Genomic DNA, 57,671 nt, shown 5'->3' on the forward strand with positions numbered 1-57,671 from the left:
ACCGTGAATGTTGCTCTGATTCAAACATTTAACTTTAACAATCATGTCAAATTTATTAAAATTTGTTCAAGACGAATTCGTAGCGAAAAAAGATTTTCCTCAATTCAACGCTGGTGATACTATCACTGTTTATTACGAAATTAAAGAGGGTGAAAAAACTCGTACTCAGTTCTTCAAAGGAGTTGTTATCCAAAAAAGAGGTGCTGGTGTAACTGAAACTTTCACTATCCGTAAAATGTCAGGCGCTGTTGGTGTAGAGCGTATCTTCCCTGTAAACATGCCGGCTTTACAAAAAATCGAAGTTAACCAAAGAGGTAAAGTTCGTAGAGCTCGTATCTTCTACTTCAGAGAACTTACTGGTAAAAAAGCTAAAATCAAAGAAAGAAGAAGATAATTCACTTTCTGAAGTTTATAAGATCAGCCCCGATAACCTCGGGGCTTTTTTTATGCAAAAAATTAAACCTCAAATTATCATTTTGATAAATTAAAACGTCCAAAATAACAATCTCGCAATTCGTTCATTTCCCGACAATTTCCCAACCGCTTTTCGGACTGATTTTCTTATATTTGCTATGCTTTTTTAAGCATCTTTCAACAAATAGTTTTAAAAACACAGCTATAGCATTTAAAATTCAACAAAATGGCACAAAAATCAAAAATCCATTACACTTTGACTGATGAGGCTCCAATGTTAGCCACTCATTCATTCTTACCAATTGTACAGGCTTTTACAGCGCCTGCCAACATCGATATCGAATTACGCGATATTTCTTTAGCAGGACGTATTTTAGCTAACTTCCCTGAATTTTTAAAAGACGATCAGAAAATTGGTGACGCTTTAACAGAACTTGGCCAGCTAGCCACTACACCTGAAGCGAATATCATCAAATTACCAAATATTTCCGCTTCGGTTCCGCAGTTGAAAGAAGCCATCTCTGAATTACAGGCGCATGGTTTTGCAGTGCCAAGCTATCCGGAAGATCCTGCCAACGATGCAGAAAAAGAAATCAAAGCAAAATACGCTAAAGTTTTAGGTTCTGCCGTAAACCCGGTTTTACGTGAAGGAAACTCAGACCGTCGTGCGCCAAAATCAGTTAAGAATTATGCTAAAGCAAACCCGCATTCAATGGGCGCTTGGTCTGCAGATTCTATCACTGAAATCGCCCACATGGAGGCTGGTGATTTCTACGGAAGCGAAAAATCAGTTACTGTTGAAAACGATACTCAATTCGTAATCGACTTTATCGACGCAAACGGAAACGTAACAAACTTAAAAGCTGCTTCTAAATTAAAAGCAGGTGAAGTAATCGACTCTTCGGTTATGAGTTTGTCAGCTTTAAAAGCATACGCGAAAAAAGAAATCGCTGACGCTAAAGCAAAAGGACAATTATTGTCATTACACCTGAAAGCTACGATGATGAAGGTTTCTGACCCAATCATCTTCTCTGCTGTTGTAGAGGTATATTTCGAAGAAGTATTCGCAAAATACGCTGATGTTTTAAAATCATTAAATGTAGACACGAGAAACGGTTTGGGTGATGTTTATGCAAAAATCGCAGGACACCCTCAACAGGCTGAAATTGAAGCGGCACTTGCAGCAGCTTTAAATAACGGTCCGGCCGTGGCTATGGTTAACTCTGATAAAGGAATCACGAATTTCCACGTTCCATCTGACGTAATTGTGGATGCTTCAGTTCCGGCTTTCGTACGTTCTTCAGGAAAAATGTGGAACGCAAAAGGCGAATTACAAGACACTAAAGCTTTAATCCCGGACAGAAATTACGCTGGTTTATATGTGGCTACAGTAAACTTTTGCAAAAAGAACGGTGCTTTCGACCCTAAAACTATGGGATCAGTTCCAAACGTTGGCTTGATGGCTCAAAAAGCAGAAGAATACGGCTCACATGACAAGACATTCCAGGCTACTGCTAAAGGAATCATGAGAGTTCACGACGGAAACGGCACTACTTTCATGGAGCAAAACGTAGAGGCTGGTGACATCTTCAGAATGTGTCAGACTAAAGACGCTCCTATTCAGGACTGGGTTAAACTTGCAGTAAACAGAGCAAGATTATCTAACACTCCTGCTGTTTTCTGGTTGGATGACAAACGTGCTCATGATCGTGAGATGATCAAGAAAGTGGAGAAATACCTGAAAGATTACGATACAACCGGTTTAGACATCCGTATCTTAAATATCGTTGATGCAACTACATTTACCTTGGACAGACTGAAAAATGGTTTAGACACTATCTCTGTTACCGGAAACGTATTGCGTGACTACTTAACTGACTTGTTCCCTATTTTAGAATTAGGAACTTCAGCGAAAATGTTATCTATCGTTCCGTTGATGAATGGTGGTGGTTTATTTGAAACCGGAGCCGGAGGTTCTGCACCGAAACACATAGAACAATTTATCGAAGAAGGATATTTACGTTGGGATTCGCTTGGTGAGTTCTTAGCTTTAGGAGCTTCATTGGAGCATTTAGGTCAAACACAAAACAATACTAAAGCATTGGTATTGGCAGAAACGTTAGACGAGGCGAACGATAAATTCCTTAAAACTGACAAATCCCCCGCTCGTAAAGTGGGACAAATCGATAACAGAGGTTCTCACTTCTACCTGGCAATGTACTGGGCTGAAGCGTTGGCAAACCAAAATAAAGATGCCGAATTACAAGCTAAATTCGCTCCTGTTGCCACTGAATTACTATCTAACGAAGCAAAGATCAATGATGAATTAATTGGTTCTCAGGGCAAGCCGCAAAACATCGGAGGTTACTACCATCCGGCAAACCAGTTAACGGACAAAGCAATGCGTCCAAGTGAAACATTAAACACAATTTTACAAAAGTTGTCTTAGTGCATTTCACACTTGAAATAATTACAAAGGCGGTTCGAAAGAATCGCCTTTTTTATTTTAGGAGCAACTCGATGCATTTTCATAAAAAGAACTGCTCCTGCTGTCCACTATATTTTTTGTCCCGTTTAGGACGGGACAAAAAGATGCCGTTCCCATCAGGGCTAAAAACAAGCATAGTTTTTCAAACACATTCTTTCAGGATGTCGTAAAATAATAAAGCCACTCAAATGAGTGGCTTTATTTTTTATTAAATCAATTGATCCTACTTATCGTTTCATCGAGAAGTGGGCCTTAAATTGCTTATCAGCACCATTCTCTTTGTATTTAACGGTAAACCAGTAATCCGTAGACGGTAAAGTATGACCGTTGAAAGTTCCGTCCCATCCTGCTCCCGAAGGAACGATTTGTTTCAGTAACTTACCGTAGCGGTCGTAAATATGAATTTCAGAATTCGGCTGATCATCGCTTAACGACCAGATGTTCCAGGTATCATTATAACCGTCACCGTTCGGTGTAAAGAAATGCGGATATCCAATAGTCAGGATACCGTTAAGGGTGATATCAGTACATCCCTTAGTATCATGAATCGTTATGGTATGTGTACCCGGTAACACATTAATGAATACATTACTTGTCTGGAACGCACCTCCGTCCAAACTGTACAAATACGTTCCGTTTCCTACTACAGTTACCGTGATAGCCTGAGTATCCTCAAAATAATTCGTAACTACAGCCGAGGCACTTTGTGCCGGATTAGACTCGTCAACATTTATTACAAACTGATCTGTACAACCTGTACTCGAATCCATTATCACAACAGTATACTGACCTGCCTGAGTAGCCTCATAAGAACTAGTTGTCGCAATCACAGTATTCATATCACCGCCATAATACCATTGGAAAGTATAGGAAGCCGGACTTAAGCCTGTATCCATAGTATATCCGGAAATCAATGTTCCGGTTGCACTGTCTAAACAAACCGTTCCCGGATCTATAGTCGTTTTAGGCTTCGGATTTACCAGAATAACAATTGTTTTCGGTTCTCCAGAACAACCATTATACATCGGTGTAACAGTATATGTCACTGTTCCTTGTGTATCTCCAGTAGTTTCCAGATTCTGATCGATCGGTATACCTGCTCCCGGAGTAGTTTCAGTTCCACTTCCATCAGAAGCACCGGTAACTCCGCTTTCAACAACAGTCCACATGATTGAAGTTCCCTGAATAGTCGGCATAACATTAATTCCAGATGAATCGCCACTACAAATATCTTGTGGAGCTCCAATACCAAACACTTCCGGTGTCGGATTAACTGTCACTGTGACTGTAACCGGAGTACCAATACATCCGTTAACCGTCGTTGGTGTAATCGTATAAATAACCGTACCTGGCGTCAAACCAATTGTACTTAAAGTTTGAATGATCGCACTTCCTGAACCTGAAGAAGCTCCAGTCACACCAGTTGCTTGAACAGTCCAATCGAAAGTAGTATTTGGTACAGTGGGGGTCAACTGAATATTGGTAGTCTCTCCCGTACACAACTCGTCTGAACTCGGACTCGGCTGAACATTAGGATAAGGGTAAACATTAACCGTCACTACTACCGGAGTCCCCATACAATTTCCATTAATTGGTGTAATGGTATAAACAACCTGACCAATATTTGTACCTGTAGCAGATAAAACCTGATTAATTGAAGATCCTGTTCCACCTGATGCTCCAGTTGCTCCCGATAGCTGAGCAGCGTTCCAAGTAAAAGTAGTACCAGGAATTGTGCTCGTCATTGTTATATTTGTTGGATTACCTGAACAAATAGACTGTTCTGTAACATTCACGATAACATCCGGAACCGGCGATACCGTAACAATTACGTCGATTGGCAAACCAACACAACTTCCTACAGCCGGAGTAATAGTATAAGTAACTGTTCCAACTGTATTTCCGGTTGTAAGCACATCAGAAATGATGCTTCCGCTTCCATTAGTTGCTCCGGATGCCCCTCCAGTTTGAGTAACAGTCCATGAGAAAGTGGTATTCGGTACCGTTCCTGCTAATTGAATTCCGGAAGACTGACCCGAACACAAAGATTGCGACGATGGATTAGCAGCTACCGTAGGTGTTTGTACCACTGTTACAGTTGCAGAACCAGATACTGTCTGAACACAGTTCGGAACCGTTCCGGCAGTCACATCAACCAATGCGTAAGTGGTATCGACTGTCAAATTACCTGTATTAACGGTAGCATTACCAGCTGCATCAAGAAGTACCGGTTGTCTTGGTCCTCCATTAATAGTATAACCCACGGTTGCTCCCGGAGTTCCGGAGAACGATATTGTAGCCGGTTGACCAAAACATACCGAAGTTGAACCTAAAATCGAAGCTGTCGGCTGAGGCGCGATATCTATAACAACTTGTTCCGTTAATGGCGTTGTACATCCCGTTCCCGCAGTAACATTCACTAACTGATATGTTGTTTGTACCGTTAAAGCCGCAGTTGGAAAAGTTGTTGTTCCAGATGCCGGTAAAACGACAGAAGCAGCTGTCCCGTTTACTGTATAGTTAACCGTTGCGTTTGGAGATCCGCTGATTGTAATATTAGCTGTTGATCCTGTACAGATTAGAGATGGTCCTGAAATTGTTATGTTAGCCGTTGGCGATGACAATACATTTACATCAGCTGTATCTGAACATCCGTTGATGTCAATATAAGTAATTGTCGCAGTACCCACATTAACCCCTAAAACATCTCCCGTTGAATTAACTGTTGCTACAGTTGGATCAGATGTCGACCACGCATTTGATGCTGCCGGAGGATTAGTAGATGATAATGTCGTAGTCGCACCGATACAAGTTGTTAATGTTCCCGATATTACCGGTAAAGCATTAACGGTTATCGTTACCGTTGTCGAACAACCGCCACTATTTGTATAGGTAATATCAGAAGTACCAGGATTAACTCCTAAAACATTTCCTGCTGAATCGACTGTAGCAACAGCAGTATTGGATGATGTCCACGGATTTACAGCGGCAGGTGTTGGTGAACCAAAAAATTGTGTTGTTCCGCCAACGCAAATTCCCGATGCTCCTCCTGTAATCGTAGGCAACGGGCTAACTGTTACTGTACTTGAAGGATTAGTTACACTTCCATTACAAATCACAGCATTACTACTGTCTAAATTTTTAACGGCAACTAAAGTATAAACTCGTGTACTTGAAGGTGTGTCTGTAAATTGGTAATTTCCGGCAGCATCGAGCAAACGTGATTGTATTGGTCCGCCGTCTATCCTGTAATCAACCGTTGCTCCAGGAGTACCGGTAAAAGTGACCGTAACATTTTGGCCCGAACAAATCTGTGTTGGGGTTACTGACATTGTTGCTGTCGGGATCGGTAAAACCCTCAGATTAAAGCTGGATATGATATAACATTTAGTGCTGATATTATACACTTTGACATAAATAAGCTGTGGATTTGCGATATTCCCATAGAACACCGGCAATTGAAGAGCAGTATTATCATTATTAACATCATCAACTGCATTAGCATATGAGATATAAAAATTCATTGCCGTATTTGGCTCTGTACATATCTTGCTTCTATGTGAATTAAGATTAAAAATACCTGTACTAGTAGTTGAGCAGGTAGGCAAATCAGGAATAGGAGTTTGGACTAAGGTTGGCGATTTTGGAAACGCACCAGTACCAAGAGTTGCACTACCAATCCAATTAAGCGTGAAACCAGTATCAGTAGCATACGGCCTGTCGATAGCGATGTAATAGATTTCACCAACTGCTACTGTCAGCCATTGTACATAGGCTAAATTATTACCTCCAGTACCAGACCAAGCAAAATTACTAGGAGTACTGCCATTCATACCTGTAATGTTGTTGGGTAATCCAGCTTCAGAAGGATTAGTTGCATTGCATCGGATTGGCGTGCCTAAACCGGTCCCACAAGTTCTGTTTGGTCCGTAAACAAAAAAATCGTAATCACCAGTAAGAAGATCAGGATTATTTGGAGTTAAATTAAACCCCAATGTACCCGCCTGCGCAATAGTAACTTTCAGCCAAAGGGAATTGTGCTCGCGACCAGGACCACATCCGGCAACTTCAAACGCGTTCCCATAACCGTCGGTATTGGTAATAAAACTACCGTCACCACATACTGGAATTGCATTAATACAATCGTTGGCCTCGACTTGTCCAAAAACGGTATTTCCAAAAATAAATACTAAAAATAGTACTAAAATCTTTTTCATTATATCAGGTTTATTTAAGAGCAATAGCTAATTCCTGTTTTTAGCAGGAATTAGCTATTGTTTGGGGGTTTTATTTTAAACTCTCAATGCAAGTGTAACGACATTGAGGCGTAAAGATTGTAAACATTTTGTTAAATTTTTTTATTTCTTTACAATCATAAATTCTGATCGTCTGTTTTGTGCATGCTGCTCATCTGTACAATTAGAGCCACAATCTACTTTTGGTTCTGTACTTCCAAAGCCTTTTCCACTCACACGATCTCTTGAAATACCCTTCGAAATCAAGTATTCAACAGTTGACTGTGCTCTCTGTTTTGAGAGCTTAAGGTTGTAAGAAGCACTTCCTTTAGAATCTGTATGGGATTTTACAAAAATCACCATCTTCGGATTGTCCTTCATCACCTTAACCAATTTATCCAATTCACCAGCACCTTCCGGTGTTATGTTACTTTTGTTATAATCGAAATAAACATTGTTTAAAATTACCTCAGTCTCGGTCACAATTACTTCAACCGGCATTAACTGCGCTTCCACAACAGATTGACCTGATTTGATTTTATCAATCGGGAAAGTTGCCGTTTCAAAATTATCGGCTTTAACCTGGAAAGTATAATTAGTTTCACATTCAACCTCATAACCTACTCTTCCTCTTGCATCTGTTTGTCTTGTTTCGATAACATTGCCTTTAGTATCTAGAATAGCAACCGAAGCATTTGAAAGAACAGCACCTGTTTTCTTATTGGTTACCGCAGCAATTGCTTCAGCTTTGCATACTTCCTTGGCAGCGTAGATGGCATCAGAGCCACTTCTGTCTGAAGAAAAATAACCAACATTGGCTGATTTATTATAACTGAAAGCGAAATCATCTTTTTCAGTATTTACTGGTTTTCCAACATTTTGAGGTTGCTCGGATTTGTTTAAATCCATTCTGAAAATATCTAAACCTCCAAAACCTTGTTTCCCTGAAGAAGCGAAATACAACACGTTGTTTTCAGTAATAAAAGGGAAGTTTTCTTTTCCGGCAGTATTAACAGCTGGCCCCAAATTCTGAGGAGTACCACTGGTGTTTCCGTCAATCGAAACTTTCCAGATATCAGATTCGCCTAAACCATCCGGCATGTTAGATGCAAAATATAAAGTCTTTCCATCATTGCTCAAGCTTGGATTAGTCACAGAATAATTTGGACTGTTAAACGGTAACGCTGTAATATTCGTCCATTTTCCGTTTACTTTCTCGGCTCTGTACAAACCTTGTTGTGCAATTTTCGTGTTGCTTTTTTTATTCTTTTCGAATTGTCCCACACTGTGTCCGTCTCTTGCAAAAAACATTACATTTCCGTCTTTGCTTACAGTAACCGGACCGTCATGATATGGAGTATTCAATTCCTTAACTGCAACCGGCTCTGAAAAAGTACCGTCTGAATTACGGGTTGTCTGGAAAATATCCAAGTATGGCTGGTTAGCCCATTTATCCTTTTTCTTACCTGCATTTCTTGTACTTGCAAAATATAAGGTGTTATCGTTTGTAAGTACTGCACCGAAATCGCTGCTGCCTTTAGCACTAATTGCTATCTCAGAAACGTCAAACATCTTATCTTTTTTGGTAAGGCTCGGAATATAATTCGGATTTGCTTTGTGTTCCTTAGCTCTCGAATCAGAAGGCATTAACGCAGCAAAAGCATCCATTTGCTTGTTAGCTTCCTCATATCTTCCCAAGGTTTTTAGAGTTTGGGCATAGCGGAAATAAGTTTCAGCATCCGCTTTTGCTTCAACAGCTTTACCATACCATTTTGCAGCCTCAGTCGCATTATTGATATTGTAATAGCAATCCCCTAGTTGTTTGGCAACATAAGGCGTAGCAGTATCTTTATCAGTAAGCTTCAAATATTCTTCAATAGCGTTTACGTACTGATAGCTTTCAAAATACTGATCGGCTTTTTTAGATTGTTTGTCCTGAGCATACCCCGTGGTCATCAATAATAACAAGCCTATTTGTATATAAATTCTTTTCATTTTTTAGCTTCTTTTGATTAGAAATATCTTGGTGATATTGATGTCTTTTTAGGGAAATTCAAGTCAAATAACAACATAAATTCGTGTGACGATTTAGTTGTTGCATCCAAATCTGAAATAATGTGGTCATACGCATAACCAAGACGTATTGAAGGTGTGATACGGTAATTTACCATTGCACCAAACGAGTCCTCAAGTCTGTAGGTTGCTCCTGCTTCGAACTTCTCAAAGAACAAAAAGTTAGCCGACACGTCCAAAGAAGTTGGAGCGCTGAAAGCCGATTTTAACATGAATGAAGGCTTAAATTTTGTGTTCTCTGATAATTGAAACACATATCCTCCCGTTAAGAAGTAATGCTGCGTTTCACTACCAAATTTGTAATCATCTCCGTCCACATGTAAATCAAGATGTTTAGCATCTAACATATTAGGTACAGAGAACGATACATAATATTTATCTGTGTAGTAGAAAACTCCACTACCGATATTGAAATAGGTATTGTTAACGTTTTCACTGAACGCAACGTCTCCTCCATCCGGAACATATCCGTTTCCGATGTCACTGAATAGGCCAACGTTATGAAAAGTCACACCTGATTTTAATCCGAATGCCAAACGATGCTCACCTCCTAAATTTAAGGTATAAGCGAAATCACCATAAACATTAGTTTCTTCAACCGGGCCAATTTTATCTGAAATCACAGATAATCCTAAACCAACATTTTTACCAACCGGACTGCTCGCGGCGAATGTCAGGGTTTGTGGAGCCCCTTCCACATTAACCCATTGGTCTCTGTATAAGACCCCAATAGCCAAATTCTCTTTGGAACCGGCATAAGCTGGATTAACCACATTCATATTATACATATATTGTGTATAATGCGGGTCCTGCTGTGCTTGCATGTCTGTGGTAATTGCTCCCAACAGAAGAATAGCAAAATAAATTTTTTTCATTTTCAGCTTGTATTGCTTTAATAATTACAGTCTGCCCACTTCAGTGCAGGCAGACTGATTTTTATTTGTTATTAATATTGTCTGTTGATGTATACCCAACCGGTAACGGTAGTGTTATCAGCTTTCTGGATACTGTAGAAATAAGTACCGTCAGGTAACTTCTCTCCGTCATTTGACTGTCCGTTCCACTGATCTTCATATCCTTCTCCATGAGAATACACTTCTACACCATAACGGTTAAAGATGACAACCTTTTTAACACCCATATCTCTAAGAACGAAAGCATCATTATCACCATCGTCATTTGGAGAAATACCTCTTGGAATATTTGGACAAGGTCCTTCATATTGAAGTTTTACAATAGCTGATGATCCTGCTTCATTACATCCATTTGCTCTCTCATTTATTGTATATATAACTTCATAATTTCCAGGTGTGGTTGCAGAAAGATTGATAGCTCCTGTAGTAGGGTTTATAGACAATCCTGCAGGTGTAGCCGTGAAAGTTCCGCCTGTTGTAAATCCTTCAACTGTTGATAATACAGGATTAGTTCCTTCTCCACAATACTTAGAATCGTCATAGCTAAAGTTAACTACCGGAGTATACAATTCGTTTACGATAACTTCGATTGGAGTTCTAACTCCAATACATCCTTGAGGGTTAACTACTGAAACATAGTAAGTAGTTGTTCCCACAGTATCAGTTAACGGAACCGGAGCATTAACATTTCCAGTACCTCCTACAGCATCCGTAAACCATAATAACGTAAAGCCTTCTGGTGCAGTTGCTGTTAAAGCAGTTGCAGGTTGGTTTAAACAATAATTAACCGGAGACGTTACAGTAGCCACTTCTGGGATACCTAAATAAGTAACCGTAAATGGTTTTTCACAGTAACGGGTTTTCCAGAAATAAGTATACACACCTGGCACATTGAATCCTGAAATAGTTGCTGTCTGACTTTGAGGTGTATCAATAGTAGTTACAGCCGGGTTGTTTGCATCAACAACCCACTCTCCAGTTCCTTCAGCTGCAACGCTAATCGAAGTCTGGTCGCAGGTTAATGACTGATTATTTGGTGTAACAATCTCAACATTAGGTACAAACTTAGCAGCATCCAGCAAATGGTGACCTAAATTACCTTTAATTCTGAAAAGGAATCTGGTAATTGGTTGATTAGCCGGCACTACATAATCACCCGTTACTAAAGCCCAAACCAATGTAGCTGAGTGATGCTCTGTTACCAAGGTATACGGACCTGATGGAGGTCCCGCCCATAGTTCCAAGGTTCTTCCTTCACCAGGTATTCTACAAGCTGACGCAAAGCTGTATTTCACTTTCTTAACTTCAGCTGGTGTTTCAATCTCCGTATAAGTTCCTCTGATAGTAGGATCCGTAGTGTTTGTGTCCTGAATTAGCTGAACACATTGAGCTCCTTCGTAAGGAATTATACCCGGTGAGTTCGATGCTTCATAGAAGAAAATAGTTTCAGAAACCGTATTGTTTCTCCAACCCGGAATCACTTCCATATCAAAAATCGTGCTGATACCTGATACACTCTGCATTGGTAATTTTTCAAAACCATAATTAAAATTACTAACATCACAAAGGCTTACCGGAGTACTCACACAAATATCAAACTTCTTATCGTAATTTCTCGTCTCATTAAGCGTAACTCTAATTTTATAAGTAGTACCTACTGTTAATTCAGAAGAATACATTGTAGTTAACGAGTTGTTTTCGCTACAAGCTTTTTCTACAAGAGAGCCATCTGCCTGCACTTCATATAAAGATAATATAACCTTAGGCCAAACTCCCTCACTGGCGTTCGTAAAATAACTACCCGAAGTCCAATTACTTAATTCCACCGTGTGAATTTTCGAAGCCGCCACGAATTCATACCAAATGTCTCCTTTATTTGTACCGCCACAATTTGTCGGCACGCTAGAAGAAGCGGTTGCACCGATGAAGGAAGCTTTAGTTCCCTTAGAATCACAACTAGCATTTGTATTAACGGTAAGAGGGATCGCTGTCTGTGGATCATTATTTTTAATGAACACAAAAGGTCCTGTCCAATAACTCTTATCTGCTGAACCACAAACCGCTCTTACGAAGAATTCGTTAGTACCTGCTTTAGGATCAATGAAATCTGAAAGCTGAGGAGCATAACTTGGTATACCATTTGTTACAGGAACACCCGACTGAGGGATTGCCCCTAAACCTACCGGCTGTACGAAAACCTCCCATTGTGTTTCTCCACCCCCCGGAGTCCATGAAAGTACTCCTAGGTCATTAATGGTAACGTTAGTAGGTTGCGGACAAGTAACGGCAGCACAGTTCGATACTGCTGTATAAATATTGGTATTAGGAGAATATGGAGCAAGTGTAGAGTCAAAAACAACAGTTTGAGACTGATCTTTTATTACTACCCTCGCATTTGGCCATGAATTATTACTACCACCCATTCTCCAAAATAAATTCCATTCAATTCCTCTACATAAGGATACCTGATAATCTAAAACTGTAGGCTGTCCAGGTGCAACTGTAGGGAAAACAAGCGATTGATATACTATCCCGCTTTGAACAACATCCATTGCTCCTGCTACCTGACTTCCACCTCCGTTTGATAACGAAATCGTGTATTGACATAAATTTGAGGTATCACATTTAGTAAGGATCTCAAATGGTCCTACCCATGTGCTCTGTGAAGTGCTGCTACAAACTGCTCTCACATAGAACTGGTAACGGGTAGACGGTGTAAGTCCTGTTAATGTATAAGGATGCGTCGTTGCCGTACGTAAATATTGCGGTAGCGTATTTCCTACCGGAGCCGGAGTGCCGTAAGGCTGTAATGAAATTTCCCATGAAGTTTCAGAACCTACCGGTGTCCAATTGATTATCGATGAAGTATCAAAGGTAGTATTAGCAGCAGCAGTCAAATTGATTACCGCCGGACATGTCGGAATATTCTCAACACTTACATTGTCGATTACTACAAATGATCCTCTAAGACCTTCAGGGCCAGGTGTCCCTGGCGGCACTTGAAATGCTATGTTAATATTGGTCGGAGCTGTAATACTGGTAAGGTTGATTACCATTTCCCTTACTTCCGTATTATTTATGGTTCCGGTAACGTCCGTATCATAAAGTGTGGTCGTAAACTGAGAGATATCCACTCCGTTTGTTGAAAGTTTAACTTTTAGATCATTTCCGATTACAGGCTGATAATGACTTTTGTAATAGAAACGTAATCTTTGATTTGGTTGTGCAGTTAATGTTGGAGAAATTAACCAATCATTACTGTTACCGTTTGTATAACAATTCAAAGCCGCCTGTTGTTCACCAAAAATAGCATTCACCGGCATATTCAATTCCCATTGATTCGAATCCGTGTTAGCGTTAACAATTGTCCAGCAAGGTTCTGTTGGAGAATCCGTCTCAAAAGTTTCAATAAATGGTGTTGGACGAGAAGTACAGATAGTTCTGAATCTAAATGGCCCAACCCATTGGCTATTACCATTAGTGCCACCACATATAGCTCTTACATAATATTCGAAAGCCGTATTCTCAGGAAGACCGGTAGCATTATATGTAGGGTCGGTGTTAACCACCGTTCCTGAACCTGTTGGAACTCCGGCACCCGGACTCTGAATAACAATTTCCCATTGCGTCTCCTGATATCCACGCTTCCAGCTCAAAGTAGCAGAATTGGTTGTAATATTAGAAGCCGATAACAGCGTAGGATTAGGACATGGTGTTACATCCTCAATACTGATGTCATCAATAGTAAGAACCCCAGTGTTATGAGGTGTACTCATATTTGCAGGAAGGTGGAATGCGAAATAAGTAGGTCCTGTTCCTGTGAAAACCACAAAATCCTCCATAAAATCAACATTATTAATATCATGAGCAGGGATCAATACCGTTGGATTGCTCATGTCCGGTGAAGACGACATTAAAACCTCGAAATTACATCTATCCGATTGATTAAAAATATTTACAGCAACTTTTTGCTTGAACTTCAACATCTTTGTCCCAACTACATTCACAGCAGGAGATATCAAATAATCATCAAAAGACACAAACGGATTAAAAGGAAGATCTCTACCTTGAATTACTGCCTCTGTACCCGTAATAGTCCACACGGATCTGGCTCCATCATTATTTCTGTTATCAACCGACCAACAGAACTTTTTAGTAGTTACATCGTTATCATTCAAACTTTCAAAATATGGCACCGGTTGTGCGTCACACAATGTGTTGAATCTTACTGGTCCAACCCAAACACTCTTCGTAACATCATCACAATACGTTCTGATATAGTATTCATAACGGGTAGAAGGTGTTAAACCAGTTTTCAAAAAAGGATTATTGGTAACCCTTTCTCCGTTTCCTGTAGGAACACCAGAGTTTAAAGGCTGTACGGCAATTTCCCACTCCGAGTTATTAATCCCGTTTGTCCAGAAAAACTGTGCTTGAGTTTGAGTTATTGAGCCAGCCGTTACACCTGGATATTGAGGTGGCGAACATGCCGGTAAATCTTCGATAGTTACATCATCAACGACGAAATTCGTAGATGTTTGAGGATGACCCGGTTCTACGTGCCATGCTATGCTGATATCACCAACTATATTAGCCGGGATAGCAATAATTTTTTCAACCCAGTTGTTTCCTGTTTCATATGTAGCAAGCGGCAACAGTATCGTAGTAAAGCTAGGTGCACCCACTCCTGTTGTAGAAATTTTAACTGAGAAAGAAGATTCTCCTAATACATAGCCTGTACTGTTGGTATAACCTCCAAATCCTTTAAATTTAAATCGAAGTTGTTTTTGAACAACCCCGTCCAAATGAACCTGAGGTGATATTAACATATCATTGGTTTGCAGACCTGAATCCATTGTACGAAGTCTCACAATTTGACCTTGCGGCGCGTTAGGTGAAGCATCGGTCGAATAAAGGAACTGTGAACCGTCACCATTCAAATCCAGTATCGTCCAACATGGTTCCGGATTAGTAGCTGTAGCAGTGTTAAAGTCTGTAGAATAAGGTGTCGGGAAAACATTACATAATGTTCTGAATGGATATGCATTACTCCACGCTCCTGGTGTACCGCTACATACAGATCTTACATAGAAATTATAGGCTGTATTCGGTGTAAGCGGACTAGCCAAATTGTTTACGTTTGTAGTTGTTTGCGTTAAAGCATCCGAAGCAACCGGAGGTCCAGCCGAAGCCAATTTTGCAATAAATTCCCAGTTACCAACTAAATTCTGTGGGTTAGCCCATGAGAATCTTGCACTGGTTTGCGCTAAGTTATCATAAGAAATTCCTGCTGGAATAGGACAAGAAGGCTGTGATAATGTAAATGTGAAACAAATACTTGCTCCTGGTTGAGAAGCATTATATTGGTAAGGCGAAGAAATTACAAAATAGTACGTCTGACCCGCCTGTAAATACACGTTAGGAATCTGTCCTTGTGTTCCATTATTGGAAGTACTACCTACTGCAAGCCCCCCTAAACAGTTCGCTGTGGTACCAATACCGGTACAGCTATCAAAAATAAAAACACTCGCAAGACTGTTAAAACATCCTGAAGCCGAGTTAACGGTCGTAGATAAACCTACGTTAACCAACCCTGAAGTAGTCGGCGTATAGGATAAAAACGCATGATCCCCTAACAACAAGTTCTGGGTCTGCCCAACAGGTTGACAGCTTAACCCTTGGGAATTCATCGGTGTATAATTTGCAGCCGGGTGGAACGAACTTAAGTTCGAACTTAAAACATAGGGCCCCGGTGATGTGGAAGTCGGTGGAATAACTATTGGTGAACTACAATCCAAACCTAATCTGGCTGTTTTAACAGGGAAAGGACCTGCCCATCCACTTGCTGTAGTACCATCACAAATTGTTTTGATGTATACATCGTAATCAGTACCATCTGTTAAGCCTGAAAATGTATGTGAAAAACCATTAACTGGCGTACCTGTAGGGGCAAAACCCGCTCCACGCGGAACGATCTGAATTTCAAAGTCATTTGCTGTAGCATGCGACCAGGTGACTAAACCACCAGTGGCAGTCATCGCAGAGTTAATTCCTGTTACTTTTGCACAGCTTCGGATTACTCGGACATTATCTATAAACCAAGAATCTCCGCTGGTATTAGTGTTTCCATCCTGATTTGTGATTGCAACAAAAGCTAGATAAACTGGTACACCCGCCGGGAGTGAAGTTACCGGAACTATTTTTTCTTCATAAGCAGTCGGATTTACATTTAACGAAGCTTCTGTCCAACTTTGCAATGTTACGTTGAAACTGCTGATATCTGGCTGAAGTGCAGTAGACAGTCGTAATTCATAAATTGTACCTCTATTAGTAACACTCCCTTGTTTGGTAAAAAACCTGATTTCAGTTTCAGTAGGCGTGTTAAATTGAGGAGTTATAAAGAAATACTCCGCCACGGTACCTGTAGTTGTATTTAAAGCAGGATTTACCACTGCCCCAGGAGTAGACTGATAACCCCCTGTTGGTGTTGTCGGTCCCCAGTTATTGGTAACCGCCTGGTTACTGGTTACTCCCCAAGTTCCTGGAATTCCGCTATTAAAATTTTCTAAACCCAATTGCGCAGAAGCTGAACTTGAAAATAATCCAAATGTTAGTATCATAAGAATACTTATTTCAAAGTTCTTTCTTGAAGAAAGGAAAAACTTTGAAATAAACATCCAGTATGATAGAGCTGACTCTTTTTGCATTTTTTCTGAATTTTATTTGTTAAATGTATTCTATGCCGAAATACTTAAATTAAAAAAAAGTAAGGCAATCAATAGATTGCCTTACTTGGCATTACTTAATCTCTTTTAATCACTTTAAAGAAATCTACATGATCTTCAGAATAAACTTTAACTAAGTACGTCGACGACGCAAATCCGCCAAAATTCATTTGAACATTATTTGTAGTATTATCTAAAGCATTTAACTGCTGACCTAATAAATTGTATACCTCTATTCTGGTTATTACATCTTTTGCCGTAATGGTCAATTGATCGTTAACCGGGTTCGGGTAGTATTTCAATTCAGCAATTTTGAAATCTGCAGTACCTAAACAAGGACCACCTGCAGTAATTCCAAATCTTGGGCCTTCACAACTAACACTATTAATTGTAACGGTTTGTGATACATAATAAGTAGTACCTAAAACCGCTGGTGTCGAAGTCTGGATAATATTTCCTGCAGCAGGCGCGTCATACCATGTAAGTGTAGCTCCCGCAGTAGGCGTGACAACGAAATCAGCAATTGTTCTTGTTGCACAAGCATCCTGTGTCGCAGCGGCTGTTGGAGCCGTAGTATTAACAACAGTAGCTGTAACCGGAACTCTTATACCTTCACAAACTTCATCATACGTTAAATTGTGGAAAATATTTGTATTACCTCCTGTAGTAACGATAACATCATTAAGTGCAGAAACGTTACCAGTTAATTTAAGCGGTCCGACAGTTAACGGATATGCAATAGTAGCATTACTGTTTCCTAAAGTATTATTAGTTGCCACTAAACCATTAGTAGCCACTAATCTGTAATCTTTACCAACAGGAATAGTATAGTTTAACGTAACAACTTGAGAGGTTGTCCCTACAGTTCCTGTCACTAACGTTGGTGTGAAAGTTACCGGAGAAGTTCCTGCAACAACATTACCGTTAGCATCAAATAATCCAACTGTAATTGGTGTAAGAGACGCTGTGTTTTTAGGGTAAACTGTTACTGTTTTTAATTTTAAATTATTAACAGCATCAAACGAAATACCTTTAAAATTAGCACTTGAAACTCCAGTACCACCAAATGCTGCAGTATTTGCAGAACCAGTAGATTCAGAACCAGAAGCAACATAATAAGTAGTCGTTTGAGATACAGTCGGGCTGTAACCAACACCTTGTGCAACCATGTTTCCTCCTGTCGGAGCATCGTACCAGTTTAAGATAGCGCTTCCTGAAGCACTTAAATTAGCTGTACCGCCTGTACACATTGTAGAACCAGTAGTTGTAGCTGTTGAAGCTGTAACTGTTACTGCAACCGGAGTTGAAGTACCAGAGTTTCCTGTACAAGTTACAATACACTGGTATGAAGTATTCACTGCAGGTGTAGCTGTATAAGTAGCAGCAGTAGCACCAGCGATGTTAGTCATAGGTCCAGCATTAACCGAACTTTGCCATTGGTAAGTTACCAAAGCTCCTGTTGTAGGAGTTGCTAAACTTAACGCAACAGATTGTCCCGCACAAACTGAAGACGAAGAGGCTACAGTAGCACCTGGAGTTGGAGTTCCTGTACAAGCAGGACCTTCTGTGTAAGAGAAATTCCCTAAGAAACCACCTACTTGCGGAGTTGCTAAAACAATAGAAGGATATGCCGGAATAGAGAAGTGAGCAGCATCAAAAGTTATTGCAGAAGCAGGATTTGAAACGATATCATACGTTCCATTCTCAGTTGCTGAATGCACAATAATATTTGAAGCAGTAACAACAGGACTTGAAGGCGCTAACCTTACGTTATAACCTGTAAAGGCTCCAGCAGAACCAACTCTAGTCACTTTCCATCTGTTTGCACTTAAATTAGAAAGGTTGGCTGAAGTTTCATTACCTGAATTGGTATCAAAAGCCTCGGCCATTAATTCAACACCTCCGGTTGAAGCAATAAGTATCGGAAGGTACTTGCCATTTTTACCAACCGGGAACAGTTTGAATAGAGTAAGTGTAGCATTGCTCGAGTTGGCATGAACTGCCGGCCCGTCAATATAGGAAGTGGCACTACCACCTGAAAAAGTACCACTTGTAAAAGAAGATGAAGTCACATTAGGGTTTCCTACATAAATAGGATATGCTGCTGAAGTGTGCACTATCCCACTAGTTAAAGTAACACTATTAGTTCTAAAATTAGGCACACTGATCGTAACCCCTGCAGTACTAGCATTATTAACCACTAATTGCGGAACCGAAAGAGTTGGAAGGCCTGGGTTAAGAGCCCATTCACTTGAAAGGAATGTACCTGATCCTGAAATTGTTTGTGGCAATGATGTAGCCACTGCAGCACCATTAATATAATTCCCAAGGTACCATTGAGTACCACCACTCGCGGAATTAATAGTACCATTATTCACAATGTTCCCTCCTACATAAATAGTAGAGTTAGCAAATGTTTTTTTGAAAACACTGCCGGCTGTAACTGTAAATGCATTCTGAACGTTCATATTGTAAGCACCATTGGCATTATTACTACCTACGTTCATGAATCGGCTTGCCCCTTGAGGAGCATCCACTGTTAAATTACCTAAAGAGAATAATCCTCCACCAGCCTGGAACTGACAGTTAAAACCGTTAGTAATCGAAGATGTGTTCTGCGTAGAAACACCGTCCCCAATTTGTAAGGTATGGTTTAACCCTGCGGCATAATGATTTGGCGATGCATAGATAAACGAACCACTGAATTGCGTGTTAAACGACTGGAATTCAATATTCATTGGAGCAGGAGCTCCAGCCTGAATTGGCTCAGACAGCGATACATTCGCGCCTGAAACACTAGTTACGAAAGTTCCCGGTTTGATACCTTGTCCTGAAACAGTCATACCCGGTTGAATATTGCCGTTTGCAGCTGATAAAACAACAGAAGTAGCTCCAGGAGTCACAACAGTAATTGCCAATGGTAGCTGTGATACTATTGGAGATGGTGCTAAACCAGTAACTTGGTTCGATAAACCTAACCTCACTACCGCGCCCGTAACACCTGCACCACTCGAAAGCGGCGTTATAGCGGTAATAGTTGTATTAGCAGGTATACCGGTTCCGGAAATTCCCATTCCTATCGCTAAATTTTGATTTGCAGCACTTTGCTCAACCACAACACCTGATATGTCGTTTGCCATAGAAGAAAAAGTCAAATTTGTCTGAAACCCTAATGAAAGAGCTGCATTTGTAGCAGTCGCATTTTGTGATAATACCAAATTAGTTCCCGCAATACTCTGTACAAACGTATTGGCCGGAATACCTGTTCCGCTTACTGATGCTCCCACATAAATATTGGTATTAGCAGCCGATAAAGTAACATTCGCAGACCCGGTAGTGATAGAACCATTTTGTGATGTAGTAGGTGTAATTGAGGCTGTAACCGGTTGCGACAATGTCAATATATGATTAGTTCCGGGAACAACGTTCGTAATAGTGGTATTGGCAGGAATATTTGGTCCTGAAATTGACATACCAGCATCAAAAATGTTATTACTAAAAGTTCCATTTATTCTAATTTCACTTAAGGTAGTTCCGTTAGTTCCTCCTGGAGCGATATAAGTACCTGTTGCGCCTGCAGTATTAACACTGAAATTTGCAGCAGACTGTCCTGCAACTGGAGTTCCTATGTTTACAAGAGGGTCAACAATCGTAATTTTACCTCCTGTTAAATCTAAGTTAGACGTTTCAATTTTACATGAAGCACCTCCAAAAGCAACAGAAGAAGCAACATTACCGTTATTGTTACTGTCAATCACGATATCACCACCCGTCTGGCTGAAGAAACTTCCGTTTTTATGAGCAACAAAACCGTTTACTTTTAAAGTACCTGCAATCATAACATGTGAACCATAGTTAAAGAAAGCCGCATTGTTGTTGTCATTTGTACAAACACCTACTGTCATCGTAGTAGTACCTGCGTTGTTCGTTAATGTACCTCCTTTTGAGATTGTCACACCTGCTGCATTAGCCGCAGTTGTTACCGTAACATTATGACCTGACGCAATAGTAACTAAGCTGTTACAAGAAGGAGCAACTCCTCCAACCCATGTTGAACCAGTACTCCAGTTACCTGAAGTAGCTGAAACAATCGTAGTCGCCGCATTGGCAAATGATGTATTACTAGCTCCTATATATACAGCATCTGAAGTTAAATTAGCTATAGTCAAACCTTTTCTGAACGCAAATGGCGTTGCAGTTCCATCCTGATGTATACCCGGCATAACCGCTGTAGCATTCATTAATCTTGAAGTACCATCAATAACTGGTAAACCTCCGTTAGCATACAATCCCACTCTATACGTTGGCGTAAAAGATAATGTTACCGCTGCAGAAATATCAGAAGTATTAGTAGTCGCTTGAGACAAAGTCAAAGTTGTCCCGGAAATAGCAGCAACGTAAGTATTAGGAGCAACATTTGGCCCAGAAACCACCTGCCCTACAATAATATTAGGATTTGCCGCCGCTAAAGTAACAACAGTGCTTGTCGCAGGCATACCTGTAGCAGTTGTTAACGAAGCTGCAATAAAATTCAACCTTACCGGAACCGTAATAGCACTAGCATTCGTAGTAGCTTGAGACAATGTCAAATTAGCCCCGGAAATAGCACTTACATAAGTGTTAGGAGCAATATTTAACCCACTAACCAATTGACCAACCAAAATATTAGCATTTGCTGCCGCTAATGTAATAGCAGTGGTTGTTGCACCCATACCTGTCGCTGTTGTATCTGACCCAGTTACACCCGCTGTTAAATTAAAAGCGTTTCCACCAGGAACCACATTACCATCCGGAGTTGAGAAGCTCCAGTTTCCGTCATAACGTTTATTGATAGTATAAGCACCTTCAGTAACAGTAACATTACTTACAGTATTTGCATCAGCATACGTTACCGCCATCTCGCCGAAAGTAGTCGGAGACGTATCCGGCAATAAATATAATGATCTGTCTAAACCGGCTCCACTAATAAAAGGATACCAAGTAGGCTTATAACTACCATCCGTACCAGGATACTCAGTTCCAGGTTGTACCACCCTCTGATTTGCATTACCTATAACCTTTGATACCGTTCCGCTCACAAAACCTGATCCCGGATTAACAAAGATGTTACTTAACGAACTAAAATTTCCAAGAATCAAACGGTTTCCTGTAAAAACACTTACTCTTCCGTTGGTTAAAGTAATTCTACTTTTAATTCTAACGCCATCGGCCTTCCAACTAACATTGGAAGTTCCTGCAAAAGTATTGTTAACTTCAAGCTGATTTAAAACACCAGCAACGTTAGCAGTGCCGTTTACACCTGTTGCAGATCCGCCTACTAAACCGCCAGTAGCAACAGTTACTGTTTGAAGTGTAGAACCATTAAGCGTTAAGCAACCTTGACCAGCTGTAGAACCACCTACATTACTGTCAAATCTGGCTTGAGCACTTACATCTAAATTATGTCCTAATTTTAAGTTCTTACCATTGGAACCATCATGATTGTTAAATCTTGATCCACCGGCAGAAAGAGTCAAATCCTGAGCAACGTTAAATTCATCCATTACACTGCTCTGAGCAAATTGTAATAAGGTATTCGTTCCCGAAAAGAACAAGGTCTCAGCTCCAGAATATCTTGAGTCAACCATAACCACCTCGCCATCATCATTAAGGACAGCAGTATCGGCAGGGGTCGGTACATTTCCACCTTCCCAAGTGCCAGGCTGCGACCAAAGTCCGGAATGAGCACAATTAATTTCTTCAGGTATTCTCGAGACAAGTGAAATATTATCAATAGCCGCCGGAGGAACTGTTCCTGCTGTCGCATTGTTAGTCCATACGAAAATCAATCGGAAAGGAGTGCCCGCGAAAGATTTAGGGATAAATGCAGTATTTTTGGTAGTAGCGACCTGTGCACCAGAATTGAACGAGATCAATGTTGCACCCGGCCATGAAACACCATAAGTCATAGGTACTGTTACCTGAGTATTGGTACCCGTCACTGTTTGTGCAATAGGGGCCACCCATACTTGCCATCCAGAACCGGAAGCCGGAGCAGATTTCACATCAAAAGTCAGTGTCATTGCCTTTTGAGCAACAGGAACGTTTGTGATATCTCTGTAGAAATAAACCGTTCTGGTCCCTGTGTAACCTCCGTAAGAATTGGTAGCACCATTATCATTGGTTATATAAGCAGCGTTACCTGAAATTCCAGATCCAGTTGCTGAAAACGATAATGTTTGTGCAACCGACAATGCCCCACTATTTATGGAAGCTTTTGACAATCCTAATGCAGTACCGTTAATACTGGCTACATAGGTGTCAGCTCCAATAAAACCAGTAACTGGGGCAATTAACATACCCACAGAAATATTTGGATTTGCTGCAGCTAAAGTAACTGAATACGTATTAGCAGTAATAGAAGCTGTAGTTATCTGAGATGTTGCCACACTGATACCACCTCCAGAAGTTTTCCCAAAACCTAAAGTAACTGTACCTGAAGTAGCAGTAGCGCCTTGGGATAAAGTCAAACTAGTTCCGGAAATAGCAGCCACGAAAGTATTGGCAGGAATATTATCTCCATACACAACCTGACCTTGAACTATGTTTGCATTGGCAGCTGTCAGCGTTACAGCTGTTGAACCACTCGTGATCGCTCCCACTGATGTGGTTCCTGAGGCAGCTGTTCCAAGGGCCCACTTGATAGGACCGGTCCCTTCGTTTGCAACTGTCCATCCATTTGCTGCGAAAGTGTTTCCGGGTTTTTCAAATCCTCCCTCTTCTGCGGGATTGATTATCGTAGTTTGTTGAGCAAACGAACTGTTTGAAAAACAAAAAAGCGATAACGCGACAACCGTTCCATGGAGGAGTCGGTTTTCTTTTTTTAAGCCAAAGCAATCAAATACTTTGCCGAGTCGTAATTTTTTTTGCATAATCATACATTTTGGTTTAAATGTTAAAGACGTGAAATTATATATTACATACATATATAATAATAGCAATTCTTTCAAAATTCAGTAATTTTGAAACTCTAAAATACAAAACAAACCCTTCAGCAACAATGTATTACAAATAAAATCGACGAGAGATAGCATTTTCTAGTTTTACAGCATCTTCACACAATTTTGTAGTCCTTTTTAGGCATTACTTTTAAATTCTGTAGGATATTGACTGGTAAAAAAAGCAGACGTGATTTCAAAGAAAGTAAGAAAGCAGACTTCTTCAGAAGATTGAAAATAGTCACTCCTGTAGTATAATTTTGAGAAATAAAAATAACAACCCTTAACCTGTTATACAACAAAGGGTCTTTACTAATTATAGAAATTCAGAAGATAAAAGCAGCAGATAGAAGCCCTTTTTGGCAAACCGAAAAGAATAAAATGGCCTCAGCTCTATTTTGATCCTAGAGCATCTTTTCACCCTGCAGGCTTTTAATCGTCTCTTTAAGGTCAACAATGTTTCTTTTTGCTTTTCTGGTCGAAATCAAAAAGAAAAATATCAAAAACATTAAAATGATTACAACAACTATTATACGGTACAGATAACCCGGAATCTCACTTTTAAACTTGTTTTCATTTTCCTTTTCAATTGCATTGAGTGAGTCGCTGGCCGATTTGCGTTCGCGTTCCATCACCTCATTTTGAATCTCCAGGAATTTCAAATGGTATTTTTTATATTGGTTCCAATCGTTAACGGCGAGATAATTTTCAGACAAACCTTTATAGATTTCCTGATTCAGGATTAAATCATCGACACCGCTCGAAATCGATTGCGCCTCAAGCAATAAAGAAATAGCTTGATTATACTTTCCTTCGATGGTATATACCTGCGCCAGTCCTTTTTGGGCAAATGCCTGCAAGCTGTTTGCCTTAATCATTTTAGCATAAGTTATCGATTCGAGAAAGCTCTTTGTCGCTGATGCATTATTAGACATCATCAAATAACAGTTTCCTTTATTATACTTTGCAATACTGATTACATTGGCATTATTTTTCGGATTTTTGGATTTCAGTATCTGTTTAATCCCTCTGTCAAAAAAGTTGATCGCAATAGCACAGTTCAACTCTTCCTTATAAATGAAACCTCTTACAACATAATTGACCCCAAGGCTAACACGAACAGAATCCGGTTTTGAATATTCCAGGCACAGTTTTTCTGCCTGATCAAGGTATTGAATTGCCTTATCGTAAATTTTCAACTGATGGTATTGAATCCCTGTTTTATTTACGACAGATATCTTTAAAAGCTTATTCTTTGTCTGAGGCAAAAGTTCATTAGCCTTAATGACATATTCCAATGATTTCTGATAATCCCTTTTTGAGGAATAACCATCCGAAATCAATTTATAAATACGGATTTTGATATCAACATCATTACCTGCTTCTTTCAGCAGTTGCTTCCCGGTAGCAATTACTTTATCGGGATTCTTATACATCTCCGAAGTATTCTTCCTAATGATGCTATCCAAACGCTTAGAACCTTGGGAATAAGACTCCAAACCAAATAGCAATATCCCTAAAAAAAGGAAACCAGTAAAAAATAAATGGATGATACGTTTCATGGATTCTGTCTTTAAGAGGCGTTACGGTTTTCCTTTTCGTTCCTCAAAAGGTCAATAAAGGTTACGGGCGCTAATCCAGTTATCGATTTAAAAACTGTTGCAAAACTGCTGTGAGAAGAGAAACCGCTGGCTTCCGCAAGATAACTGATCTTGTAATTCATATAATTAGGATCTGTTTTTAATTTCTCTACAATAAAGTTGATGCGCAACTTATTAATGTAGGTATTAAAATTCACCTCATAATGTTTATTGATTACTTCTGAAAGGTATTTGATATTGGTATCGAACTGCCCAGCCAAAATAGCCAGCGACATATCCTTATTAACAAAACGCGTAGTGTTTTCGAATCGCTTCAGCTTACTCAACAACAGCTGTTCTGTCTCTTCAGGAATTGCGCTTTTTTTGGATGGTACTTTTTTTACCGCTTCTTTCTTTTCAGGCTGACGCAAAACAAGATTGCTTCGGGTGATTTCCAAATAGCTGATAATCTCCTTCAGACGTTTCTGATCCCACTGAAAACGGAACCAAAATCCCGCCGAAATCAATACCGCAATTATAAAAATCCCCAATATCAGATAAAAACCTCGAAAATATCCGTCACGCTTGGCCTGATATTTATTTTCATAATCTTTAGTGATTAAATTATAAGCCATATTAAGCGATTCCTGCCCAATGTTTTCAATCTCTGCATTAGTATTAAGGAAATCTGTATTATAAAATTTATAATTCGCCTTATCATTTAAAACTATATAATTGTCAATGAGATTTCGGTTTATGTCTCTTAACAAATAAATATTATTGAAATCCTTTGCCGTTTTCAGGGCCGTGAGTAGTTGTGGTACGGCCTGATTATGTGCTTTCTTGTGAAAATTCACATTAGCCAACCCCACTAAAGCAAAGGCCTCAGCATAACTGTTTTTGCGATCCCCTTTAGTTGAAAGTTCTAATGCCCGGTTAAAATTCTGGGCCCCTTTTTCAAAATCATTCAAACCTAAATAAACACGCCCTTTCGAAATGGCAAACCATAAATCAAAATAAGGGTACTGTTTAGAGGCTTCATCAATCTGATTGGCATTTTTTTCAATCATTTCCAAGGCCCCCTTGAAGTTTTGCCTGTCAGCCTGGGTTCCAATTTTCTCCAGAAGCATCAAAGCGCGGCAATATTTTTTTTGGTTTTCGTCGCTCATGGAAGCAAGCGTATTCTCTGCTCCTTCAAAATATTTCTGAGCCTGGCTGTCAAGATACAATTTCTGTAATATTTCAGATTTTGCGACAGTCGCTTTTATGAATGTAAAAGGTTCTGCACCGGCATTTTCTTCATTCACTTCAAACAAATAAACAAGTGCCTTGCTGTAATCTCCTTTTACTTTGTAAATTTCGGCAATCAGTAAATTTATCTGGCTTTTTTCCGTTTCTGATGTGGTTTTCGACAAAAGGTGCTGTGCGACCTTCAGCGCTTCATCCGGCTTACTAAAAACCAATGCTTCCGACTCCTTAAAGAGCAGTGGTTCGTCTATAGTGTTTTGTGCCCCGACAGTCACAGAGAAAAATACTGCACAGGCAACTAGTACAACAAAAAAATTAAACGGAACTTGGAAATACCTCATTAGCCTTTTGGTTCGTATTTAGTTTTAAGCATTCTTACAAACTCACTCTTAATTGCTTGCAAATTTATCATTTATCAAAACACAATCAACACCTTGTTAAAAGTAGGGATATAATATCAAAATTACTGCATTTTTAAAATGTTTCTTTTGCTTTTCTCATGTTTTTACCATATAGATACACAATTTGTTTCAAAAGTAAAAATACAGCAGCATTTTAACAATTATTGCAAGCCTCGTTTTTTAACACAATATTTTTTTTTGTAATTTTTCCATAAAAACATAATTGAAAAGCGAAGAGTTTTCGCTAACTTTATTACTTCTTCATTACCAATCATTTTTATTTTTAAACAACGATTTTAACAGCTGTTAAACAGTAATCTTATGGCCTATTTCAAAAAAATAGCAGTACTATTTTTTTCACTTTTTATTTTTTCAGATGCCCTGGCTCAGGAAAAATTTACGGTGAGCGGAATAATGTCGGATTCTAAAACCAATGAAACATTAATAAGCGTAAACATTCAGGTAAAAGACTCCAAAATAACAACTTTTACGAATGAATATGGCTTCTATTCACTTACACTTCCGGAGGGGAAATACACATTGATCATAACCAGCGTAGGATATCATACCATCGAACGGGAAATAGACCTCATCGAAAATTTAACCCTCAATTATGCCCTGAAACCAGAAACCAAACAACTTGACGAAATTGTAATAGCCGGCAAGCAAAGGGCTAATATCCGAAAACCGGAAATGAGCATTAACAAATTGTCTATAGCAACCATAAAACAGATGCCTGTGGTTTTAGGGGAAGTCGATGTCATAAAATCGTTATTATACCTTCCGGGAGTTACCAATGCGGGCGAAGGACAATCAGGTTTTAATGTCCGTGGAGGGGCTGCCGACCAGAATCTTATTTTACTGGACGAAGCCACAATTTACAATTCCTCACACGTATTCGGCCTTTTTTCGGTATTCAATCCCGATGCGATCAAAGATCTGAAATTATACAAAGGAGGAATTCCTGCGCGTTTTGGAGGCCGTGCTTCTTCTGTTCTGGATATTTATCAGAAAGACGGTAACAGCAACCACCTGAGTCTTAACGGAGGAATCGGATTGATTTCCAGCCGATTATTGGTTGAAGGACCCATTGTAAAAGAAAAAGGCTCCTTTCTTGTTGGCGGACGCGGATCGTATGCCCATCTTTTCCTGAAATTGACCGATAATCAAAACTCAGCTTATTTCTATGATTTAAATGCCAAACTTCACTATACACTTAGTAAAGACGACAACCTGTATCTTTCAGGCTATTTCGGCCGCGATATTTTTTCAATGTATAAAACTTTTACCAACACTTATGGAAATACTACACTCAACTTGCGTTGGAATCACTTGTACAATAAAAAAGTGTTTTCAAACCTGTCTGCAATTTACACGGATTATTACTACGGCCTGATTCTCGATTTTATGTCCTTCGACTGGAAATCAGGCATCCGTAATTACAACGTGAAATACGATCTGAAGTATTATTTATCCGACAAGCTAAAATTAAACTACGGAGTTAACGCCAATTACTACGATTTCAATCCCGGGACAATCGAACCGACAGACAGTGGGTCTCCTGTAAACAGCGAACAACTGGATAAAAAATATGCTTTTGAGCCGGCTTTATATCTGGATGTTGAGCATAATGTAAGCTCTAAGATTTCCATATCCTATGGCTTACGCTACAGCCTGTTCTACCGCCTCGGAAAATCAACGGTAAACTACTATGAAAATGACCAGTCGGTTACCTACAACGAAGAATTAAAAATTTATGAAAAAGGTGTTCCCATTGCAACAAAGTATTTCGGAACAAATGAAAAAATTGCCCAATACGATAATCTGGAGCCGCGTTTTGCAGTTTCATATGAAATCAACAAAAATCAATCCGTTAAGGCCAGTTATCACAGAATGGCCCAATATCTTCAGCTGGTTTCAAATACTTCTTCACCAACTCCGCTGGATGTCTGGACACCAAGTGACAACTATATAAAACCGCAACTCGCAGATCAGTTCGCAGTCGGTTATTTCAATAATTTCAAAGATGATGATTATACCGTTGAAGTTGAAGGGTACTATAAGACAATAAAAAATAGAATGGATTATATCGATGGCGCCGATTTAATCGCAAATGAGGCCATTGAACAGGTAATCCTTAACGGCGAGATGCGATGTTATGGTCTTGAGTTTTTAATCCGCAGGAATACAGGAGCTTTAACCGGATGGGTTGCTTATACCCTATCCAAATCAGAACAAAAAACCCCCGGAAGAACTCCGACAGAAATTGGAATCAATAACGGGGATTGGTATGATTCTGCCTATGACAAGCCACATAATCTGGCCATAACAGGAAATTACAAACTGAATAAAAGATGGACATTCAACGCGGGGTTTACTTTACAAAGTGGTCAACCCGTAACGTATCCCAGAGGAAAATATGTTTTTCAAGGCATTATCATCCCAAGCTACAACTCTCGAAATGATGACCGATTACCTGCCTATCACCGTTTGGATGTTGCAGCAATTTTGACACCAAAAGCAAAAAAAGAAAGACGATGGAAAAGCGAATGGGTTTTCGGGATTTACAACATTTACGACAGACATAATGCTGCTTCAATTAGTTTCCGCCAAAACAGCGACACAGGAGCTAACGAAGCTGTAAAGCTTTCTATATACGGAATCGTTCCGTCAGTTTCTTATAATTTTAAATATTAAGAACATGAAAAAAATAATCGCATACAGTTATATAATCGTCTTACTGATTTTCAGCTACGGATGCGAAGAAGTTGTAGATGTAGAATTGCAAAATGACGAACCAAAGTTAGTCATCGATGCTGTGATAAAATGGCAAAAAGAAACCGCTGGAGAAACACAAACCATTAAATTAAGCCTTACCAATGACTTTTATTCCAGCGAAATTGTCTTTGCTAAAGGCGCATTAGTTACCGTAACAAATAGCTCGAACACCATTTTCAATTTTATTGAAGTACCCGATACCGGCGACTATGTCTGCAATAATTTTGTTCCGGTAATAAATGAAGAATACACCTTACACGTTCAATACAACGGCCAAAATTACAGTTCCACTAACAAACTGTATGCAACACCAAACATCGAATATGTTGAACAGCAAGTCGTTCCCGATATTGATGGATCAGACATAATACAAGTCAAATTTTATTATCAGGACAATCCTGATGAAGATAATTTTTATTTGATTGGGGTAAAGAACCCTAACAAAAGAAATCCTGACTATGGCGTTATGAGCGATGAATTCTTTCAGGGTAATATCATGTTTGGATTTTATTACAGTGATGATACAACACATGGGTCTACATTATTGCTTCAACTGCAGGGGATATCAAACGGTTATTATGATTACATGAACAAACTGATTACTATTTCCAGTACCAATTCGGGAAATCCGTATTCGACACCGCCGGCGACAGTCAGGGGAAATATTGTTAATGAAACCGACCCCGATAATTATCCGTTAGGTTATTTTAGTTTAGGCGAAGTTGATTTACTAGATTATCTCGTACAATAATTATCTTTGACAAAAATAATCCGAAAATGTCTTCACATCATATAGTCCGCGACGATCAGGAACCTGCTTTAATCATTGCCAACGGCGCTCCGTGCAGCGAAGAATTATTAGGGCAGCTTTTGGAATGGTCGCCGTTTGTCATTGTGTTGGACAGCGCCATAGAACGCGTCCTTAAATTAAACATCAAAGTAGATGTTCTTTTGGGTGATTTCGACAGGGGATTCAATGCGCAACACTATCTGAAAAAGCAATATCCACTGGAAATTGTACATACACCTGATCAGGACAAAACCGATCTGGAAAAAGCCTTCGATTATCTCATCGAAAAAGGCCATAAAGCAGTAAATGTGATTTGGGCTACCGGAAGAAGGGCCGATCATACCCTCAACAATATCACGAACATTGTACGGTATCGGGATTATCTGAAAATAGTCATTCTTGATGATCACTCCAAAATTTTCCTGTTACCAAAACATTTCCAGAAATGGTACCCAAAAGACAGTATCATCTCGCTAATGCCCATTGGAGAAGTAACCGGAATACATTCTGACAACCTGTTCTATCCGCTGGAAAACGACACCCTGACCATCGGGTTCCGTTCGGGAAGCAGTAATCATGCCAAAGAAGACGGACTGGTAACCATCAACCATGAAAAAGGCGATTTAATCTTAATCGAATCTTTAGATTAGCGAAGCAGACTCAATATTTTTTTATACTACTTTTATTCTGTCGGAAACAAAACCGACATAGAATTAAGTTATTATTAAAAAAATGGGTATGAAATTAAAGTTTATTTACCTACTGTTACTGTTTTCAATAGTTGTTGGCGCACAGGAAACTACAAAGTTAAATTTCCAACAATCGCTGGAGAAAGCCAAAACGGAAAACAAAAACGTTCTGCTTTTTTTCTCGGGCTCCGACTGGTGTGCACCCTGCATAAAATTTAAAAAACACTTTGTGGAAACCGATCAGTTCAAAACCTTCAGTGCCGAAAACCTGATTGTTTACAATGCTGATTTCCCAAGACAGAAGAAGAACCAATTACCAGCCGAAATTACTCAGGAAAACGAGAAATTAGCCGAAAAATACAACTCGGAAGGACTATTCCCATTAATTTTATTGATGAACCAAAAAGGAGAAGTAATCAAAAAATGGGAACACTACCCCACGGAAACCCTAGATGAATTCATTACCAAACTGAAAGGATAATGCTCAAAAAAAAGGTTGAAAAATTAATGGGAAATCGTTTTGAGATTTCGGTTGTCGGACCCGATCAAAATTGGTGTATCGATAAGATTAATTTGGCCATTGAAGAAATCAAACGCATCGAAAGACTGCTTACCACATTTTCCAACGACAGCATAACCTTTGAAATAAATGAAAAAGCAGGAATCTGTCCGGTAAAAGTGTCCGAAGAAGTTTTCAGCCTGATTCAGCGTTGCCAGATGATCTCAAAAATTACCCAAGGCGCTTTCGACATAAGCTACGGCGGCATCGATAAAAAATTCTGGAACTTCGACTTGGAAATGAAAGAGTTACCCGATGCAGAAACCGCGAAAAAATCGGTAGAACTGATCAATTACGAGAATATCATTTTAGATGAATCCCAAAAAACCGTTTTCCTTAAAAAGAAAGGAATGCGGATTGGTTTCGGAGGTATCGGAAAAGGATACGCCGCTGAAATGGCCAAGAGAAAACTGATCGAAAACGGCGTAAAAAGCGGTATTGTCAATGCAGCGGGTGATTTAACGACTTGGGGCTATCAGGAAAGCGGACAGCCGTGGACCATCGGTATAGCCGACCCGAATTTAAGGACATCCATTTTTTCGACATTTAAAATAACAAATACTTCAGTAGCCACGTCAGGGAATTACGAGAAGTTTGTCATGATAAACAACAAAAAATATTCCCACACGATTGATCCCAAAACCGGATTTCCGGTGCGTGGCATCAAAAGTGTCACCATCATTGCTGAGAATGCCGAAATAGCAGATGCTTTAGCCACTCCGGTAACCGTAATGGGCATTGAAGTGGGACTGGATTTTATAAACCAGTTAAAACACATCGGGTGTATCATTATCGACGATAACGACCGGAAATATTTTTCAAATAACATTAGACTGACTTAAAATTAAACCGCAATAAATATGAAAATAACGGCTTTTTGTTTGATACTTGCCATGAGTGTCAGTTGCACGTCCGTGAAAGAATATCAGAAATCAAAAATTAATGATTCAGATATGGAATTGGCCGCTAAAAAATCGGAGAAATTCGAAAACACGTTTCAATTGTACAGAGAAGCAAGTTCAGGTGCCAACGGCGGAAAAACGGGTGGCGGATGTGGTTGTAATTAATCAATATCAGGAAAGAAAAACATGAGGAAGAGAATTTTTACAGCTTCGGTTTTAGCCTTTTTATTCGGCCACAATATAAAGGCCCAAAACACTGAAATCAAAGACAGTTCAGCTTATAAAAAACAAAAATTAAAAATTGAGGAAGTGAATTTCATTTCCAGTTATTATTCACAGGATGGGAACAATTCTGCCGTAACTGGGGGTCTCGGGACGGAAAAACTGACCGATATCGCGACGACTTTCGATATCAGAGTTTCTAAAAGAGACAAAAACGATAACAAACATAATTTCGGTTTTGAAATCGGGATCGACTCTTATACATCGGCTTCTTCTGATAAAATTGACCCTAACACAGTTTCATCGGCTTCCTATCAGGATATAAGGGTATATCCGTCGGTCAATTACAGTTATCAGAATTTCGAAAAAAATTACATCCTGAACGGCGGACTTTCATTTTCTGCCGAATTCGATTATACTTCGATAGGAGCCAACGCAGGTTTCACGAAAATATCCAAAGACAAAAACCGTGAATTTTCCGCTAAAGCAATGGCCTTTTTCGATACCTGGAAAGTGATTCTCCCGGTAGAACTCCGGAACGCTCCTTCAGATACCGAAGCCAGTCAAGGCGATAAGAAACCACGAAATTCCTATAATTTGGGGCTTGCCTTGTCACAGGTGGTCAACCGAAATTTCCATGTAGCCTTCATTACGGACATAGGATATCAGCAGGGTCTATTGGCAACCAAATTCAACCGTGTCTATTTTAATGATATTCCGGCAACGGTAAAATCTGAAAAACTGCCCGATACTAGATTTAAGATTCCTGTTGGGGTAAGAGGCAATTGCTTTTTGGGCGATAACATCGTTTTGAGAGCCTTTTACCGTTATTATTGGGATGATTGGGGTATCAATTCACACACCTTTAGTCTTGAGCCAACTTACAAGTTATCAGCGTTTTCGTCGATTTCGGTACCGTATCGTTTTTATACCCAATCTGCGGCCGACTATTTCAAACCAATCTATTTACACGGACTAGAAGAGGAATTCTATACTAGTGATTACGATTTATCGAAATTCAGCAGTAACATGATTGGTTTAGGTTATAAAGTGACTGATGCTGACAAGGGAATTTTCCATGTAAAATTCATCAACAGTCTGGAACTCCGCTATGGATATTACACCCGAAACAATGGATTAGACTCACACATTATCACAATGGCGATGAAGTTTAAGTAAAAACAACATCAACATCCATTTTTCACCGCAGCCTCGCAGATTTTAATTCACTTTTTAATCGATGAATCTGCGGTGAATTATTTTTCAGAAATTCAACCCACGTTGCTGACTTCTGCAAAATTTGCATTCTAAATCCGTATCTTTGCAGTACATCCTCAAACAGGAACGTATTAAAAATGAAATTCCAAGTTGTTTCCGAATTTGCTCCGATGGGAGACCAGCCGCAAGCCATTGATAAATTAGCCAAAGGGCTTATTAATGGCGAAAAATACCAAACGCTGCTTGGAGTTACCGGATCCGGAAAAACATTTTCAGTTGCCAATGTAATTCAGGAAGTGCAACGCCCTACATTGGTTCTGGCTCACAACAAAACACTCGCAGCGCAGTTGTATTCGGAATTCAAACAATTCTTTCCGAACAACTCTGTGCAGTACTTTGTTTCTTATTATGATTACTATCAGCCCGAAGCCTTTATTCCGGTAACGGGAACCTATATCGAGAAAGATTTATCCATCAACGACGAACTGGAAAAACTCCGTTTAAGCACCACCTCTGCCCTGCTTTCAGGCCGTAGAGATGTACTGGTAGTGGCTTCCGTTTCGTGTTTGTATGGTATCGGAAATCCTGTGGAATTTCAGAAAAACGTGATTTCCCTAGATAAAAACCAAGTGATTTCACGCACCAAATTACTGCATCGCCTGGTGCAGAGTTTATATTCCAGAACCGAAGCCGAATTTACTCCCGGCACGTTCCGGATTAAAGGAGATACCGTGGATATTTTCCCGAGTTATGGTGATGAACCATTCCGAATTCACTTTTTCGGGGATGAAATTGAAGAAATTGAAGCTTTCGATTCCAAAACATCACAGGTTATTGAGAAATATGAGAAGCTCACGATTTATCCTGCCAACATGTTCGTAACCTCTCCTGATGTATTGCAGAATGCGATTTGGGAAATTCAGCAGGATCTGGTAAAACAGGTAGACTATTTCAAGGAAATCGGCAAACATCTCGAAGCAAAACGTCTTGAAGAACGTACCAATTTCGACCTGGAAATGATTCGTGAATTAGGCTATTGCTCCGGAATCGAAAATTACTCAAGATACTTAGACGGAAGACAGCCCGGAACGAGACCTTTCTGTTTACTGGATTATTTCCCGGACGATTATCTGATGGTTATTGATGAAAGCCACGTAACCATTTCCCAGGTTCATGCCATGTACGGCGGTGACCGAAGTCGAAAAGAAAATCTGGTGGAATACGGTTTCCGATTACCCGCAGCGATGGATAACCGTCCGCTCAAGTTTGAAGAATTCGAAGCACTTCAAAATCAGGTAATTTATGTATCGGCCACTCCGGCAGATTACGAATTGCAGAAATCGGAAGGCATTTATGTGGAACAGGTTATCCGTCCGACAGGGCTTCTTGACCCGATTATAGAAATTCGTCCGAGTTTAAACCAGATTGATGATTTAATCGAAGAAATACAGTTACGATGCGAAGCCGACGAGCGTGTTTTGGTAACCACTTTAACCAAACGCATGGCGGAAGAACTGACCAAATATTTAGCGAAAGTTTCTATTCGTTGCCGATACATTCACAGTGATGTGGATACTTTGGAACGAGTGGAAATCATGCAGGACTTACGTAAAGGTCTGTTTGATGTACTGATTGGGGTAAACCTACTCCGTGAAGGATTGGATTTACCGGAAGTGTCCTTGGTTGCCATTTTGGATGCCGACAAAGAAGGGTTCCTGCGAAGTCATCGTTCGCTGACACAAACCGTAGGCCGTGCGGCACGTAACGTAAACGGAAAGGCCATCATGTATGCTGATAAAATCACGGCATCGATGCAAAAAACCATTGACGAAACCAACTACCGCCGAACCAAACAGATGAATTACAACAAGAAGAACAACATGGTTCCTCAAGCACTGAAAAAAAGTTTGGGCAATGTTTTGGCGGGTAATTCGGTTTCCACTCAATACTTTGAAGACAAGGCCCTTAAAGCAGCCGAGCCGGAAAGCCTCTATTTGTCAAAACCCGAAATCGAAAAAAAAATACGCGAACTTCGCAAATCCATGGAAAAAGCAGCCAAGGAACTCGACTTTATGCAGGCGGCTAAATTAAGGGATGAAATAAAACTATTACAAGATAAATTGTAATGTTTTTTCGGTTATCCAAAAACTATCCCTCGCACTTCACAATTGCATCAGCCACTGTGGAAAACGTCCGAAACCAAACATTACAAAACGTGGTAAATGGCGTTCCCAATCTTTTGAAAAACTGACTATGTCAGAAAACACTAGTAAGGGAACTTTGCATCTGACCCAAAATGAGAGTTCCAATACCAATATCAGCAGTCCCGAAAAAGTCAATCATAGCAATTTATACCTTTTAACGATTCCGAAGTAAAACAAATAAACAACTTGTGGTATTTTATGTTGTTTGACTGATTTTTTAAAGTTTTGTCGGCTTTTTAACATTTTAAACTAATTAATCTATAGGCGTTAGTATATTTATAAACTAACAACAATCTAGTTTATCATCTTAAACCAACCCTCCATGAAAAAAAGTTATCTTCTCACCTTTGGATTGACATTAAGCGCAATCCTTCCTTCACAGGCACAATTAAAACCGCAATCAGCACCCGAAAAAGTTGTAACAGACGAATATTTTGGCGTTAAACTTGAAGATCCGTATCGTTATCTTGAAAACCTAAGTGATCCGAAAGTAGTGGAATGGATGAAATCCAACGCCAATTATGCAAGAACAAAAATCGATCAGATTTCTGAACGGCAAAAACTCATTGCAAAACTGAATGAACTTGACAAACGAAAAGAAAGTGTTATTTCCAATTTACAAATCACAGAAAATGACAACTACTTTTATTTAAAAAGAAAAGCCAACGAAGAAAATGGAAAATTATACCATCGACTTGGATATAAAGGCACTGAAAAATTACTTTTTGATCCTGAAACTTATAAAAAATCGGACGGATTAAATTATAGTATCAGTTCCATTACTCCTAATGAAAAAGGAGATAAAGTTGCTTTTGAAATTGCGCCAAGCGGTTCTGAGAGTGCCGAACTGTTAATTATAAACATAAACGGAAAATTGTATCCGGAAGTTTACAACAGATGCTGGTTCAGTTCGCCCTCCTGGCTTCCTGACGGCAATTCATTTACATACAGCAGATTAAACTCTTCTGATGTAACTGATGTAAATCGCTTATTAAATTCGAAAGCATTTTATCATAAACTAGGTGATGATCCTAAAAAAGATGTGGAATTCTTTTCTAACAGCACCAATCCGGAACTCAATATCGGTCCTGAAGAATTTCCGATCAACTTCTACCATAAAAATTCAAACAAAAATTATGGTCTTGTTGTTACCGTAGACAAAAGACTTAAATTATACACCTCCGACTACAAAAATGACTTCAGTCCTACCAAATGGACTACTTTAGTTGATAAAAAAGATGAAGTCGTAAATTTAGCTGTTGACAAAGAATTTATTTATTATCAGACTTTTAAAAATGCTTCCAATTACAAGATTATTAAAGTTCCCATCGCAAACCCTAACATCGAAAATGCGGTCACTGTAATTGAAGAACCTAAAAACGGAAACATTACAACTTTTACCGTTACAAAAGACGGACTTTATTATTCCGTAACGGAAAATGGTGTTCAGGCCAAAGTATATTTTCTGCCTAAGGGAAAATCTGTTCCTACAGAGTTGAAATTACCATTTGAGGCAGGGTCGGCAAGCTTAGCAGCTATTAATGAAAACAAGGGTGATATTTGGGTAACAATTTCAGGTTGGACCTCCCCAACAAAACGCTACCTGTACAACCCAGCAACCAATTCGTTTGCATTTCAACCGCTAACGAAACAAATTGAATATCCCGAATTTAAAAATATGGTTTCCAAAGAGGTAATGGTGCCGTCACATGATGGAACAATGATACCGGTTTCAATTATCTATAATAAAAACATGAAACTTAATGGAAACAACCCTGTTCTTATGATGGGATACGGAGCTTATGGGATGTCATTACAACCTTGGTTTAGCCCTGGATTTATATTATCGTATTGTGCTTATGACGGTATTTTTGTGATTCCGCACGTAAGAGGTGGCGGTGAATTAGGTGATGCATGGCACAAATCCGGTCAGAAAACAACAAAACCCAATACCTGGAAAGATTTTATTGCATCTGCAGAATATTTAATTCGGGAAAAATATACTTCTACCAACAGAATTGCCATATTAGGAGGAAGTGCAGGCGGAATATTGATTGGCCGCGCATTAACAGAGCGTCCTGATTTATTTGCTGCTGCTATTCCGGAAGTCGGGTGTCTGAATACAGTAAGAGCCGAGAATTCTCCTAACGGACCAGGTAATGTTCCAGAATTTGGGTCAGTAAAAAATGAAGAAGAGTTTAAAGCGCTGTTGGAAATGGATTCATTTCATCATGTAAAAAAAGGAACTGCTTATCCGGCGACCTTAATTACAGCAGGAATGAATGATCCAAGAGTTATTGCCTGGGAACCTTCAAAGTTTGCGGCACGATTACAAAATGCTAATTCATCGGATAAACCAATCCTTTTCCTGACCGATTTTGAAGCAGGACACGGTATGGGAGACAGTAAAACGAAAGCTTTTGAAAGTATCGGAGACATTATGAGTTTCGCGTATCAACATACCGGACATCCTAAATTCCAGCCTTCCGAAAAGTTACAGAGTCATTAATTCTGCTGTAATTCAAAAAAAAAGAGCAATTTTTCCGGCTCAATCATTTGGTTTGGTGATTGGGCCATTGCTCTTAATGTTCTTTTGACGAAATAAAACCATTATGATGTAAATTGTTATATTTTTTTTACGTTTCTTTTCCTATTAATTTTAAGAGTTAAATATTTTCTTACTTTTACGAAAAATAATTCTTAAAACAGTAATGATTAGAAAAACATTAGGACTTTTATGCTTAGCACTTTCTGCAGTGCTTTTCTCCTGCTCGAGCGACGACAGCAACGGCAACATAAACAATAATTCAAACAATAACCCAAACAACGACCCTACTACATCGTTCGTTGCTGCTACGATTGACGGACAATCCTGGAGTTCCAATACCGATGGAGTATATGCTCAAATAGACAATTATGATGTGGGAGAAACACACAGTCACGAACTTGCAATTACCGGTACGAATACGAATCAATCCCATATAACCATTATATTACCAGTTGAAAATCTAGCCGAGGGAACTTTCTCCTCTACAGATGAAGATTTTCACGGAATGCTTTTTTACACAAATTCTAATAGTAACAATTATATAAGCACATTGAGCGGAAGCTCCCTCACACTAACAATTTCAAATCTAAACCTTATTACGGGAACAATTTCAGGAACTTTTTCCGGAACCCTTGTTGATATGAATGGTAACAGTATTACTATAGCAAACGGTGTATTCAATATTGTTACAATCTATACTTCCACAATATTTTCCAATGGTACGATGAGCCTATCTAAAAACGGAGGCGACTTATTTACAATGGACAGCTCTCCTGAGGATGGCAAATATTTATTTATTTCTCAGCACTCAGAAGTAAATCATATTTCAATCCATGGCAACTATACAAATATGTCGTCTGAAATGGAGACATGCACCATCTTATTTCCTAAAAATGTTGTACCAGGAACTTATGATTTGATGACAGAATTAAATTTTGGTGCCGAAATAAGTTCACATGAAAATGAAGCACAATATCATTTAACAAACGGAAATATTACGATTTCTTCACACAACGGAAATAATGTAGTTGGGACGTTCAGTTTTACTTTTTCAAACGGGACAAATACCGTCACAATTTCAAACGGAAGTTTTAACATTACACATATTAATCTGTAGAGAAATAAATTAAAAAGGAGTTACAATTGTAACTCCTTGTTTTTATCTAAAGCTCCTAATTTAATTATGCTGTAACTCAAAAGAAAAGAGCAGTTTTTCCGGTTCAATCATTTGGTTTGGTGATTGGGCCATTGCTCTTAAAGTCTTTTTGATTCCCATAGGATTCAATCCCATATTTATACCTATTTCATTAATGGCCTGTATTTCTCTTTCATGCAGGATACCATCGGAATGCATCAATAAAGCCAGACGATAAAATTGCATAATACGATGATGCTCATCTTTAATCACTTTTACAGAGTCACGCTTCCCAAATAATTCAAGAAAAACCTCTTTCTTAATCCCGAGTTCCTTAGCTACAATCCACAGAAAATCATATTCTCGGTCATGCAATTCACCATCAACCACTGCAAAAGCAATCATTTCGGAAATAAGGCTTATTTTTTCATCGTAAGTATCCATTGTGACTTTATTTTTTGCGAAGTTATAACAAAATCTCATTTCTTAAAACTGTATCTTTGTCGAACTTATACTTAAGACTTATGACAAACAACGATATATTCAAAAAACTAAGGGTAGCGCTGCAATTGAGAGACGACCAAATTGTTTCCATTCTGGAATTGGTGGATTTCCGAATTTCAAAAGGCGAAATCGGGAATTTTTTCCGCAATGAAGACCATCCGAAATACATGGAATGCGGCGACCAGGTTTTACGCAATTTCCTGAATGCTTTAATCATCCACTTACGCGGAACAAAGGATAGTCCTAAAAATCCCTTAGACGTAATAAAAAGTCATAAAAACGACGCACCAAAAACAGAAGAAGGACGAAGAACTGACGACAAACCTAAATTTTCTAGCGAAAAACCGAAAAATACAGGCAGCAAACCAAAATCGAAAACCGATTTTAAAAAGCCTGCATCCAAAGGCAAACCCGCTCCGAAAAAAGAACCAATCGTTGAGAGAGTGAAATTTACCCTAGGAAAGAAAAAAGACAACAAGTAATTCTTTTTTAGCATATAAAACAAAAATCCCAGGCTTTCACCTGGGATTTTCAATTCAGAAAATTTGCAATTTATTCCGGTTTAAAAGTCACATAAAAGGAATATTCACTGCCTTGTTTTAACTGACCTGCATCGATCTTTTTGTAATTCAGTTTCTGTGAAATGAATCTTTTAATCACATCGTTATCTGTTCCTACATTTAATACAACGATTTCGTCATTAGAATTAATCTTAACCTGTACTTTTACTACTACCTCTTTTTCAAGTTCCACGTCGAATTTAGTTGTCTCTAACAACTTAACCACTTTTTTTACAGCTTTTGGTAAATCTACTGTTGCATTAGAATTGTTAGCCGAAACAAATGTTGTATTCATAAAAAGCACAACAATAAACAATCCGATTAATTTTTTCATTTTTTTTGATTTTTTTGATTTGATTACAGTTCAAAATTACACAAACCAAACCGCCAAAATAACTAGTTTCCAATAGCTTAACCATCATTTAAAACAGGTTTCAACACTATCATTCATTCTTTAAGGAATACACTATGAAATACCACTTTATTTCGATGAACGAGCAAAATGATGTTAAAAATCAAATACCGCACATCACATTAACTTAAAATTCAAAAGGCTGATTACAATAAGTTTACATTGGTATAACAAAAAAGGCCTTAACAAATTGCTAAGGCCTTTTTTATATAAGTCTAAAACGTTCTGACAATTAGCTTAAAGCAGCTTTTACCTGGTCAGCAGCTTCTTGGAACTGAACTGCAGATAAAATTGGCATACCTGAATTATCGATTAATTCTTTAGCGATTTCAGCGTTAGTTCCTTGTAAACGAACGATGATTGGCACCTTGATATCGTCTCCCATGTTTTTGTAAGCATCAACTACACCTTGCGCTACACGGTCACAACGAACGATACCACCAAAGATGTTAATTAAGATAGCTTTTACGTTAGGATCTTTTAAGATAATACGGAAAGCTACTTCTACACGTTTTGCGTCAGCAGTTCCTCCTACGTCAAGGAAGTTAGCCGGTTCGAAACCTGCATATTTGATTAAGTCCATAGTCGCCATAGCCAAACCTGCACCGTTAACCATACATCCTACTGTACCGTCAAGGTCTACATAGTTTAATCCAGCCTCTTTAGCTTCTACTTCGATTGGACGCTCTTCTGTGATGTCACGCATGTCAGCTAAATCAACATGACGGTATAAAGCGTTGTCATCTAAAGATACTTTAGCATCAACAGCCATGATTTTGTTGTCTGAAGTTTTCAACACAGGGTTGATTTCGAACATAGAAGAATCAGAACCGATGTATGCTTTGTATAACGCATCAACGAATTTGATCATCTCTTTGAATGCATCACCTGACAATCCTAAGTTGAAAGCAATTCTTCTTGCCTGGAAACCTTGTAATCCTACAGCAGGATCGATTTCTTCGTTAAAGATTAAGTGTGGAGTGTGCTCAGCTACTTCTTCGATATCCATTCCACCTTCAGTAGAATACATGATCATGTTACGGCCTGTACCACGGTTTAATAAAACCGACATGTAAAACTCTTTAGTTTCACTCTCACCCGGATAGTAAACATCTTCTGCCACTAATACCTTGTGAACTCTCTTTCCGGTTGGAGGAGTTTGAGGAGTAATTAAATCCATACCTATAATCTGACCAGCGATTTCTTTAACCTGATCTAAATTTTTAGCCAATTTAACTCCACCACCTTTTCCACGACCACCCGCGTGAATCTGAGCTTTGATTACATGCCAACCTGTACCGGTTTCGTCTGTAAGTTGCTTAGCTTTTAGAACCGCTTCTTCAGCGTTATTCGCAACATAACCACGTTGTATACGTACGCCGTAGCTTGCTAATATTTGTTTCCCTTGATATTCGTGTAAGTTCATAATATAGATGTTTCTTATAAAATAAAAGTGCCACAAAAATAACAAAGTATATTGAATGTGCCTAATGTTTTTTTGATTTATAACAGAACATGCCTCACAAAAATTATAACACATAGAACAATAATACAACATTCTGTTAAAATTCAATTATCAGCAGTTCTAAGTCAAAAATGTTTACTATTTTTACGAAAAATTTAATCAAAAATGGAATCTAATCAATTACTTTCAGTAGCAGAAGAATTTGGGTGTCCACTATATGTGTATGATGCCGCGAAAATTCAATCACAGTACAACCGTTTAACCAATGCTTTTTCCAAGGTGGAAAGACTACGCATTAATTATGCATGTAAGGCATTGTCAAACCTATCTGTTCTAAAGCTACTGAAGAAGATCGGTTCCGGACTTGATACTGTTTCCATCCAGGAAGTAAAACTGGGATTACATGCCGGTTTTTCTCCGGAAATGATAATCTATACACCAAATGGCGTTTCTTTGGATGAAATTGAAGAAGCAGCTTCTTTAGGGGTACAAATCAACATTGATAACCTTTCTATCTTAGAACAGTTCGGTGCAAAACATCCTAACGTACCAGTTTGCATCCGTATCAATCCGCACGTAATGGCGGGCGGAAACTCGAATATTTCTGTAGGTCACATCGACAGTAAATTCGGTATTTCTATCCACCAGTTACCGCATATTTTGAGAATTGTAGAGAACACAAAAATGCATATCAACGGAATCCACATGCATACTGGTTCCGATATTTTAGACATCGAAGTGTTCTTGTATGCAGCCGAAATTTTATTTGAAACCGCTAAGAATTTCAAACAATTGGATTTTCTTGATTTCGGAAGCGGATTCAAAGTCCCTTACAAAAAAGGCGATATCGAAACCAACGTGGAGGAAATGGGTAAAAAATTAACCAAACGCTTTTTGGCTTTCGAAAAAGAATACGGACGCGAATTGACTTTAGCTTTTGAGCCTGGTAAATTCCTTGTGAGTGAAGCGGGTTATTTCCTGGCTAAAGTAAATGTGGTAAAACAAACTACTTCTACTGTTTTCGCCGGAGTTGATAGTGGATTTAACCACTTAATCCGTCCAATGTTATACGGATCAGAGCATCATATAGATAACATTTCACATCCAAAAGGAAAAGAGCGTTTCTACTCTGTAGTGGGTTATATCTGTGAAACAGACACTTTTGCAACCAACAGAAAAATCACTGAAATTAAAGAAGGTGATATTTTAAGTTTCCGAAATGCAGGGGCTTATTGTTTCTCCATGTCGTCCAACTACAATTCTCGTTTCAAACCTGCAGAAGTACTTTGGAATGATGGCAAAGCACATTTAATCCGTCAGCGCGAAACGTTTGATGATATTTTAAGAAATCAGATTGAGGTTGAAATCTAATTGAAACCAAAATTCATTCTGTTATAACTATGAAAAAGGGCTGTTTTAAATTGAAACAGCCCTTTTTTTTATCTTCCTTCCAACACTTCCGTAAGTACTTCCGCTTCCGTTCCGTTCGGGAAGGTAATTTTCAGTTTTTGAGCAACTGTTGGCGCAATCTGCGTTATCGCTTTTTTATCGTGTGACTCCCCTTTTTCAATTCCCCAACCATAGAAAATTGCCGGCACATGAGTATCATAAGTATACGGACTGCCATGTGTTGTTCCGGTAGCGGCATACTCGAGATAAGCCGGTTTAAACAACAGTACCAATTCCCCGTTTTGTACAGGATCATAACCTTTTGCAACAGCATTTAAATAATAATCATTTCCTGAAGAAGCTAGAATTTCTTCTTCCGTAAATACTTTCTTGATGTATTTCTGAGCACACAAATACTCTTTAAACACCTGTTTCACTTTAGACAATTCCAATCCTTTTGACTTAATTAGCTCCTTATTAAAGAAAACGTTATAATTCGAATAATCCAAAAGCAGATTGACTCCAAATGTCTTCGTTGAAAATTCCCCTAATTCAGTTTCGATATTCTTCCACGGAATATTATCCACATCGTACTTATTATCTTTCAGATATTTGACATTTTCCGCTCCGGCATGATCTGCGGTTAAGAAAAGTAAATAATTGCCTTTCCCTACATTTTTATCGAGATAAGCCAGGAATTGGGCAATGGTTTCATCTAAACGCAAATAGGTATCCTGTAATTCTATGGAACGAGGCCCAAGTGTATGCCCTATATAATCCGTTGATGAAAAACTGACCGTCAGGAAATCAGTGATATTGTCTTTCCCCAAACCTTCTCCTGCAATAGCTCTTTCGGCAAATTCTTCCAATAAATCATTACCGAAAGGCGTTGATCGTAATATCCCAGCATCATTATTAGCATACATCTCTTTTAAACTATAAGGAAAAAAAGGTGTTTTTTTAAATAACAAACCTTCATACGGGTTGTTATCGGTTAAGCTCTCATTGTATGATGCTATCGGTTTCAATAAATCCCACCCTTTATCAATGTATTTCTGAAAGTTTTTCTCATTGTTGAATTGCGTAACCCATTCCGGTAAGTTTTCGCCGTAAAAGGTACTCGAAATAAAAGCTCCGGCTTGACTGTACCAGAAAGCTCCATTGGCAAAATGACCTGCCGGCAAAATCGCTCCGCGGTCTTTCAGACTCATTCCGATTACTTTCCCTTTAAAGTTTGTAGCCAATCGCAATTCATCAGTAATAGTCGTCGCCTGAAGGTTTTTAGGAGACATCTTTCCTTCGCTTTCCACTCCGTTGCCGACCGTTTTTACGGAAGCATCATCGGTACAGTACACTATTTTGCCTGCCGCCTTATTGAACCATTCGTTTCCGACAATCCCGTGAGTAGTGGGTGTTGTCCCGGTATAAACTGATGCATGGCCCGGCGCGGTATACGTTGGCATGTAATTATAATGCATGTTGTGAAACGTATAACCGTTATTAATCAATCGCTTAAAACCGTTAGCCGAAAAATCATCTGAAAAACGATATAAATATTCCATTTTCATCTGATCGACCACGATTCCGACAACCAATTTCGGTTTTTGCTGTGCTGATACTACTGAAATCAACCCCAAGGCTGCAAGCTGAAGCAATCTTCTCATATTTCTTTTTTTGGCATAAAAAATCCCGAAAACCGGGACTTTATTTATTTTATTTAACGTATTTCATGTTGTATATCAGAACCCTGCTGTCTTCGTAGATATATAGTTGTTTTACATCGCTTCCTTTTATCGTACGGATGACTAATACACATTTCTCACCGTCAACATTCACACACTGAAAAGTATCTACACTTCCTTCTTCATTGGTTTTCGGATCATCATACCCTAAGATGGTATATAACTGAACTACTTCAGAATACACAACGATCCGATCCTTATTTGTGTCCAAAGTAACAACTATTTTAGCCTCTTTGAAATCAGAATACTCACTCCATTTCCCTTTGGAATTCTTTACACTCATACTCACACCTGATGTTTCGAAACGGTAAGTTTGCGCCGAAGCACTTAGTCCGATAAACAAAAGGAATACTAAACTGATATTTTTTAAAAACTTCATATATTTTTCTTTCAGATTTTACAATAATGATGCTACTTGGCTTCTAGCGATTTCAAATTCAGACATCATATCGTCAACAATTTGTTTTACTGGTTTGATATCATGAATTAAACCGGATATCTGCCCGATTTCCAGTTCGCCTTCTTCCAAATCACCTTCAAACATACCGCGTTTTGCTCTGGCTCGGCCCAGCAATGCTTTTAACTCATCTGTTGTTGGACATTTTGCATATAATTCCTGAACGTCATGATAGAACTTATTTTTAACCAGACGAACCGGAGCCAATTCCTTCAATGTCAAATGAGTTCCCCCTTCTTCAACATCAATAATGGTCTGTTTGAAATTATCGTGCGAAGAGCTTTCAAAAGAAGCAGCAAAACGACTTCCCACCTGAACACCGTCTGCACCTAATACCATGGCCGCCAGCATACCCCTTCCGGTAGCAATTCCTCCGGCGGCAATTAACGGAATCGTGATATTTTCTTTAACCATCGGTATCAAAGTAAGCGTTGTGGTCTCTTCCCTTCCATTGTGGCCTCCAGCTTCAAAACCTTCCGCAACAACGGCATCAACCCCTGCTTCCTGAGCTTTCATAGCAAATTTTGAGCTACTGACTACATGAACAACTGTAATTCCTCTTTCCTTTAAAAAGGACGTCCAGGTTTTTGGATTTCCAGCAGAAGTAAATACTATTTTCACACCTTCTTCCACGATTATATTCATGATTAGTTCAATATCCGGATACAACATTGGAACATTTACACCAAAAGGCTTATCAGTTGCTTTCTGGCATTTCTGAATGTGTTCACGAAGCACTTCCGGATACATTGATCCTGCTCCTAACAATCCTAATCCACCGACATTACTTACCGCGCTGGCTAATTTATAACCACTGTTCCAAATCATTCCACCCTGAACGATTGGGTATTTAATATTAAAAAGTTCTGTTATTCTGTTCATTGTATTAGAGCATTACTTCTTTATCAGTTTACCGGTTTCCGATTTGTGATCAAGAGTAATTTTATAAGTATATATTCCTGCGTTTAAATTATCTATATCGATTGACTGATTGTCTTTTATTTTCTTCTTTAACACCGTTTGCCCGAGAATATTGTACAATGAAATCTCGCAATCGCTTACTAAATGAGTAAAACTTACGATTATTTGATTTTTTGCCGGGTTCGGATAAAGAATAAACTCCTTCTCATAAAATTGCGAATCCGATAATGCATTATTAAAAGCCAGCTTAAAATCGGGAATCCCATAACCATAATTATTATTCGGATTTGTGTAACGATCTGCAGACGCTTTTACCAGCCGAATGATTTCTGCATTGCTTTTACTTGGAAAAGCACTCCAAAATGAAGTCACAGCACCCGCCAAAATAGGCCCGGCAAATGATGTTCCGGCAGCCGAGGCAATAGTCCCATTTTCTGTTGCTACTGTCACATTAATCCCCATAGCCATCAGATCAGGTTTAATTCTACCGTCAAACGTTGGGCCGATAGAACTGAAACCTGTTTTAACTTCCTCACTGTTAACGGCGCCGACAGCTAAATTTGTAGCGGCATCTGCCGGAACACCAATATGAGGGTTTGCTGAGTTTCCTGAGTTTCCCGCCGAAGTAACACAAATCATTCCTTTACTGAAAGCGATGTCGGCAGCTCTCGAAGCAAATGACTTCTGCCCATTCAAATCATTATACGTATAACTGTAAGCTGGATTGTCATATTCAAAATATCCCAAAGAGGTGTTCACTATATCAACTCCAAGGCTATCCGCCATTTCCAACGCTTCAACCCAATAACTTTCTTCTACGGGATTTTCAGAGTCAATATCCTCTGTTATGAATAAATAATATTTTGCATCCGGGGAAGTTCCTACCAATTGATTATCCACAAAACCACCCATATTTGACAACACTTGGGTGCCGTGATGAAAACCCGTATATGGATTATTAGCCCTGTGTACAAAATCGTATCCTCCTAAAATCAAGTTATTATCCCTTAAACGACGAAAAGGCGCTTCGGTATTTACGCCAGGAAAACCTGCATCCATAATGGCAACAATTTTCCCTTCACCTGTATAATTCTGTTGGTGCAACCAATCAGCTTTAAGCATTTGAACCTGTGTTGCAGATGATCCGTAATTATAATTCACCTGAGTATCCATAAACTTGTTAACCTTCTGCGTATTCCGATTTGCAACCGGGGCTATTCTTCCTCCCGGATTCAGTGAGTGATTGGCATACCTGATACTGCTGACAAAACCCAAAGAAGATAAAGCCGCTATATTTGATTGCGTTCCTCTTACATGCACAGCATTCAGCCATTTTGACTTTGCTTTTACTGTGATTCCTGTAGCCGCATCAACCTGATTGACGTAAGGCTGATGAATTGGCACATCCTGAACGTTCAAGGAAATACCCTGAGTAATTCGGCGGTTTATTGCCCTTTGGGAAAGCATATTGAGCGGATTGTCAATATAGGACTGAGCGCTGGGTTTATCACTGAAATAAATCCAGGCATCTTCCTGAGAAAATGACTTTAACGATAACAACAGGACAATAAACAGCAGTTTTTTTTTCATCGTTTGCTTCTTTGGGAAATGCTAATTTATGAAATTACTCCCGAACCAACTAATTCATCCTCAATATGCCACGAAACAAATTGACCTTCCGTTATGGCCGACTGAGGTTCTTCGAAAACCACATACATACCCGTTTCAAATTTGAATAATTTTGCTTTCTGCAACGGCTGACGGTAACGAATTCTGGCCATGATGTCCATAGATTCGCCATTCTTTAATGCTAAATCTTCGCGAATCCAGTGAATTTCAGGATTCTTAACTAATAATGCTTTTTTGAATAAGCCCGGATGATTGGAGCTTTGACCTGTGTAAATCGCATTCGTTTTAACATCTGTAGCAACAATAAACAACGGTTCTTTAGTTCCACCAACATTCAGTCCTTTTCGTTGTCCTATGGTAAAATAATGAGCTCCCTGATGTTTCCCGACTACCTTTCCATATTCTGGCTTGTATTCTATATTTTTAGATTCGTATGCTAATTCTTCTTCCAGTGAATTGAATTCCGGTTTCTCAACGAAATAAATCGGGCTGTCTGCACCAACTTCATAAATCAATCCTTCTTTTGGCTGCAATTGCTGCTGCAAAAACTCAGGCAAACGCACTTTTCCGATGAAACACAATCCCTGAGAGTCTTTCTTTTCAGCAGTTACCAAATCCATTTTCGCGGCAATTTCACGAACTTGTGGTTTAGTCAATTCGCCTATTGGAAATAAAGCTTTTGATAATTGCTCCTGTGATAATTGGCAAAGAAAGTACGACTGATCTTTATTACCATCAATACCTTCCAGAAGCTGATAAATTTCTTTTCCATCAGCCTCGATTGTGCCTTTACGGCAATAATGCCCGGTTGCCACATAATCGGCTCCCAAACTCAGGGCAATTTTCATGAAAACATCAAATTTGATTTCGCGGTTACACAACACATCGGGATTTGGAGTTCTCCCGTTTTCGTATTCGCTGAACATGTAATCAACGATTTTTTCTTTGTATTGCTCGCTTAAATCAACCGTCTGAAACGGAATTCCCAATTTTTCTGCCACCAACAATGCGTCATTGCTATCTTCCAGCCAAGGACATTCATTTGAAATGGTCACTGAATCATCATGCCAGTTCTTCATGAAAAGGCCGATAACCTCATATCCTTGTTCTTTTAAAAGATAAGCAGCGACACTCGAATCTACACCACCGGAAAGCCCTACTACAACACGTTTCATTATCTTATTCCTTTAATTTATTGTCCTTCGTATTTTTCTACAGGTTTAGTTCGTTTTGCGAATTTTTTACCCTGTAAGTCCATATTAACGGTTTTTAGTTTTCCATTTTCAAGCACCTTCCACTTGCCAACTTTCTTTCCGTTTTTAAACATGCCCTGACCGCTTATTTGTGTTTCGGAAAGTCTGAAAGTAGCCATACCTTCATACTGATCGTTTTTAAAATTCGAGTCTTCAAGCACTACTCCATTATCAGCATATTTCTTATACTTTCCTTCTTTCTTGCCGTTCACATAAGTTGCTTCCTCGGCAATTTTTCCGTTAGGAAAATACACTTTGCGAACTCCGTTCATTTTACCGTCAACATAGTTTTCAAGTGTCATGATCTCTTTGGAGTCCAAATGATAGTATTTCCATTCCCCAACGTATGTGTCTTTACCAACAACTTTTCCTTCGCTAACCTTAAACCCTTTCTGATTGTAAAAAGTAGTATAGTGTGAACCGTCATTAGCAGAAAAATCACGGGTGGCAATTACCACCAATTTTACTGTATTATCAAAGTATTTAAAAACACCAACTTCTTTACCGTGGTCAAAAGTACCTTCATAACGTGGATTTTTAGTATCCTCATAAACACCTTTCCATAAGCCGTGGCGTTTTCCGTTCTCGTCCATTTTATTAAAATCCTGACCATAAAAAACTGAACACCATAGTGTCAATAAAAAAACTAAACCTAGATTTTGTTTTATTTTCATCATTTGTTTGTTAAACAATTTTAATTAGTATTTTTTAACTTATCTATCCTAAAAACTCAGATTTGAGAAAAATATTTCAAAAATAATCAAATTAAGTTTTTCAAAAATAATTCGAATCTTATGCATTTATCCTTCTTAGGAGAAAACAATTCAACTACAATTTACATTCCAAACTTCTTGAATTGCATCAAAAGACTCCTTACAAACCCAATTCGAGGGCACGTTTATTAGCTGCCATAACAGCGTTTGCAATAATTTCTTCTGTTGATGAAGCATCAAAAACCTCTAAAGCGCGTTCCGTTGTCCCTCCTTTTGAAGCCACCTTAGTAATCCATTCTTCGTTGGAAAAAGAATTGGCATTTTTCAGATTTATGGATCCAATAAAAGTCTGATTCACTAACAATTCCGCTTCCGATGGTGTGAACCCCAATTGTTCAGCCGCTTTAATCATCGATTTCATGAAATAAAATACATAAGCCGGTCCGCTCCCCGAAACAGCTGTAGCCGCATCTATGAGTTTTTCATTATCCACATAGATTGACTTTCCGGTTGTATTCAAGAGATTCTGAATGATAAACAAATCTTTTCGGTTAATATCAGCCGAGGCCGAAAAAACGGTCATCCCCATTCCGATTTGCGAAACGATATTTGGCATTGAACGAACCACTTTTGACGAAGCCGTCATCTTTTGAATGGTACCGATTGTTACTCCTGCCATTATCGAAAGGACAATTTGATTATCAGTAAGCTTTGATTTCAGTTTTTCGGAAACCGACATAAAATCCTGTGGTTTTACCGCCAGAATAACAATATCCGTTTCGGAAAAAGCATCATTTATTTCTGTATTGAAATTAGTAGCCGGAATACCGAAAGTTTCATTTTCCCCGGGGCAAGATCTATCTACAACGATGATATCTTCCGCTTTAATAAAGCGGGAATTAATGAAACTGCCCGCATAGGTCTTCCCCATGTTTCCATAACCGACAATTGCTATTTTCATTATTTAATAATTAAAAAAGCCCTGATTTTATGAGTACAAACTTTCTAAAAACAGGGCTTTTGGATTATAACTAAATTAAATTATTTTTTGGCTTTTTTCTGAGCTTCCGCCTGCTCCATCATTTCCTGCATTTTCTTTTGGAACTTGCTTTGCGGTTTGTCTTTCGTTTTATTCTCCTGAATTTTAGCATGGATTTTCTTCTCGTCTACAATGTAGTTTTTGATCACTAACATGATACCGATAGTAATGGTGTTTGAAATAAAGTAATACAAACTCAATCCGGATGCATAATTGTTAAAGAAAAATAACATCATGATTGGTGAAACATAAAGCATCACTTTCATAATTTTACCCATATCAGGCATACCTTCCTGTTGTGGAGCCGACATTTGCTGATCACCTGTTGTCATTTTCATGTAGAAGAAAATAGCAATAGAAGCCAGAATCGGGAACAAACTCACGTGACTTCCGTAAAACGGAATATTGAAAGGCAATTCTAAAATAGAATCATAAGACGACAAGTCCTCTGCCCAAAGGAAACTTTTCTGACGCAGGTCAAACATTGATGGGAAGAACTGGAATAAGGCATAGAACACCGGAATCTGCATAACCGCCGGCAAACATCCTGCCATAGGATTCACGCCCGCCTTACCATACAATTTCATGGTTTCCTGTTGCTTTTTCATCGGATCCTTACCGAATTTTTCATTAAGTTCTGCAATTTCCGGACGCAATACTTTCATCTTTGCCTGAGACAAATACGACTTGTACGTTACCGGAGACATTACCAAACGAACCAACATGGTGAAAATTACAATAGCAATTCCGTGTGGTAAGAACCCACTTAAGAATCCGTAAGCCGGAATGAAAACATAACGGTTGATCCAACCGAAAATTCCCCAACCCAAAGGCATTACTTCGTCAAGGTTTTTATCGTAAGAATTCAATATCTTGTAATCAGCCGGTCCGTAGTACCAATTCATGGCATAGTTTAACTCTCCGTTTTTAAATTCCAATGGTAATTTAGCTGCGAAGTTTTTAGTATAAACTGTGTCTTTTTCCTCATCATTAACAAGGTTCTCCGATTTCAACTGAGCGCCTTTAATAGGTGTTTCCGTTAATAAGATAGAAGTAAACAAATCCTGTTTGAAAGCAACATAAGTCAAACCTTCAACAGTTTCTTCATCTAATTTACTTGTCTGGCTTAAGCTATTGTCTTTTCCTTCCTCATACTCGTAACGTACATCCGTATAACGGTTTTCATAAGAAATACTTTTCTCATTACGGTACGCTTTCAACTGCCAGTCTAAATCAAGCGGTTTGGATGTATTGACAACTTCGTTCAATCCTTGTGTACGAATACCAAAATCCATCATATATTCGTTTGGTTTCAACACATACCGGTACTCTAAAAACTGGTTTTCACCTGCTTTTAAACGCATGGTCACCACCTGATTTGCACCTTCTTTAGTAACCGTAGGTTCGAAATACATGTCTTTTGTATTTAAAACACGGTTATCTTTTGTCTGGAACTGAATATTCAGATTGGCATTATTGTCTTTGATAATCTGAACTGGTTTCCCTGAACCCTTATGGAATTGTTCAAAATTATTCACTTTGGCATCAACAATATAACCACCTTTATTAGCGATCTTTAATGTTACCAGTTCGTTTTTGATTTCAGTAACATTGTCTTTCGCAGATGGCAATGCAGCCGAATAAGCAAAAGCCCCTAAAGAGCCCTGCAACGCTTTTACTTTCAATGAATCTGTTTGGGTTGAATCATTAACCACTGCTGCAACAGCCTGCTCTTTGGCTTTTTCTATTTTTTCAGTTTTTGCCTTTTTAGCATCTTCTGCCATTGCTTCTTTCTCTTTGGAGATGTTATTGAACATCATCCAGATCATTAAACCGGCAATTAAAACAAACCCAAAGATGGTTTTAACATCTAATTTTTTTTCTTCCATTTTTAATTTAGCTTTAAGCGTTAGGCTTTAAGCAGTAAGCGATTCGTTAGTCTAAAATTTTTATAATTCGTTACTAAACAAGTCCTAATTCTTGTTTTTAGCAACCAACTTTATTTTTAACTGCAGCAGCCACAAAGTTTACGAACAACGGATGTGGATTTGCCACTGTACTCTTATATTCCGGATGGTATTGTACACCGATGAAGAACGGGTGGCTTTCTAACTCAACAATCTCTACCAAACCGGTATCCGGATTAACTCCTGTTGCTTTCAAACCGGCAGCTTCAAGCTCGTTCAGATACTCTCCGTTGAATTCATAACGATGACGGTGACGCTCTAAAATATCGGTTTTACCATAGATTCTGTGCGCTAATGTATTTTCTTTTAATTGACATTTCCAAGCACCTAAACGCATAGTCCCTCCTTTATCGGTAATGTTTTTCTGCTCTTCCATGATGCTGATTACCGGATGAGCTGTACTTTCGTTCATCTCTGTCGAGTTCGCATCTTTATATCCCAAAACATTTCTTGAATATTCGATTACCGCCATTTGCATTCCCAAACAGATTCCGAAGAACGGAATCTTGTTTTCCCTTGCATAACGAACCGTTTCGATTTTACCTTCGATACCACGGCCTCCAAATCCTGGAGCAACCAAAATACCGTCCAATCCTTTCAATTGGCTTTCCGCTGTTTTGGCATCCAGGTATTCTGAATGGATACTTACTACGTTTACTTTGGTTTCATTTGTAGCACCTGCGTGAATGAACGCTTCCAAAATAGATTTGTATGAATCCTGTAACTCCACATATTTACCAACCAAACCGATATTTACTTCGTGTTTAGGGTTTTTCAGTTTGTGCAGGAACTCATTCCATTGTAATAAATCCGGTAAGTTTTTCTCAGGTAAATCCAGTTTTTTCAATGCAACTTTATCCAATCCTTCTTCCAACATCAGATTTGGAACGTCATAAATGGTTGAAGCGTCGATTGACTGAATAACCGCTTCTTTCTTCACATTACAGAACAACGCTAATTTCTGACGCAAGTCCTGTGATAATTCATGCTCTGTACGACAAACCAAGATATCAGCTTTGATTCCGCTTTCCATCAACGTTTTTACAGAGTGCTGTGTTGGTTTTGTTTTTAACTCACCAGCCGCTGCCAAGTAAGGAATCAATGTTAAGTGAATTACGATTCCGTTGTTTTCACCCAATTCCCACACCAATTGACGTACAGATTCTATATAAGGAAGTGATTCAATATCACCTACAGTTCCACCAATTTCAGTAATCACAATGTCATAATCACCTGATTTACCAAGTAACTGCATACGCTCCTTGATTTCATTGGTGATGTGAGGAACTACCTGAACTGTCTTACCCAAAAACTCTCCACGGCGCTCTTTTTCAATCACAGAAAGATATACTCTTCCAGTGGTAACGTTGTTCGCCTGAGAAGTAGGAACATTCAAAAATCTTTCGTAATGCCCTAAATCCAAATCGGTTTCAGCTCCGTCATCTGTTACATAACATTCACCATGTTCGTATGGATTTAAAGTGCCCGGATCCACATTAAGATACGGATCGAATTTCTGAATAGTTGTTCTGTACCCCCTTGCCTGCAATAATTTTGCTAAAGAAGCCGCAATAATCCCTTTTCCTAAAGAAGAACTCACGCCCCCTGTAACAAAAATATACTTCGTCTGATTCATTGTGTATTGTTTATTGTGTGTTGTGTTGTTGTTTAAAAAAACCTGGCAAAAATACGATTATAATTCGATTATTGAATTGTTGGATTCTTAGATTTTTAGAAAATAACGAATAATTAACTATTCCTGTTAAACATTTAGTCTTCATAGGCATTCTCAGGCTACGAAAAATCTGAATTCTTTAAAAATCCTCAGTATGTAAAACCTAAAACATTAACAAATCAAACTATTTAATCATCTAAGATGTCTGATAAATCCAAGAAGTCTATTTTGGTTTCGGAAAGTTTTTACGGATGTTTCTCACGAGTTCTTCCAACCCGTTAAGCTTGAGCTCATAAACCAATTGCAACTGCTCACCCAACTGTCCTTTCGGAAAGCCTTTATTGTGATACCAAACCACATAATATTCAGGTAGGTCAATAAGAAAATACCCTTCGTATTTTCCGAAGGGCATTTTGGTATGTGCTAATTTTATAAGAAGTTCTTGCTGACTGTCCACTTTATTACTTCCAATTAAAAACAACTTCCTTTTTAATATCCGGATGCAAACTAAATAGAACAGGACAAGTCATCGCTGTCTTTTCCAGAATTGCTTTGGTTTTATCATCAGCAGCAACATTCATTTGAAAGGTTATTTGAATTTCAATGATACGTCTTGGATCGGCCGCCATTATTTTGGTTACCTCGGCCGTCGACCCGGAAAAATCAACTTCCAAATCACGGGCTTTGATTCCCATTACGGTAAACATACAGGTTGCCAAGGCGTTCGCTACGGAATCCGTGGGAGAAAACGCTTCTCCTTTACCGTGATTATCCGTTGGTGCATCAGTAATAATAGTATTTCCGGATTGTATGTGTACCGACGATGTTCTCAAATCACCAAGGTACGTTACTTTTGAAGTTGCCATTATTTCGCTTCTTTTAAAGTTAAATCTTCATCATAATACAACAAGTAAACACCTTTGTTGTAGTAACCTCCGTCGATGTTTGCATAGTTGAATTTACTTTCAATCTGCTCCGAAGCTTTTTCGTTTACCGATTCTTTGTAACCGCCGTCCTGGAACAATCTCAAAATAACATCAAAGGTTACATCAAAACCTCTGGTTGCAAAACGATTAGGAAAGATATTATTTTTCTTTTTGAATACTTTTGCAAAGATTGCAGCCTGTGGTGTTTCATTATCTCTTGACACAGACGGATACAGCAATTTCAACCTTGTTAATTTACTCAACGGAATCTCCTCAAAATCGAGTGTTTCATTTTTCTCTAAAGTCACCAACTGTACCTGATATTCGGAAGTAGCGCTAACCAGAATATTGCAAGTACTCAATACCATTCCGGTTTTTTCGGATTCTAGAATCACATAATTGATCCCATCTTTAACCATCAGGCTTTTGATATTCTCCAAAGTCGGAACACCTTTATCATTGATTTCGGCAATTTTAACTGAAGGGTAATTTTCGGTAATATACTGCTTTGCGCTTCCTTTTTTAGGATCGATAACCGCTATGATATTTCCGTTTTTCTCCATCATGAAATCAAACATTTTACGCTTCACATCCAGTGCATTCGGCATCGCCTGGAATAAATTAGAATAAGGCTTTCCTCTCTCGTTTGATAATGGCGAAATTACCGGAGTATTGTATTTCTCTAACAATGAAGCTGCCGTCTCAACATGATTTTGGAAGAACGGACCTATAACCGCATCGGTTTTAGAAAAATCATTTGCATTGATTACCGATGCAATAGCAGATGAATTTTTGGTCTCTTCCGAATCAAAAATCTTAACCGTAAGCGGTAATCCAAGTGTTTTAGCCGAATCAATCGCAACCAAAGCACCAGCATAAAAATCCAGTGTCATATTCAGGAACTTATCTTTTTTAAGTC

The 57,671-nt window shown here is 38.9% G+C and carries 37 protein-coding genes (1 of these 37 only partly in view); 15 read left to right on the top strand and 22 right to left on the bottom strand.

The window, feature by feature from the left end; genetic code table 11:
* Window positions 1-43 precede the first annotated feature (43 nt).
* Together rplS and FEDK69T_RS09345 are read left to right on the top strand one after the other, a co-directional pair.
* On the top strand, window positions 44-394 hold the full coding sequence (gene rplS / locus FEDK69T_RS09340) for a 50S ribosomal protein L19 (RefSeq protein ID WP_023573913.1): 351 nt from the start codon (window positions 44-46) through the stop codon (window positions 392-394).
* A 246-nt stretch (window positions 395-640) separates the two neighbouring features.
* Window positions 641-2,863: an NADP-dependent isocitrate dehydrogenase gene (locus FEDK69T_RS09345; protein WP_023573914.1), complete on the top strand. Its 2,223-nt coding sequence runs from the start codon at window positions 641-643 to the stop codon at window positions 2,861-2,863.
* 266 nt (window positions 2,864-3,129) lie between these two features.
* On the opposite strand, the gene FEDK69T_RS15480 is transcribed toward FEDK69T_RS09345, so the two are convergent.
* From FEDK69T_RS15480 to FEDK69T_RS15485, 7 genes are all read right to left on the bottom strand, one after another.
* Window positions 3,130-7,119: a PKD-like domain-containing protein gene (locus tag FEDK69T_RS15480; protein ID WP_023573915.1), complete on the bottom strand. Its 3,990-nt coding sequence runs from the start codon at window positions 7,117-7,119 to the stop codon at window positions 3,130-3,132.
* Between the two features lie 141 nt (window positions 7,120-7,260).
* Window positions 7,261-9,132, bottom strand: a complete 1,872-nt coding sequence (locus tag FEDK69T_RS09355) for an OmpA family protein (protein WP_035630547.1) — start codon at window positions 9,130-9,132, stop codon at window positions 7,261-7,263.
* A gap of 17 nt (window positions 9,133-9,149) precedes the next feature.
* The gene (locus tag FEDK69T_RS09360; protein WP_023573917.1) at window positions 9,150-10,085 is read right to left on the bottom strand and encodes a PorP/SprF family type IX secretion system membrane protein; all 936 of its coding nucleotides are present in this window, start codon (window positions 10,083-10,085) and stop codon (window positions 9,150-9,152) included.
* Between the two features lie 71 nt (window positions 10,086-10,156).
* Window positions 10,157-16,744 (bottom strand): T9SS C-terminal target domain-containing protein, encoded by a 6,588-nt coding sequence (locus FEDK69T_RS09365; RefSeq protein ID WP_023573918.1) that lies wholly within the window; start codon window positions 16,742-16,744, stop codon window positions 10,157-10,159.
* Between the two features lie 182 nt (window positions 16,745-16,926).
* On the bottom strand, window positions 16,927-23,760 hold the full coding sequence (locus FEDK69T_RS09370; protein WP_023573919.1) for an Ig-like domain-containing protein: 6,834 nt from the start codon (window positions 23,758-23,760) through the stop codon (window positions 16,927-16,929).
* A gap of 470 nt (window positions 23,761-24,230) precedes the next feature.
* The gene (locus tag FEDK69T_RS09375; RefSeq protein ID WP_023573920.1) at window positions 24,231-25,388 is read right to left on the bottom strand and encodes a tetratricopeptide repeat protein; all 1,158 of its coding nucleotides are present in this window, start codon (window positions 25,386-25,388) and stop codon (window positions 24,231-24,233) included.
* Between the two features lie 11 nt (window positions 25,389-25,399).
* Window positions 25,400-26,995, bottom strand: a complete 1,596-nt coding sequence (locus FEDK69T_RS15485; protein ID WP_023573921.1) for a helix-turn-helix domain-containing protein — start codon at window positions 26,993-26,995, stop codon at window positions 25,400-25,402.
* Between the two features lie 381 nt (window positions 26,996-27,376).
* Here FEDK69T_RS15485 and FEDK69T_RS09385 point away from each other — a divergent pair, with 381 nt between their 5' ends.
* The 11 genes from FEDK69T_RS09385 to FEDK69T_RS09430 all read left to right on the top strand — a co-directional run bounded on the left by FEDK69T_RS09385 (window position 27,377) and on the right by FEDK69T_RS09430 (window position 40,082).
* Window positions 27,377-29,752 carry a TonB-dependent receptor gene (locus FEDK69T_RS09385; RefSeq protein WP_023573922.1) on the top strand — a complete coding sequence of 792 codons (2,376 nt, stop codon included), beginning with the start codon at window positions 27,377-27,379 and terminating at the stop codon, window positions 29,750-29,752.
* Window positions 29,753-29,756: 4 nt separating this feature from the next.
* Complete coding sequence (locus FEDK69T_RS09390) at window positions 29,757-30,584, top strand: DUF4249 domain-containing protein (protein ID WP_023573923.1); 828 nt, start codon at window positions 29,757-29,759, stop codon at window positions 30,582-30,584.
* A gap of 26 nt (window positions 30,585-30,610) precedes the next feature.
* Complete coding sequence (locus tag FEDK69T_RS09395; RefSeq protein ID WP_023573924.1) at window positions 30,611-31,273, top strand: thiamine diphosphokinase; 663 nt, start codon at window positions 30,611-30,613, stop codon at window positions 31,271-31,273.
* Window positions 31,274-31,361: 88 nt separating this feature from the next.
* The gene (locus FEDK69T_RS09400) at window positions 31,362-31,793 is read left to right on the top strand and encodes a thioredoxin family protein (RefSeq protein ID WP_023573925.1); all 432 of its coding nucleotides are present in this window, start codon (window positions 31,362-31,364) and stop codon (window positions 31,791-31,793) included.
* Window positions 31,793-32,713 (top strand): FAD:protein FMN transferase, encoded by a 921-nt coding sequence (locus FEDK69T_RS09405; RefSeq protein WP_035630539.1) that lies wholly within the window; start codon window positions 31,793-31,795, stop codon window positions 32,711-32,713. Before FEDK69T_RS09400 ends, FEDK69T_RS09405 begins: the two co-directional genes overlap by 1 nt.
* An 18-nt stretch (window positions 32,714-32,731) precedes the next feature.
* Window positions 32,732-32,938 carry a DUF4266 domain-containing protein gene (locus FEDK69T_RS09410; RefSeq protein ID WP_035630538.1) on the top strand — a complete coding sequence of 69 codons (207 nt, stop codon included), beginning with the start codon at window positions 32,732-32,734 and terminating at the stop codon, window positions 32,936-32,938.
* Between the two features lie 21 nt (window positions 32,939-32,959).
* The gene (locus FEDK69T_RS09415) at window positions 32,960-34,174 is read left to right on the top strand and encodes a DUF3570 domain-containing protein (protein ID WP_023573928.1); all 1,215 of its coding nucleotides are present in this window, start codon (window positions 32,960-32,962) and stop codon (window positions 34,172-34,174) included.
* A 176-nt stretch (window positions 34,175-34,350) separates the two neighbouring features.
* The gene (gene uvrB, locus FEDK69T_RS09420) at window positions 34,351-36,339 is read left to right on the top strand and encodes an excinuclease ABC subunit UvrB (protein ID WP_023573929.1); all 1,989 of its coding nucleotides are present in this window, start codon (window positions 34,351-34,353) and stop codon (window positions 36,337-36,339) included.
* A 127-nt stretch (window positions 36,340-36,466) separates the two neighbouring features.
* Window positions 36,467-36,589 carry a hypothetical protein gene (locus tag FEDK69T_RS16155; RefSeq protein ID WP_023573930.1) on the top strand — a complete coding sequence of 41 codons (123 nt, stop codon included), beginning with the start codon at window positions 36,467-36,469 and terminating at the stop codon, window positions 36,587-36,589.
* A 150-nt stretch (window positions 36,590-36,739) separates the two neighbouring features.
* The gene (locus FEDK69T_RS09425; RefSeq protein WP_023573931.1) at window positions 36,740-38,926 is read left to right on the top strand and encodes a prolyl oligopeptidase family serine peptidase; all 2,187 of its coding nucleotides are present in this window, start codon (window positions 36,740-36,742) and stop codon (window positions 38,924-38,926) included.
* 202 nt (window positions 38,927-39,128) lie between these two features.
* On the top strand, window positions 39,129-40,082 hold the full coding sequence (locus FEDK69T_RS09430; RefSeq protein WP_023573932.1) for a hypothetical protein: 954 nt from the start codon (window positions 39,129-39,131) through the stop codon (window positions 40,080-40,082).
* A 60-nt stretch (window positions 40,083-40,142) separates the two neighbouring features.
* On the opposite strand, the gene FEDK69T_RS09435 is transcribed toward FEDK69T_RS09430, so the two are convergent.
* Window positions 40,143-40,544 (bottom strand): TerB family tellurite resistance protein, encoded by a 402-nt coding sequence (locus FEDK69T_RS09435; RefSeq protein ID WP_023573933.1) that lies wholly within the window; start codon window positions 40,542-40,544, stop codon window positions 40,143-40,145.
* Window positions 40,545-40,624: 80 nt separating this feature from the next.
* Between FEDK69T_RS09435 and FEDK69T_RS09440 the strand changes: the two genes are divergently transcribed.
* Complete coding sequence (locus FEDK69T_RS09440) at window positions 40,625-41,086, top strand: DUF1456 family protein (RefSeq protein WP_023573934.1); 462 nt, start codon at window positions 40,625-40,627, stop codon at window positions 41,084-41,086.
* A gap of 70 nt (window positions 41,087-41,156) precedes the next feature.
* Here the strand turns inward: FEDK69T_RS09440 and FEDK69T_RS09445 are convergent, their stop codons facing one another.
* Both FEDK69T_RS09445 and sucC read right to left on the bottom strand, forming a co-directional pair.
* Entirely contained in the window at window positions 41,157-41,498 is a 342-nt protein-coding gene (locus FEDK69T_RS09445) for a hypothetical protein (RefSeq protein WP_035630535.1), read from the bottom strand.
* 310 nt (window positions 41,499-41,808) lie between these two features.
* Complete coding sequence (gene sucC, locus FEDK69T_RS09450; protein WP_023573936.1) at window positions 41,809-43,002, bottom strand: ADP-forming succinate--CoA ligase subunit beta; 1,194 nt, start codon at window positions 43,000-43,002, stop codon at window positions 41,809-41,811.
* A gap of 204 nt (window positions 43,003-43,206) precedes the next feature.
* Between sucC and lysA the strand changes: the two genes are divergently transcribed.
* Complete coding sequence (gene lysA, locus FEDK69T_RS09455; protein ID WP_023573937.1) at window positions 43,207-44,412, top strand: diaminopimelate decarboxylase; 1,206 nt, start codon at window positions 43,207-43,209, stop codon at window positions 44,410-44,412.
* Window positions 44,413-44,480: 68 nt separating this feature from the next.
* Here lysA and pafA read toward each other — a convergent pair whose 3' ends face one another.
* The 12 genes from pafA to FEDK69T_RS09515 all read right to left on the bottom strand — a co-directional run.
* Window positions 44,481-46,094 carry an alkaline phosphatase PafA gene (pafA, locus tag FEDK69T_RS09460; protein WP_023573938.1) on the bottom strand — a complete coding sequence of 538 codons (1,614 nt, stop codon included), beginning with the start codon at window positions 46,092-46,094 and terminating at the stop codon, window positions 44,481-44,483.
* A 49-nt stretch (window positions 46,095-46,143) separates the two neighbouring features.
* Window positions 46,144-46,551 (bottom strand): hypothetical protein, encoded by a 408-nt coding sequence (locus FEDK69T_RS09465; protein WP_023573939.1) that lies wholly within the window; start codon window positions 46,549-46,551, stop codon window positions 46,144-46,146.
* Window positions 46,552-46,569: 18 nt separating this feature from the next.
* Entirely contained in the window at window positions 46,570-47,511 is a 942-nt protein-coding gene (locus tag FEDK69T_RS09470) for an NAD(P)H-dependent flavin oxidoreductase (protein WP_023573940.1), read from the bottom strand.
* 12 nt (window positions 47,512-47,523) lie between these two features.
* Entirely contained in the window at window positions 47,524-49,140 is a 1,617-nt protein-coding gene (locus FEDK69T_RS09475; RefSeq protein ID WP_023573941.1) for a S8 family serine peptidase, read from the bottom strand.
* Between the two features lie 26 nt (window positions 49,141-49,166).
* Window positions 49,167-50,354 carry a tRNA 2-thiouridine(34) synthase MnmA gene (gene mnmA / locus FEDK69T_RS09480; RefSeq protein ID WP_023573942.1) on the bottom strand — a complete coding sequence of 396 codons (1,188 nt, stop codon included), beginning with the start codon at window positions 50,352-50,354 and terminating at the stop codon, window positions 49,167-49,169.
* 17 nt (window positions 50,355-50,371) lie between these two features.
* Window positions 50,372-51,109 (bottom strand): toxin-antitoxin system YwqK family antitoxin, encoded by a 738-nt coding sequence (locus tag FEDK69T_RS09485; protein ID WP_023573943.1) that lies wholly within the window; start codon window positions 51,107-51,109, stop codon window positions 50,372-50,374.
* Window positions 51,110-51,305: 196 nt separating this feature from the next.
* Window positions 51,306-52,106 carry a pyrroline-5-carboxylate reductase gene (gene proC / locus FEDK69T_RS09490; protein WP_023573944.1) on the bottom strand — a complete coding sequence of 267 codons (801 nt, stop codon included), beginning with the start codon at window positions 52,104-52,106 and terminating at the stop codon, window positions 51,306-51,308.
* Window positions 52,107-52,186: 80 nt separating this feature from the next.
* Entirely contained in the window at window positions 52,187-54,073 is a 1,887-nt protein-coding gene (gene yidC / locus FEDK69T_RS09495) for a membrane protein insertase YidC (protein ID WP_023573945.1), read from the bottom strand.
* Between the two features lie 97 nt (window positions 54,074-54,170).
* A complete protein-coding gene (locus tag FEDK69T_RS09500) occupies window positions 54,171-55,787 on the bottom strand; it encodes a CTP synthase (protein WP_023573946.1) in 1,617 nt (538 codons plus the stop codon).
* A 262-nt stretch (window positions 55,788-56,049) separates the two neighbouring features.
* Window positions 56,050-56,283 carry a DUF3820 family protein gene (locus tag FEDK69T_RS09505; RefSeq protein WP_023573947.1) on the bottom strand — a complete coding sequence of 78 codons (234 nt, stop codon included), beginning with the start codon at window positions 56,281-56,283 and terminating at the stop codon, window positions 56,050-56,052.
* 4 nt (window positions 56,284-56,287) lie between these two features.
* On the bottom strand, window positions 56,288-56,692 hold the full coding sequence (locus tag FEDK69T_RS09510; RefSeq protein WP_035630533.1) for an OsmC family protein: 405 nt from the start codon (window positions 56,690-56,692) through the stop codon (window positions 56,288-56,290).
* Window positions 56,692-57,671: the end of a LysM peptidoglycan-binding domain-containing protein gene (locus FEDK69T_RS09515; protein WP_023573949.1), read on the bottom strand. It continues 991 nt past the right edge of the window; 980 of the gene's 1,971 nt are visible here — the last part of the coding sequence; its start codon lies off the right edge, out of view; it ends in the stop codon at window positions 56,692-56,694. The genes FEDK69T_RS09510 and FEDK69T_RS09515 overlap by 1 nt, the downstream gene beginning before the upstream one ends.

Origin of the sequence: Flavobacterium enshiense DK69, from assembly GCF_000498495.1 — a bacterium.
Taxonomy (GTDB): domain Bacteria; phylum Bacteroidota; class Bacteroidia; order Flavobacteriales; family Flavobacteriaceae; genus Flavobacterium; species Flavobacterium enshiense.

Bases quoted from the DNA above. Each gene is read 5' to 3' on its own strand.
- FEDK69T_RS09410 (WP_035630538.1), top strand. From the start codon at position 32,732: ATGAAAATAACGGCTTTTTGTTTGATACTTGCCATGAGTGTCAGTTGC.
- FEDK69T_RS09500 (WP_023573946.1), bottom strand. From the start codon at position 55,787: ATGAATCAGACGAAGTATATTTTTGTTACAGGGGGCGTGAGTTCTTCT.
- FEDK69T_RS09365 (WP_023573918.1), bottom strand. From the start codon at position 16,744: ATGATACTAACATTTGGATTATTTTCAAGTTCAGCTTCTGCGCAATTG.
- uvrB (WP_023573929.1), top strand. From the start codon at position 34,351: ATGAAATTCCAAGTTGTTTCCGAATTTGCTCCGATGGGAGACCAGCCG.
- FEDK69T_RS09445 (WP_035630535.1), bottom strand. From the start codon at position 41,498: ATGAAAAAATTAATCGGATTGTTTATTGTTGTGCTTTTTATGAATACA.
- mnmA (WP_023573942.1), bottom strand. From the start codon at position 50,354: ATGAAACGTGTTGTAGTAGGGCTTTCCGGTGGTGTAGATTCGAGTGTC.
- FEDK69T_RS09390 (WP_023573923.1), top strand. From the start codon at position 29,757: ATGAAAAAAATAATCGCATACAGTTATATAATCGTCTTACTGATTTTC.
- FEDK69T_RS09360 (WP_023573917.1), bottom strand. From the start codon at position 10,085: ATGAAAAAAATTTATTTTGCTATTCTTCTGTTGGGAGCAATTACCACA.
- lysA (WP_023573937.1), top strand. From the start codon at position 43,207: ATGGAATCTAATCAATTACTTTCAGTAGCAGAAGAATTTGGGTGTCCA.
- FEDK69T_RS09485 (WP_023573943.1), bottom strand. From the start codon at position 51,109: ATGATGAAAATAAAACAAAATCTAGGTTTAGTTTTTTTATTGACACTA.
- FEDK69T_RS15485 (WP_023573921.1), bottom strand. From the start codon at position 26,995: ATGAGGTATTTCCAAGTTCCGTTTAATTTTTTTGTTGTACTAGTTGCC.
- FEDK69T_RS09395 (WP_023573924.1), top strand. From the start codon at position 30,611: ATGTCTTCACATCATATAGTCCGCGACGATCAGGAACCTGCTTTAATC.
- pafA (WP_023573938.1), bottom strand. From the start codon at position 46,094: ATGAGAAGATTGCTTCAGCTTGCAGCCTTGGGGTTGATTTCAGTAGTA.
- FEDK69T_RS15480 (WP_023573915.1), bottom strand. From the start codon at position 7,119: ATGAAAAAGATTTTAGTACTATTTTTAGTATTTATTTTTGGAAATACC.
- FEDK69T_RS09370 (WP_023573919.1), bottom strand. From the start codon at position 23,760: ATGCAAAAAAAATTACGACTCGGCAAAGTATTTGATTGCTTTGGCTTA.
- FEDK69T_RS09510 (WP_035630533.1), bottom strand. From the start codon at position 56,692: ATGGCAACTTCAAAAGTAACGTACCTTGGTGATTTGAGAACATCGTCG.
- proC (WP_023573944.1), bottom strand. From the start codon at position 52,106: ATGAAAATAGCAATTGTCGGTTATGGAAACATGGGGAAGACCTATGCG.
- FEDK69T_RS09430 (WP_023573932.1), top strand. From the start codon at position 39,129: ATGATTAGAAAAACATTAGGACTTTTATGCTTAGCACTTTCTGCAGTG.
- rplS (WP_023573913.1), top strand. From the start codon at position 44: ATGTCAAATTTATTAAAATTTGTTCAAGACGAATTCGTAGCGAAAAAA.
- FEDK69T_RS09475 (WP_023573941.1), bottom strand. From the start codon at position 49,140: ATGAAAAAAAAACTGCTGTTTATTGTCCTGTTGTTATCGTTAAAGTCA.
- FEDK69T_RS09440 (WP_023573934.1), top strand. From the start codon at position 40,625: ATGACAAACAACGATATATTCAAAAAACTAAGGGTAGCGCTGCAATTG.
- yidC (WP_023573945.1), bottom strand. From the start codon at position 54,073: ATGGAAGAAAAAAAATTAGATGTTAAAACCATCTTTGGGTTTGTTTTA.
- FEDK69T_RS09385 (WP_023573922.1), top strand. From the start codon at position 27,377: ATGGCCTATTTCAAAAAAATAGCAGTACTATTTTTTTCACTTTTTATT.
- FEDK69T_RS09425 (WP_023573931.1), top strand. From the start codon at position 36,740: ATGAAAAAAAGTTATCTTCTCACCTTTGGATTGACATTAAGCGCAATC.
- FEDK69T_RS09375 (WP_023573920.1), bottom strand. From the start codon at position 25,388: ATGAAACGTATCATCCATTTATTTTTTACTGGTTTCCTTTTTTTAGGG.
- FEDK69T_RS09470 (WP_023573940.1), bottom strand. From the start codon at position 47,511: ATGAACAGAATAACAGAACTTTTTAATATTAAATACCCAATCGTTCAG.
- FEDK69T_RS16155 (WP_023573930.1), top strand. From the start codon at position 36,467: ATGTCAGAAAACACTAGTAAGGGAACTTTGCATCTGACCCAAAATGAG.
- FEDK69T_RS09435 (WP_023573933.1), bottom strand. From the start codon at position 40,544: ATGGATACTTACGATGAAAAAATAAGCCTTATTTCCGAAATGATTGCT.
- sucC (WP_023573936.1), bottom strand. From the start codon at position 43,002: ATGAACTTACACGAATATCAAGGGAAACAAATATTAGCAAGCTACGGC.
- FEDK69T_RS09415 (WP_023573928.1), top strand. From the start codon at position 32,960: ATGAGGAAGAGAATTTTTACAGCTTCGGTTTTAGCCTTTTTATTCGGC.
- FEDK69T_RS09465 (WP_023573939.1), bottom strand. From the start codon at position 46,551: ATGAAGTTTTTAAAAAATATCAGTTTAGTATTCCTTTTGTTTATCGGA.
- FEDK69T_RS09400 (WP_023573925.1), top strand. From the start codon at position 31,362: ATGAAATTAAAGTTTATTTACCTACTGTTACTGTTTTCAATAGTTGTT.
- FEDK69T_RS09405 (WP_035630539.1), top strand. From the start codon at position 31,793: ATGCTCAAAAAAAAGGTTGAAAAATTAATGGGAAATCGTTTTGAGATT.
- FEDK69T_RS09345 (WP_023573914.1), top strand. From the start codon at position 641: ATGGCACAAAAATCAAAAATCCATTACACTTTGACTGATGAGGCTCCA.
- FEDK69T_RS09355 (WP_035630547.1), bottom strand. From the start codon at position 9,132: ATGAAAAGAATTTATATACAAATAGGCTTGTTATTATTGATGACCACG.